A 57,671-nucleotide genomic window follows, 5' to 3' on the forward strand; every position below is an offset into this window, starting at 1 on the left:
GTTCAAAGCCGTATCCGTCAATTGGAAAAGATGGAGCGTGTGGAGATAGATGAAGAAGACAAATCGCAAATCCGTATTCGCTTCCAGCCGGCTACTCGTTCAGGTAATTATCCGTTGACAGTAGATATGGTAACGAAAAAATATGATGACTATCTTGTTTTTGAAAATGCCAATCTGATGATAGAGCGTGGCGAGAAAATTGCTTTGGCAGGAAAGAACGGAGAAGGAAAATCTACATTTGTAAAATGCGTGATGGGCGAAACATCATACGATGGCAGTATACTTTTAGGACATAATGTACAGGTTGGTTACTTTGCACAGAATCAGGCTGATTTGTTAGATGAAGATCTCACAGTTTTTGAGACTATCGATCGGGTTGCCGAAGGGGATATACGTACTCAAATTCGTAATATTCTGGGAGCATTTATGTTTAACAGGGATGATTCGGAGAAGAAAGTAAAAGTACTTTCGGGAGGGGAGAGAACACGCTTAGCTATGATAAAGCTGTTGCTTGAACCTGTAAATCTGCTTATTCTCGATGAGCCTACAAACCACTTGGACTTGAAGACTAAAGAGGTACTGAAGAATGCCTTGCTAGATTATGATGGAACAGTTATCCTTGTTTCCCACGACCGTGATTTCTTGGACGGGCTGGTGACAAAAGTATATGAATTTTCGGATAAAAAAGTGCGTGAGCATATCGGAGGAATCAAAGAGTTCTTGGCTAAGAAGAGAGCCTTATCTTCTTAAAAGATTGGCTTCAATATATGTTTTAGCTATCTTTGATTTCTTATTAAAAATCTTAACATAATTAGAAATGAAAAAATTATTATTATCATTACTCACAGTAAGTCTTATTTTAACTTCTTGTGGAGGCACATCTCCCGTTAAATTTAACGATACGATTGTAGAGGCAAATGAGACGATTTCTCATGTAAGCGATTCGTATACAGAGACTCTTTCTGCGGCTATTGCTTCCGGATCTTATGAAAGTATTGCTGCTGCAACAGATAGTGCATTGGTGAAGATAGACGCTGAACTGGATATTGTGAAAGCTTTAGAGGCTCCAAAAGGTGCAGAGGAATTTAAAAACGCTGCTTTGAAAACATACCAAGATCTAAGAGCAATCGTAGAAGCCGGAAGGAAATTTACCACTTTAACAGAAGAATCTTCGGACGAAGAGTTCGATAAGATTTCGGACGAATATGATGCTAAAATGGATGCTTATAATGCGAGTTTTGAGCAGTTAGCAAATACCCAAAAAGCATACGCTAAGGAAGCCGGATACGAATTGAAATAAGTGTCAAACTAAATACAAAAGCACCTCTGATAAAATAAGTAGATTTATTAAAGAGATTGAGAGGATTAGAAAAATAAAATCAATCCATAATATTGAAAAATTCTTAGGAGAAACAAGAGGATAATAAATGATTTTTTTAAGTTTGTAGAATAAACCTTAAATTCTATAAACTATGGGTATAGGATATTCAAGAAATCCTTTTGGTAGAAAAAAGAGTTCTAGTAAAGCCGCTAATAGTCTATTTAAACTAGGAATTGGCATAATATCTGGTATTTCAAAAGCTCATAAAGCAGCGCAAAAAGAAGCTGAAAAGAGAAAAAAAGCAGAAGAAAGAGAAACTTTAGCTTTGGCTAGAAAATTACTTAGAGAAGATGCGAAGTTTCAAAGAGAAAATGAGATATTTTTGAGAAAAATAGAAAAACAAAAGATAATAGACGAAAAAAGGGAAAAAGACTCTTGGTATATTATGAATGGATATATTAAAAAGCAAATAACATTCTTTACAAAATATATTGCTTTATCAATAATAGATAATGACTTGAAAAAAGAGATTGAAGCTAAGTTGAAATCAGGTGAAAAATATATACACGTGCATCAGACAACCCTTGATGATTTAAAGACAAAATATAAAGAAAAGACTAAAAATATTTAGTTTTTATATTAACTTGAACATAATATCCTTATTTTTTAATCTTTTGCCATTAAGTAGATTTATAAAAGATATTCGTCATTTTTTATAATAGAGGTGCTTTTTTTTATAATGGATTATCTGTTATCTGTATTTTTAGGATTTGCTTGGTAGATTTGTCTATCTTAAATCGATCGTCGGAACGTTCGCTGACAATCCACACAATATCATTTTCTGAGCAAAGTAGCCAGGCTTCTTCTTTTTCGAACAAACTAAATTTCTGATCGGTGAAATAATCGCTCACCTTTTTCTTGCCCTTCATTCCGAATGGGATAAACCAATCGCCTTGATGCCACCTTCTGAGTGTTAGCGGGAATTTTATTTTATCTTTATCCAGATAGAGAATGTTTTTATTTTTCTCTATTACAAAGCCATTATCTATTTGGATTGTTTCGATAGATAGCTGTAATGGATAGCTCATCAAGCGATCTTCTTCCCTTATCAGAAAGCTGTCTACTGAGAGTTTCTCCCTTTTCTTTATTATAAAGAATTCCCTATCCTTAATCAGCTTGTGGGTGTCGGAGTAAAATATCTTCCCGGACTGACTTATTATCGATTCAAAAATTTGTCTTACCGTTGCTGTATTAAAATTGTAAGGAGCAAGCAACTCATAGAGTATCGCTTCCGGCTCTAAATATTTAATCAGCGTTCGGATGTTGATGCTATCGTCACTCAACACATCAGTCTTTACCTGTTGGATATAAAAATTATATATATTCTCCACCTGCGATAAATGCTCGCCTGTACGGATAATGGAATCTTTTACAGACGGGTTGATTGTTTCCAGTAATGGGATAATATTTAGCCTTATCTTATTACGTGTATACAAGTCCTCATTGTTGGTGCTATCATCTACATATTTCAATCCCCTGTCTTTAAGATACTCTAAGATGTCTTTTCTGCTGAGGCATAGAAGAGGGCGAATGATGTTATTGTTTTGGGCAGCTATTCCGGTCAATCCTCTAATTCCCGTTCCTCTGATCAGATTTAGCAGTATGGTTTCTACCGAATCGTCACGATGATGTGCGACCGCAATCTTATCAGCCAGATGGATTGTCCTTATTTGTTCAAACCAATTATATCGCAACTCTCTTGCTGCCATTTCTATCGAGATAGAATGAATCTCGGCATAGGCCTCTGTATCAAAATCTACCCTTTCATATTTAAGGTTGTACTTCTGGCATAATTCTTCTACGAAAAAAGCATCACGATTAGACTCTTCTCCCCGAAGATGAAAGTTGCAATGTGCCACCACACACTTATATTTCAACGTGTGCAGGATATCCAGTAGAGCGACAGAGTCGGCTCCACCGCTAACCCCTACAATAACCTTGCTACCGTCTTCTAACAGCTGGTTCTCGTCTATATATTGTTCGACCTGTACTATATTCATAATTAAGTACAAAAGTAATATATCTTTATTTTAATTGTTTGTCGGTAATATTTTAAGATAGGAAAAATAGTGCTTTTCTACTTTTTTTGATAGCAGTTGTATATTGAGCATGTCCGAAGCCTCGGATATGTCTTTTATTGTGCCATCATTGTATAAAATATCGATGCTGTCGTCTACTTCATTATACATATTCGTGTAGATAACATCTGATGAACAGAAATAGGACGCTTCATTTTCTGTAATATTAAATTCACTCATATATCGCTCTATATACTTCTGTATATAGGAGGCCGGAAGCTCTTCATTCGTTATTTCTATCTTAAACAATTTTCTGTTTACAAGGCAATCACTCAATTTTGATAATACAACATCATCGTGATCAGCCCATACCTTTAGTGCGCTCCAAATGTCATTATCATCTAACTTAACAAAGTGAAGCAGTACTTCGTCCATTTTCTTTTCGAAATAGGCTTTATCTATGTTTTTTTGTAAAAAATATTGCAAAGCAGGAGATGCAAATAAGTTAACTCCATTGTTTGTTAATTCTTTAGCTCGTATCAGAACTTTTATCAACATCTTTTCGGCGGCAACTGCCGTCTTGTGAAGGTACACCTGCCAATACATCAACCGGCGCGAGGTCAGAAAGTTTTCGATAGAGTAAATGCCTTTTGCTTCTACTACCAGTTTATCGTTTTTTAGATCAAGCATTTTTATGATACGAGCCGAACCGATATTTCCTTCTGTCACACCTGTAAAAAAGCTATCACGCCGAAGATAGTCGAGGCGATCAACATCGAGCTGCCCGCTGACTAACTGGTGCAGGAATTTCTTTGGATACTCATTCTTGAATATTGATATACACGTGCTTAATTCCCCTTTTAGTTCTTTGTTTAGGTAATTCATAAGCGCCAAAGAAAAATCTTCGTGATGAATACCATTTGTCAGCGTATGTTCCAAAGCATGAGAGAACGGCCCATGACCCACATCGTGTAGCAATATACATGCTAATGCTCCATTTGCCTCCTCGTCTGTTATTTCATGCCCCTTTATTCGTAAAACCTTTATTGCCTCATCCATCAGGTACATAGCCCCTATGGAATGGTGTAGGCGTGTGTGTTGTGCTCCGGGATATACAAAAAAAGCTAATCCCATTTGCCTGATACGGTTTAGCCGCTGGAGGAGAGGATGCTGAATCAGTTTATATAAAAACAGGTTCGGTATCGTAATAAAACCAAAAACAGGGTCGTTGATTATCTTTTTCTTTATGGCCATCTATATTGTGAGATTATATGTATTTATTGATATTTAAACAAAGATACATCATATTTTATAAATATGTTTTTTAATATGTAGCCGTGACAAAAATAAAATTAAACGAAGTTAATATTTAGCCTAATAAGTTGTATATGTATATTTTGTGTTTTATATTTGTTTCTTGAGAATGTATTAAGAAAGCAAAATTGAAGATAAAACTAAAAACAAAACTAAAAAAACTACAGCTTAAGATTCAGTATATGCTGGGATTGATAAAGACAGACGGAAATGCTGTTATAAAAGACTATCTCGAAAAAAAACATTGATTCTTTTTTGTGTCAAAATGTTTATTAATTTTGACACAAAAAATAAAGATGGAAATTCTAGAAACGTTCTTTTTGCCTAGTGCATGGATTGCACTTCTGACTTTATCCTTTCTGGAAATTGTACTTGGTATAGACAATATTGTATTTTTGTCTATAGTATCAGCTAAGCTTCCTGCCAAAGAGCAGCCCAAAGCCCGTACTGTGGGTCTTATTTTGGCTATGCTTTTTCGTATTGCCTTGCTCTTTTGTATATCGTGGCTGATGAAGCTCACCAAGCCTATTATTAGTTTTGATACACAATGGCTCGATGGGTCTATATCGGGGCAGAGTATCATTATACTAGTAGGAGGGCTTTTCTTGTTATATAAAAGTGTGACTGAAATACATCATAAATTAGAAGGCGAAAGTGATTCGGTTACAACCAGGTCAAAAACCAGTTTTTGGGGAGTTATTGCCCAGATCGTGGCACTTGACATTGTTTTCTCTTTTGATAGTGTACTTACTGCTGTTGGACTTGTAAGTTTCAGTGAGTTTGGCTATGTGGGTGCTATGACCATAATGGTAACGGCTGTCGTTTTGGCTGTAATGGTAATGCTGTTATTCTCCGGACCGGTAAGTCGTTTTGTAAATGATCATCCCACTATTCAGATGTTGGGGCTTTCGTTTCTGATATTGATAGGGGTTATGCTAATAGTAGAAGCAGCACATTTATCTAGCCTATCTATATTTGGAACAGTGGTGGGTGAAATACCTAAAGGATATATTTATTTTGCCATTGCATTCTCTTTGCTGGTAGAGTTTCTGAATATGAAACTTCGCAAAAAATCAAAGCCTGTAAAGCTTATTGATTCGGAAATTGTAGAAAAAGAAAAATAATTGAATGTTCTTATATGACAAGAGGCTGCCTCATCAAAAGTGAGACAGCCTCTTGTTTATTTTTGCAATAACTTTTTACTTTGTAACGGCAGTAAATACAACTACACGGTTCCATTGATCTGTAGGGAATAGTTGTTCTTTATCTCCGCTGGCTTTGGTTGTTATTCTGCTTCTTGAGATACCATACTCTTCAATAAGCACGTTGGCTACAGCCTCAGCACGTTGTTCAGAAAGTCTTTGATTGATAGCAGGTGTGCCTGTGCTCTTGTCGGCATATCCTGTTACTATAACATTTACCTGTGGATTATCTTTCAGATAACGGGCTGCATTGTAAATATTGATATCTTGGTTCTTTTCAAGTTTTGCACTACCAATATGGAATACAACAACAGCATTCATCAATACTTCTGTTTGTTCCTTGATCTCTTTCGTCTTTTCTATTACGATCTGAGGTTCAGGTTTAACGGCCAGCTCTTGTTTTAATCTGCTGATTTCCGAATCTTTGCTTCCTATTTGTCCTCTTAGTTCGTTGATCTTATCGTTCATTGATCTGATTGCAGCAGGGTCTGCTTCATCAACCATCTTAAACCCGCCTTTGGTGAAGTTGTAAGTAAGACCTATAAGAGCGCTTACAATACCATCATATTTTTTGTCGGCTACCACACCATTGAAGTTATCAGGATATAGGTTGCCTATTACCTCAAGGTTAAGGCTTACAGCTTCGCTTATACGGAAGTCTCCTTGAAATCCGACACGTGGTATAATGCTGTTCGTTCTACCTATGCTTCCCAGTCCTTCGATATTATCTTTTCCAAAACCATGAGCATAACCGATACCGGCAATACCAATCAGGTTAAAACCTCTCTCCGGGCTATAAGGCATGAATAGATTTGTTAAATTAAGTAAACCATCAACGCTTGTTTGTATATAATCCACTTTGTAAGTTCCGGTTTTCGCTTGTTTATTTAACGTATATTCAAGATAGTTTTTCGATTGCCATCCACCCACTTGTAAACGCGCTCCGGCTACAGGTGAGAAATATTTTCCTGCCGATATAGCGACATGAGGAGTTATGAGATCTCCAAACTTAGCTTTGCTATGGAATTCGCTTACGGTATAAGATCCTCCGACCTGACCTTGTATAAACCAATGATCCCAAAAAGACGTTGGTGCATAAGCCTTCTCTTGTGCAAAACTATAGCTTCCTGCTATAATGACGGAAACAATTAATAAAATAATCTTTTTCATTTTTTTTGTGTTTTAATTCCAGTCTGTAGTGTAAAAATAGAGCTGGATTGTTTTGAATCATTATGTTATGTAAGTGTTTTTTTTACATCGAACCTAAAAAAAACTAGCACCAAAGCTAACATAAATATATTATTGATGCAATAAAAATGATAAAATAAGTAAAAGTAGCGAAGGATGCAATCTATGACTTTTTGGTTATTTATTTTCAAGAATCATTTTTTTTTGATAATTTTAGACATCGAAAAAACCTCATTTTTGTACGTTCTGTTAACAAGAACGAATATTTTTATATCAAATTATACTGAATTTTTATTGCAGAAAATAAAATTATATGGCTCACCTTCCTGATTTTATAAGTGATCTGGCAATTATATTAATAACTGCCGGAATAGTTACTATTATATTCAAATGGCTAAAACAACCTGTCGTATTGGGGTACATTGTTGCAGGATTTTTGGCAAGTCTCCACTTCAAAAAATTCATAGAGAAACTCGTTATAGATATATCGGGAGCATCGGATGAAAGTGTAAGATCTATATTCAAAACCCTACCAGAAATATCCGATATGGGTAATGTCGGCATCTGGGCAGAGATTGGCGTAATTTTTCTACTCTTCGCTTTAGGTCTCGAATTTAGTTTCAAAAAACTGATGGACGTTGGCGGTAAAGCTTCTATTGCTACTCTTATCAACTTGGGTTCTATGATAATAATTGGCTATCTGGCGGGGCAGTTATTCATTGTAAATCTCATAGATGATTGGACCCGGATGGATAGCATTTATCTGGGCTGTATGCTCTCTATGTCGTCTACTACTATTATCATCAAGGCCTTTAATGATATGGGGCTGCAAAAGAAAAAGTTTGCAGGAATCGTCTTCGGGATGCTTATTGTTGAGGATATTGCAGCCATCATAATGATGGTTTTGTTGACAACATTTGCATCGAGCCAACATATAGAAAGCGGTGAATTGGCAAACAGTGTGGTAAAACTGTTCTTCTTTATGCTTATTTGGTTTATTGTAGGTATTTATATGATACCCACAATACTCAAAAAGCTGAAAAAGTATTTGAATGATGAGACCTTGTTGATTGTGGCAATCGGGCTTTGCCTTGGTATGGTTCTTTTTGCTTCTATTGTTGGCTTTTCCGCCGCTTTAGGTGCTTTTATAATGGGATCTATATTGGCAGAGACAATCGAGTCTAAACATATCGAGCACCTCATGGAACCTTTGAAGAATCTGTTTGGCGCTGTCTTCTTCGTATCAGTCGGGATGATGATCGATCCGGCGATTATTGCCGAATATGGCGTGCTGGTGATAATTCTTACTTTGGTTGTGCTTATCGGACGGATTATTTTTGCAACATTAGGTGTCATGGCTTCGGGTGAGAGCCTGAAAGTGGCGATGCAGTCAGGATTCAGTCTGGCACAGATAGGGGAGTTTTCCTTTATCATAGCTACTTTGGGCGTTAGTCTTGGTGTTATTACAGATACACTGTATCCGATCATAGTAGCAGTGTCGGTAATTACAACGTTTACTACTCCGTATTGTATTAAGCTGTCCGATACGGCATACGGCTGGTTGGAAAAGAGGGTTCCCGATAAATTCGCCAAGATTAAAGATGGATATGGCGCATCGGGATACGATACCGTGAATAAGCAAAATGACTGGAAGAAATTACTGAAGAGCATACTCACTTTAGTCGCTGTATATTTCACTATATCTTTGGCTATCTTGTTGGTGTTCCAGAATTTTATCACACCATATATTGTAGAGTACGTTCCCGGAAGTATCTGGGGGCAGATTTTAGCAGCGATTATCACACTCACTCTGATGGCTCCATTCTTGCGTGCTATTATGATGAAGAAAAATCGCTCCGAAGAGTTCAAAAATCTGTGGAAGGATAACCGACTCAACAGAGGGGCATTGGTTTCGCTGATTGTGTTCCGGATTATTATCTGTATTGTATTAGTGCTAATGGTATTGATTCCTCTATTCCCAAGGCTTACAGTATTGATGGTTATTATCTCATTGGTTGTTGTAACGTTGATTATATTCTCTCAAGGGTTCAAGGCTCAGTCCCGTAGGATCGAGGCACGATTTCTTGAAAATCTAAACCTGAAACAAAAACTAAAAGAGAAAAATGCAGCAATTCTACCAACCGTAGCGAATGACCTGCGTTCGAAGAATATACATATCGCTGAATTTGAAATTTCTCAGTCGTTTTCCAATATCGGAAAAACCTTGCGGGAATTAGACTTTAGACAAAAAACAGGTGTAAATATTGTAACCATCGTAAGAGGATGCAATAAGATTAATATCCCTGATGGGAACACACGTATATATCCATTTGATAAATTAGTTGTTTCGGGCTCCGATGAGGAAATGCAAAAGCTGTCTCAATACTTGGAGGAAAAGACCGAGCAGGATTTGCTCATGGAGGAAGAAGCCGAATATCATATATGCTTATCCCAATATCTTGTAGAACCCGGATCTCCTCTTATTGATAAATCTATTGTAGATGCCGGTATCCGCGAAAAAACAGAATGTATGGTGATCGGTATCGATAGAGGAGATGAGTCTATTATCAATTTCACTTCCGGCTTTGTGTTCCAAGAAGGCGACGTAATATGGTTGGCGGGTGAGAAAAATAAACTAAATTCGTTTGAGGAAAATATAAAAGCATCATCGATTGCATCCTAAAACTACTATTATATTATTAACCTATAAGTGTAGGTATGATAGAAATACCCGAATCGGCAACGATAAGTTCACAAGCTGAAACCATCCTGACTGGAAAACGAATAGCAAAAGTTATTCAGGCAACCAGTCCGCACAAATTTACATGGTACAATGGCAACCCAGCTTTGTACCGTAATATACTTGTTGGGCGAGAAGTAGAATCAGTAAGAGGACATGGAGCTTTTGTTGATATTATCTGCGACAAGGATACTTATATTTCGATAAGTGATGGTACAAACCTGAAATATTATACGGCAACCGAGACGTATCCGATGAAACATCAGCTGTTGATATTGTTCGAGGATATGACATGTCTTGCTTTTACAGTATCTATGTATGGAGCCATATATGCCTATCAGGGACAGTTGCAAAATGTATATCATGCCGGAAGTCTGAACAGTATTTCCCCATTGAGCGACACTTTTGATGAGGCGTATTTTGATTCAATCTTTGCCGGTGTACAAAAAGATATGTCGGTAAAGGCCTTGCTTGGTACTCAACAACGGATTCCCGGTTTGGGAAACGGCGTTTTACAAGATATCTTTTTCAAAGCCGGAATACATCCCAAACGAAAAATATCTACCATGTCTGATCTCGAAAAAGGAGATTTGTTCCATTCGCTGAAGGTTACTTTGCGCAATATGACCGATAAAGGAGGCCGTGACACTGAAAAGGATTTTTATGGTAATTGGGGTAAATATAGAACCCTTTTATCCAAGAAAACATACAAAGAGCCATGCCCTATCTGTGGAAGCGATATTGTAAAGGAGGCATATCTGGGTGGTACAATCTACTTTTGTCCGAGTTGTCAGAAAGAGTGAAAGCAGTCTGCCTTGTTCTCTAATTGTATTAAAAATACCTTCTTATAATATTTAAATAGATTTAAGATGTCTTGAATCAGTGAGAAAATCCCTTAAATAATTCTTATCTTTGCATCCGAAAATTTTCAGGCATCATGAATCAAAAATATCCATCAGCTTTATTAGAAAATGCAGTAAATGAATTCGCAAAGCTTCCCGGCATAGGGCGTAAAACGGCTTTGAGGTTGATTTTGCATCTGTTGAGACAGGACAATGCTATGGTGGAAGGTTTCGCTCAGGCATTGGTTTCTTTGAAGCATGAAGTAAAGTATTGCAATGTTTGTCATAATATATGTGATGACGATATTTGCCCTATCTGTTTGGATAAGTCTCGTGATGCAGCTACCATCTGTGTTGTAGAGAATATAAAAGAGGTCATGGCTATTGAGAATACAATGCAATTCAAAGGCTTGTATCATGTGTTGGGAGGTATTATATCCCCGATAGATGGAATAGGCCCTTCCGATCTGGAGATAGACAGCCTGGTGGCACGTGTAGCCAAGGGTGATGTGAAAGAAATTATTTTGGCATTGAGTACTACGATGGAAGGCGATACGACCAACTTCTATATCTATAAGAAATTATCATCTTTCGACATAAAGGTTTCCATGATTGCACGGGGGATTTCTATCGGAGATGAAATAGAATATGCAGATGAAGTAACATTGGGACGCTCTATCCTGAACAGGACATTGTTTAATGAGTCATATAAATTGTAAAAATCATAATGGAGAATAAAGAACGAAAGCTATATAAAACATTAATGTTGTTATTCTGGGCGAACATTCTTTTGCTGTTGACTGTTTTAACATTTATATTATTCTCTAAGGGTTTAACTTTTGGTACCGCTACAAATACGAATGTTGTGTTTGAACAATATACAATTCTAATATCGTTGGCTAGTATTCCAATCGCATTGAAACTATTCCATACTCAGTATCGGAGGATAGCAGAGTTGGAGCACAAGAAGTTTCTCGAGAAGTATCTTCCTGCCTATATTTTGCGTATGTTTGTACTAGATGCGGCGGCTATATTGAACATAGCGGGACTGTATCTCTTTGATTCAAAGAACTCTGTTTATATGACAATTATAATTATATTTGCATTGTTTTTTTGTTATCCTAACCGAAAGACCTTAGAAGAAGCTAACGATACTACATCAGAAATAAAAGATTAAATAAAATGGTTATTGCAGTAGACTTTGACGGAACAATCGTCGAACATGAGTATCCCAAAATCGGACGTTCCATTCCTTTTGCAATCGAAACACTTTTGCAGTTGCAGCAAGATGGACATATCCTTATTCTTTGGACAGTGCGAGACGGCAGCCTGTTGCAGGAAGCAGTAGATTATTGTAAAAATAAAGGCTTGCATTTTTATGCAGCTAACAAGAATTACCCCGAGGAGGATTCGTTAACAGCGTCTCGGAAATTAACAGCAGATTTGTTTATTGACGACCGCAATTTGGGCGGACTTCCTGATTGGGGAGTGATATATCATGCGATAAAAGCGATGGAAAGAGGAGAAGTTTCCTTCGAAAATATAATGATGTCTTCGGGAGAAAGCCAAAGAGCGAGGAGAAGAAAGAAGAATTTCTTTATACGCTTGGGTGAAATGTTCGAGAGAGGAAGTTATTAACTACTAAGCCTTTTACAAAATGCTATTGAAAAACAAAGATATCGTTTTGCGAGCTGTAGAACCCGAAGATTTAGAAATCTTATATCGTTGGGAGAATTCTACAGTCTTGTGGTATCATGGAAATACTTTGGCCCCGTATTCCAAATTGGTGCTGAGGCAGTACATTAATGATTCTTTGGAGATGGATATATATCAAAGCAAACAATTGCGACTGATGATAGACCTCGTAGAAGAGAAAGTCACTATTGGAACCATTGATCTTTACGATATCGATGCCCACAACCGCAGAGCCGGTATTGGCATCCTCATTGATGATGACTATCGCAGAAGAGGCTTTGCCAAACAAGCTTTGGAACTGATGAGCAACTATGCTTTCGACTTTTTGTACCTTCACCAAATATATGCATATATAGCCCAAAGCAATACCAATAGTATCAGCTTGTTTGAGAAAGCAGGGTATCAATCTGTCGGAATATTGAAAGACTGGTTGCAAAGAGGTGAAGAGTTTGAAGATGTTTACCTTTCTCAGTTGCTTAACGATAAATAAATTATGGAAGAAGATATAAAGAAGGCTTTTGAAGTGCTTGTGTCCGGAGGATTGATTTTGTATCCTACCGATACGATATGGGGAATAGGCTGTGATGCTACCAACGAGGACGCTGTACGTCGTGTATATGAACTAAAGCGAAGGGTTGACAGTAAAGCCCTTATTACTCTGCTCGATAATCCTATCAAGCTCGATTATTATATCGATGAAGTTCCTTCTTTAGCGTGGGATCTGATAGAGCTATCCGAAAAACCATTGACCATAATTTATGATGGAGCACGAAATGTTGCGCCTAATTTGATGGCAGAAGACGGTAGTCTCGCTATCCGTGTCACAAAAGAAAAATTTTCTCAAGAGTTGTGTAAGCGTTTTCGGAAAGCCTTGGTTTCTACATCTGCTAATATCAGCGGGGAGCCTGCTCCGGCTAACTTTGATGATATAAGTGAAGAGATAAAGCTAGGTGTAGATTATATTGTAAAATACAGGCAGGAGGATACAAGTAAATCGAAAGCATCGAGTATCATAAAATTGGGTAAAACCGGAGAAGTGAAAATAATCAGAGAGTAGGAGAGGGCATGATTGTTAGTGAAGACATAATCTTTGAAGGTAAATCTTATGTAGAAGGATTACATAAAAAGTCCTTTGATAATTGTACTTTTTCGAAATGCGATTTCTCGGACTCGAAGCTGATCGCTTGTACTTTTACGGACTGTTCTTTTATGGATTGTAATTTGTCGATGGCGGATCTCAATCAGTCTACTCTGAATAATATCCATTTTAAGAATTGTAAAATGCTTGGTGTGAAATTTAATCATTGCCACGATTTTATTTTTCATGTCGACTTTGAAAATTGCATACTCGATTATGCCTCTTTCGAAAAGCGAAAAATGAGTAAGACTCGTTTTAAGGATACTTCATTAAAGGGAGTCGACTTTGGAGGAGCTGACCTCAAACAATCAAAATTTTTGGAAGCAGATTTAGAAGAAGCAATCTTTTATAATACCAATATTCAAGAAGTGGATTTTACCACTGCGTATAATTACTCAATAGATCTGAGTCAGAATCAGATCAAAAAAGCACGTTTTTCTAAAGATGGATTGGCGGGGTTGCTAAACCAATTTGATATTATTATCGACTAGCTACAAGTCTTTATTCATCACATAGTCTTCCATCAGGAATCCGTTGCCGATGTCAATATTTTCACTTGTGAAAAAATCGAAGCCCATTCGTTTGTAGAAATCAATCGCTTTGTTATATCGGTTTACATTCAGCGAAAGAAGCGTATTGTTATTCTTCAGGGCTAGTTTACTCACCGCATCTATAAACAAGCGGCCTACACCTTTACCTTGAATAGAAGGCAGTACATATATTTTGTGTATTTTGGTTATTGGCGTACCTTTGTAGTTCAGCTCGTATGATAAATAGCCTAAATATTCACCATCTTCCTCGGCTAATAGATAGTGATGATTTAACTCATTCATCTGCTTTTCCAACGAACTCGTACTATACATCATATCCATCATGTAGCTTATCTGCTCTTGCGAAAGAATGTTGCTAAATGTAGCGGGCCAAATAACATTTGATAGTACCTGGATATTATAAATATGGTCTGTAGTAGCTTCTACTATTTGCATTTATATATCAATAAGGTTTTAGTTCTCTAATGAGAAAGATCTACTGCCTATTCTATTGCCATCAGCAAAAATATCTACACGGTATGTTCCCGGCATCAGATATTCTTCTACATTCCAGTACATAGTAACACCCACTTCTTCGCCTCCGTATTCTATAACCCGCTTTATGGAGTAATTGATGTTTCCATTCTCATAAGCGAATGTATTCGCTCTGCTTTTGGTCAATACATCATCATCGGGTTTCATGATGCGTGCATATATAGTACGTTCACCCGGCTCGGCAGTAATATTCTTTGTTATTGTAAAATTGATTATCAGCTGCTCTACTTTATTTATTTTCTTTTGAACTTTTCCCTTGCTGTTTGTAGCTTGCACGCTTATATTTGTTGCATCCAGCTTGGCCGCTTTGGTGACTTTTTCGGTCAAGTCTTGCTTTTGCTGAGTTACCTGATTCAGTGTTTTCGATGTTTCCTGATACTTATTTGTTATCTCCTGCTTTTCTTGTCTTAGCTGAGCATTTGCCCTGTTTAAAGAGTCGATCTGTGCGATGTACGACTTTAATATTTGGCGCAGAGTTGCCAGCTCTTTGTTTAAGCGGGAAATCTCAGCTTTATTTTCAGCTTTCACAGTCTTCAACTCTTCAAGTAACCGTTGAACTTTAGTTTGTTCATTTGTTAGCTTTTGTAGAAGTGAGTCATTTTTTATATTCAATTTAAACCCTTCGTATTGCATCGACAGGCTCTCGTACTCGTCTTCCAGCTGCTGTTTGTTCAGAACACTTTCCTGTTGCAGTTCGTCAATTTGAGTCTTCTGGTTGAATATAAAGTAACTAGCTATGCCTATCCCCAGAATAAGCAGGGCTATTATTCCAATTAATATTTTCGAATTACTCTTTTTTTCTGTATCCATGATGATGTTAAAAATCTGCGACTACAAATATAACGGATTTATACAGATTGAACAAAAGGCATTTAAAAACCTTTCGCTTTTTTTAATAAAATAGGGGTATTTTTGACGAGCAAAATCTTCTTTATTTCAGAATAAGCATGTACATTTGTTAGGCTTTTAGGCGAGATTGTTTAGTATCTGTTTCAGTCTTGTTGCAATATGAAAGAATCAAATTATTAATTAATATATTAAATCAAATTATTATGTCTAAAGTAACAGTAGTAGGTGCCGGAAATGTAGGTGCTACATGTGCAAACGTTCTAGCGTTTAATGAAGTGGCTGATGAAGTAGTGATGCTTGATGTAAAAGAAGGTGTATCGGAAGGTAAAGCTATCGATATGAACCAAACTGTACAGTTGTTGGGATTTGATACACGTGTAAAAGGTGTGACTAACGATTATGCAGCAACAGCTAACTCTGATGTAGTTGTTATTACTTCGGGTATTCCTCGCAAACCGGGTATGACTCGTGAAGAACTAATCGGAGTAAATGCCGGTATTGTGAAGAGTGTAGCAGAAAATATCCTTAAATACTCACCGAATGCTGTTCTTGTTATCATATCCAACCCAATGGATACAATGACATATCTTGCATCTAAAGTGACAGGTCTTCCTAAACACCGTGTTGTAGGTATGGGTGGTGCATTGGATAGCTCACGTTTCAAATATTACTTAAGCGAAGCATTGGGATGCAATCCGAATGAAGTAGAAGGTATGGTAATAGGTGGACACGGAGATACTACAATGATCCCTGTAACTCGTTTAGCTACATACAAAGGTATTCCTGTAACAGACCTTTTGTCTAAAGAAGCATTGGATAAGGTTGTTGCCGATACGATGGTTGGTGGTGCTACTCTTACCGGATTGCTTGGTACATCGGCATGGTATGCGCCGGGTGCTGCCGGAGCTTATGTGGTAGAAGCTATCCTTCACGATCAGAAAAAGGTAGTTACTTGTTGTGTGTCTCTTGAAGGAGAATACGGACAAAATGATATTTGTATTGGTGTGCCTGTAGTTTTAGGTAAAAACGGATGGGAAAAAGTTGTCGACCTTAAACTTACAGCAGACGAAAAAGAAAAATTTGAAGCATCAGCAGCAGCTGTTCACAAAACAAATGCTGTTCTGAAAGAAATAAACGCTATCTAACGCTTATTTGCAAAGTTTGACTAAAAGAGGAGGGATGCTTCATGTATGTGAGGTGTCCCTTTATTATTATATTGTAGGGGTATCTTTCTTTGCTAAATTTATCTGATATAATAAGGCTTTTTGTTTGTTAAATTATGGCAGAGAAAAGTGACATTAAGATATGTATTGTTAAGTGTTACTTTTGTTACTTTTTGTAGACAAAAATTGTGTGTTGCTTTTTATGGATACTTGCGCTGAAGTATTATTAACAGGAATAGGTAATGTTACTTTTTTAAATGTTAATTAACTATTCGGTGGCTGATATGCAATAAACGATGGTTATATTTGTAAAATCAACTTAAAATACCATAATCATTAAACTTTAAACCTGTAAAAACTAATGAAAAGACTTACGCCAATCATTTTATTTATGGTGACAATTTTAATGCTTTCATGCGGAGGAAGTGAATCTACAGTTCTCAAGCCATACAATGAAGGTATAAATATTACGCCGTTGCCACTCGAATTGACGCAAAAAGAAGATACTTTTAAGCTTGGAAAAAGTGTTGTGTTTGTAGCAGACAACGCAGATGTGGAAAAAGTTGCTGCTTACTTTGCTGCAAAAATCAAGGCATCTACAGGATACAACTTGAGTATAGAAAAAACTAAACCTGCAACAGATTATATTAATTTGTCTATTGTCGCAGATCTTCCGGTTAACGAAGAAGGTTACTTGCTCGACGTTACCGAAAAGGGGATAGATATTCAGGCTAAAACACCGCATGGCTTGTTTTATGCGATGCAGACTGTAATGCAGTTGCTTCCTGCCGAAATAGAAAGTCCTACGCTTGTGAAAAATATTGCATGGAAAGTACCCGGAGTAGCAATAAAAGATGAGCCTCGATTCAAGTACAGAGGAATGCATCTCGATGTTTGCCGTCACTTTGTTGATGTAGACTTTATAAAGAAGCAATTGGATGTGTTGGCGATGTTCAAGATCAATACATTTCACTGGCATCTGACAGAAGATCAAGGTTGGCGCATCGAAATAAAGAAATACCCTAAGCTTACAGAGATAGGAGCAAAGAGAACAGAGGGTGAAGGAAACGAATATGGCCCTTATTTCTATACACAAGATCAAGTGAAAGAGGTTGTGGCATACGCTAAGGAACGCTTTATAGAAGTTATACCCGAAATAGAATTGCCCGGACATGGTGTAGCTGCAATTGCTGCATATCCCGAGTTGTCTTGTACAGGCAAGCCAATCGATGTACGTTGTTTCTGGGGTGTGGCAAACGATGTGTATTGCGCCGGAAACGATTCTGTATTCCAGTTCTTGGAAAATGTAATAGAAGAAGTGATTCCTTTGTTCGAAAGCGAATACTTCCATATTGGTGGAGACGAGTGTCCGAAAGACAGATGGAAAGTATGTCCTAAGTGTCAGGCTCGTATAAAAGAACTTGGCTTGAAGGCGGATAAGACTCACTCTGCTGAAGAGAAACTGCAAAGCTACTTTGTACAACGTATCGAAAAGTTCTTGTTGAAACACAATAAGAAGATGATCGGTTGGGACGAGATACTTGAAGGTGGACTTGCTCCAACAGCTACTGTAATGAGTTGGCGAGGAGAAGAAGGCGGTATTGCTTCTGCAAATATGGGGCATGATGTAATAATGACTCCGGGGGCATGGATGTATCTGGATAAATACCAAGGTGATGCTAAAAACCTTCCGGTAACGATAGGCGGCTTCTTGAATTTGGAGAAAGTATATGGATATGAGCCTGTTCCGGAAAAGATTGCCGAAGATAAGAAACACCATATCTTAGGTGCGCAGGCCAATGTGTGGACTGAATATAAGTATAATGGCAATGGTATGGAATATGATATTTATCCGCGTATTATTGCATTGGCTGAACTGAATTGGACACCGAAAGATAAGAAAAACTATAAAGATTTTGAGCGTCGTATCGATAATCAACGCGTGCGCCTTGATATGCATAATGTCAATTATTACATACCTTTACCGGAGCAAAAGGGTGCGCCGTCATGTAACTTTGTAGCATTCACAGATCAGGTTACACTGGAATTTAAGACAACAGAACCTGTAAAAATGGTATATACCACCGATGGCAGCGAGCCTGCATTGACGTCGCAGGTTTATGACAAGCCGTTGACATTTACTGCAAATACAACCTTGAAAATACGTTCGGTACTCTTGTCTGATAAGATGAGTGATGTGCGTACTATCACTATAGAAAAGCAATCGTATGCACCGGCTGTAGAGAAGGAAAAGGATGCTAAGCCCGGACTTAAAGCGGAATACTACAAAGGATATACAAGAACAGTGGCGGAATTGGAAGGCAAGACTGCTGCCGAAACCGAGTATGTAGCCGCTCCGCAGAAGTCTAAGCATAGAATACCGAATTATACAGAACCATATGCCGACGACTATTATTCTACAGTTCTTACCGGATACATGAATATTCCTGAAGATGGTGTTTACTACTTCAGTACAGATTATGAATTGTGGATTGATGGTAAATTGTTAATATCTAACGAAAAAGATAACAACGGAACTGCTCGTAGATTTTCACGTAGCGATAAGTCGGTTGCTTTGGCTAAAGGTCCTCATGCATTCAAACTAATTAGGCTGGGTGCTATATTTGGCGGATGGCCTACCCAGTGGGAAGATATCTATGTAGGTATCCGTAAGGCAGATCAATCGGAATTCAGTTACATGGATGAGACTTATTTTAAGTAATACACAATAGAGTAACTAGATATATAATGTAAGAGACGTGCCGGTGCATTCATGTGCCGGCACTTTTTTATGCATATCGTCAGTTCCTATTTGCTAAAAAGATTATATTTGTATGTACCGTACTGATATTGGAGTGTTATGAGCTAAATACTCGGAATAAAATAGGTAATTTAGAAGAATAGAATAGTACATAAATGACGCAAAAAGAATACAAGAATTTATTCGATGAAGATGATGCTGTAGGATGGCTGGAGATAGATAAGGTAGTGGAAGGTATCTATGGAGATCAAAAACCTCGACATTATGCTCCTCCTGTACATTACATGGTGGGCGGGGAAGACCCGTTAGATGGTGTGAGTATATACGATTCGCAAAAAGATATGTTTCATCGTCACTTAGTAAGCTATGGCATGTCAGAACTTTATTATAACGAAGAGGCTGCCGGAGGTGAATTTAGTAAATGGGGATTTGAATTTACATTCCGTCTCAAACCTTTTGCCGAAGATGGTGACGACCCTACTTGGGTGGTCAACCTCATGAATAATCTTGCCCGCTATGTAATAAAGAGCGGTAAGTGGTTTGAAGAATATCATGTTATACCGGCAAATGGCCCTATTCGTATGAATTCTACAGCCGAAATAAATATTGTAGGGGTTGCTTTTGTTTCCGATCCTGAATTGGGGAAGGTTCAAACACCGCACGGAGAAGTGTCATTCTTGCAAATGGTAGGACTGACTGCAAATGAAATGAATCGGATTACATCGGCAAGCTCTGTTTATGATGAGGTAAAGAAAGTCTTAGACGAAATGAAGACAACAAATCCTCTGATGATAACCGACTTGCTTCGGAGATAGATTATAGCGTAGTATCTGAAAGCTTTCTGTCTTGTAAGTGTGTTTACAAAAGGTTTTCCATAATTAATCTTAATAGTACACTAAAAGTGCAAGATAACTGTTTCCGGAGTAAGAGGGAATCACTTTTTTTGGTAATTTTGTATCTCTAAAAAGGAAGCGATATTAAACGGTTTAAGCAAATATTTCTCACTGTATTAGGTATAATAGTTGGACTCGTAACCCTGCTATTTGGACTGTTGAATATGCCTGCTGTGCAGGAATATGCTAAAGGCATTATTGTAGATGAACTAAAAGCAAAAATCGGAACTGAACTAGGTATCGGTAAATTGCATTTTCAGCCATTCAATACTGTTCAGCTAGACAGTGTTTACTTGTATGATCAGTCTCAGGAGAAAGTGCTGTTGGCCGATAAGATATCAGCCAGTGTCGATCTCATCTCTTTGATGCAAAATAAAATAGTGGTGACCTCTGCATGGCTTTCCGACTTCGAGGTTCACCTTTCTAAAGAGTCTGATGATTCGCCTCTGAATATACAGTATATTTTCGATGCTTTTAAACCAAAGGATGATAAGCCCAAATCGAAAATAGAAGTCAAGCTGAATGCTGTAAATATTACGAATGGTCAATTCTATTATGATATAAAAGATAAGCCTTTAGTTGTTCATCACTTTGACAAAAACCACATAGCTGTATCCGACTTGAATGCAAAGTTGGCGATGAAATCTCTAACTTCGGATTCATTGAACATTCAAGTCAAAAAGTTTGCTCTTAGGGAGAAAAGCGGACTGGATATATCTGATCTTACCTTTCGTATAATCACTCAAGGAAAGAAAGTTTCTATAAGAAATTTTGAGCTCGACCTGCCTTCATCCTCGTTAGAGCTAAGTCGTTGTGAAATAGATCTGACTCCTACCAGTGATACCGCTAAGATAATGGACTACGCCAGTATCGATTGTGTTGTTGCTACTTCTTATATATTACCGAAGGATGTTTCTGCATTAGTACCTATTTTGAAGGACTTTGATGATAAGATCATTATCAGCGGGCAAGTCAAGGGTAAGATTGATGATCTTACTGTATCGGGTTTATCTTTAGATTACGGGAAGAAGATGCATTTGATTGCGAATGCAGAAATCAGAGATATGAGAGACCCATCGAAGACATATGTACTAGGTAGTGTCGATGAATTATCGTTAACCCATACTGAATTGTCGAGTATTATTGACAACTTCTCATCAAAAAAGGGGCAACTGCCTGCTCAATTAAAAAAACTTGGGGCAATCTCTTTCAGAGGGGATATTTCGGGTTATCTGGATCAACTTGTCGCTTTTGGTAGTGTAGAAACTGATTTGGGAGTGGTTAAAACAGATGTGCTTTTCGGAGTTAATAATCCCAAGCCGGGCATCGAAACATACGTAAAAGGTAAAGTATATACTACCGATTTCAGTTTGGGGACATTCTTAGATAATAAAGATCTCAATAAGGCTTCTTTAAGCTTGACAGTGGATCTTGAAAAGCCAAAAAATGGTAAGCTGAGAGGTAAAGCCGAAGGGATTATTCCAAACTTCGATTATAAAGAATATTCATATAAAAACATAAAGCTTGATGCCGGATATGATGGCTTGCGCATCGATGGTAAGTTAGCGATTGACGACCCGAACGGAAAGCTCGATATAGCGGGTTTGTTTGATCTTACAGATAAGAATATGCCCGAACTCGTTTTCAAGGCAAAGGCGACAGACATCCAATTAGATAAATTGCATTTGGTAAAGAATATGCCTTATTCTTATTTATCGTTTAATATAGATGCCGACTTTGTGGGTAAGGATATAGATAATGCGCAAGGATATATACGTATCGATTCGGTAGACTTTCTTCGAGAAAACCAAGTTTTCAAGATGGATGAGTTTCTTGTTAAGTCTACAATAGATTCTTTGGGGCATACACTAAGTATAAAGTCTGATATACTTAACGGACATGTTAATGGTGACTACTCTTTCTCTACGATGGCAAATAGTATTTTAGAAACACTACATCCATATTTGCCTGCATTGATAAAAGTAAATGGAAAGAAGGTAGAGAAAAGCGTAGTTAATAATAATTTCACATTCGATTTTGCTATCAACAATACAGAAACACTCAGTTCTGTATTCAAACTACCTGTTACAGTCATAAATCAAGCTAAAATCGTAGGGCGTTACGATAATCATTTGGATAAATTTAAAGTGGAAGTTTTCACTCCGGCTATCAAAGCTGCAGGAATGAACATAAAATCAGGCTATGTCCTTGCCGAAAATGAGAATTCAGATAATGTTGTCAACACTCGCATAGATGCCTCTATAATTGGGAAAAAAGAAGTGACAAATGAAATTTCTGTAAAATCTACATTAGCTGACAACAAAATAAATACCAATATTTCTCTCCTTAATGATGGAATGCAGAAGGCTAAAGGTGATTTTTCTATTTCCACGTTATTTACCAAAGAAGACAGAAGGCCTTTGATGATTGATATTGAAACACTACCAAGCGAGCTAATGCTGAACAACACGACTTGGAAGATGGAAAAATCTCATATTAAAATACAGGATGGGCATTATGCAGTTAATAATTTTTCGGTATATACAAGTGACAAAAGTCAAGAGATAAAGATAAACGGCAGTTACTCGCCAAGCAGTTCTTCGGATATATTGAAGGTAGAGCTGAAGAAGATCAATTTAGAATATGTATTCCAGACATTAGCAATCGATGTGTTGAGGTTTGGAGGAGCGGCTACAGGTAGTTTGTTTATGTCCAGCATCGAAAACAAGCCGTATCTGAATACACGTTTAGATATCACTGATTTTAAGTTTAATGGAACAGAGCTTGGGCGGTTAAATATATTCAGTGAGCTGGATGACGAAACCAACAAAATAATGTTGGATGGGATGATTGTCAGCAAAGAGAATAAGAAAACAAAGGTAGACGGAGAAATAGATCCGATACATCAGGGGCTTTCTATAAATTTTGATGCGGATAGTCTCGATATCAGTTTCTTGAATAGGTATGCAGAGGCTGTTTTTCAGAATATAAGCGGTAGAGGTACAGGTAAAGTACATTTGTTCGGAGACTTTTCGGATGTTACCGTTGAGGGCAAGGCTTACATTAAGGACGGGAATATCGGGATTAACTTTCTGAATACAAATTATAAGTTTTCGGATACGATCTACATGAAAAAAGATCTTATCTACTTTACCAACATTACTCTAATAGATGAATACAATAATAAATCTTTAGCCAGTGGGAAGGTGGCTCACGACTACTTTAAGGATTTCATGTATTTAGTGGATCTCTCAGCCGATCATTTCCTTGTATATAATGCCACCCAAAAACAAAATCCAATCTTTTATGGAAAGGTATTCGGTAGCGGGAAAGGAACTATTGGTGGTGACGAACGAGCCGTAGATATAGATATTAGCATGAGAACTGAGGACAAGACACTCGTCCGTATGAATTTCATGGAGAATATCATAAATGAATATTCGTTTATCAATTATAAGTCGAAGCAGAAGACCGACTCTATAACCACTCCAAATATAGCGGAGGTCGCACCTCCGATACAAGCCAGTTCCGGCATGGAAATAAATATGAATTTTTATATTGATGCCACTCCTAACGCTACAGTAGAAATTCTAATGGATCCTGTGGGCGGTGATGTAATTAGCGGAACGGGTAGTGGTGCTATGCAATTTCAATGGAGCTCAAAATCTGCACCTCGCCTGTTTGGAACATATACCATAAATAGAGGGAGTTACAATTTTACTTTCCAACGATTGATGGAAAGGCGGTTTACAATAGAGGATGGAAGTACAGTACAATTTAAAGGTGATCCGTTCGAAGCTATTTTGGATGTAACGGCTATCTATAAACTGACAGCTAGTTTAAGAGATCTTGATCAGACTTTAATAGAAACAACCGGGCAGACTACTATTCCGGTAAACTGTGTTCTGGATCTCACAGGGCCGTTGAGGCAACCTACCGTGGGGCTTGATATACAATTCCCTGCTGCCGATCCGGAAGTGGCACGGCAGGTGAAGAGTCTTATAAATACTCCTGATATGATCAACTGGCAAGTTGCATATTTGCTGCTCTTGTCTAAGTTTGATAGCCCTAAAGGATCAAATACCCCTTACGAAACTTCAGACTTTGCGGCCGTGGCTTCGGCTACACTATCGAATCAGTTGACCAAAATTGTTAGCCAGATAGATAGTAGATGGGAGCTCGGAACCAATATCCGTTATAGTGATAAAGATTTCACAAGTACAGAAGTAGAACTCATATTGTCTAGTCGTTTGATGAATGACCGGCTATTGATAAATGGTAACTTCGGATATCGCAATGATGTAAATATCAATAACGGTAAAGAAGCCATGATTAGTGATGTTGATATCGAATATTTGCTCAATAATGCCGGAACATGGCGCGTAAAAGCATACAACCACTATAACGAGAAATTCTATTATACCGGAAAAACATCGCAGTCTCAAGGGGTAGGTCTTATATACAAGAAAGACTTTGATAACCTCAGAGACCTGTTTGGATTCCCTACATTAAAGACGAAGTCTGTTCGAGATACGGTTACTCCTATATTACCTGATTCCACAAAAAGAGGTAGTTCGTTGAGCCGATTTATCAGAATGAAAAAATAATGCTAAATCCTGAACTAATAGATTTTATAAAAGAGCATGAGTGTGATGATATTCATGAGCTTGCTTTATCTGCAAAGCGATATCCAGATATAGATATTCAATTGGCAGTACAGCAAATTTCAGGACGAAAGATTGCAAAAGAGAAAGTTCCTTCGTGGTATCATATCGATTCCATTCTATATCCGAAGCATATCTCAATGGAACAATGCTCTTCGGAGCAGACTGCCCGATACAAGGCGGGTTTGGTGGAAGGAAATTCTATGATAGACCTTACAGGAGGTTTTGGTGTCGATTTCTCTTTCATAGCTGCAAGGTTTAAAGAGGCTATTTATATAGAGCTGCAGGAAGAATTGGCTGAAGTTGCGAAATATAACTTAGATGTTTTAGGACTCAATAATGTTCGAGTAGAGAGCACCGATGGAATAGCATATCTTGAAAAATTATCACCTGTTGATCTCATATATATCGATCCGGCAAGGCGTAGTAGCGAAGGGAGAAAAATATTCCGTATAGAAGATTGCACCCCTAATATAATTGAAATAGAAGATTTGTTGGAAGTAAAAGGCGAGAGGATAATGATAAAATTATCACCCATGCTTGATATTTCATTAGCGCTAAAATCTTTGAGAAACGTATCTGATATTCATATTGTAAGCGTAGGGAACGAGTGTAAGGAGTTACTTTTTATAAAGGATAGGAATAAGAAAGATCAGCATATTCATTGTGTAAATATACAAAAGGATAAGACCGATATATTGTCATTCCATAAAGAGGACGAGGATTCAGCGCATGTTAATTATGCTTCATTTGTTGGACAATACTTATACGAGCCAAATGCTTCGATATTGAAAGCCGGAATGTACAAATCTGTAGCTGATATTTACAAATTAGAGAAGTTGCACCCAAGCAGCCATTTATATACATCTACTGATCTGATCTCTGAATTTCAGGGGCGCAAGTTTGTTGTTGATACTGTATGCTCTTTCAATAAGAAAGATATAAAACAGCACCTATCCACTATAAAACAAGCGAATATAACTACACGCAATTTTCCTGTTTCTGTTCAAGAGATCAGAAAAAAGACAAGAATAAGTGAAGGTGGAGATATTTATATATTCGCCACCACACTATCTGATGAAAAAAAAGTCCTTATTATTTGCCGTAAGGTTTGAATATTACAGACAATTTTCGGCATGATAAGAAGATCGTACGAGTGGACCGCTTTCTACATAAGAAAAACCTTTCTCCAAAGCAATACTCTTCAATCTCTTAAACTCATCCGGGTGAATATATTCTACTACAGGCAAATGTTTTTTGCTTGGTTGAAGATATTGTCCGATAGTAAGTACAGAGCAGTTTGCCTCCAAAAGATCGTCCATCAGCTGATAGATTTCTTCCCTTGTTTCTCCAAGTCCGACCATCATACCCGATTTTGCTTTTAATCCGTTTTCTGCAATCCGTTTCAACACAGACAGGCTTACATCGTATTTAGCTGCACTTCTCACTTGCGGTGTCAGGCTTCGTACTGTTTCCATGTTATGAGAGATAACATTCGGTGCGGCTTTGCAAACCATATCGATCAACTCGGTATTACCTCGGAAATCGGGGATCAGAACCTCCAGAGTTGTATTTGGATTTACTTCCTTCACCTTCGTGATTGTTTCTACCCAGTGCATAGCACCCTGATCAGGCAGATCGTCTCTGTCTACGGATGTGATAACGGCATGTTTCAGATTCATCAATCGGATGGATTCCGCTACATTTTGCGGCTCTTTTGGATTCAATGCCAGAGGCTTTCCGGTTTTTGTGTTACAAAACTTACATGACCTGGTACATATATCGCCCCCGATCATGAACGTGGCCGTTCCTCGTCCCCAACATTCTCCCATATTAGGACATCTTCCGCTCGAGCAAATTGTATGTAGGTTATGTGATTCTACTATATGTTTGGTTTGTGAAAAATTATTATTTCCCCCAAGTTTTATTTTTAACCAATCTGGTTTTTTTACGTGTTCCATTGAATACTTTTCTATTATTGAATAACAAAGATAGGAGATAGATAATAAAACCTTAATTTTAAAAGGTTAAAATAAAAACTAGATTATAAGAAATGTAAAAATCCTGACTTGTTTCTAGCAAATCAGGATTTTCTTACAAGTACTTCCTTAATATAATGATACCAACTCTAAAGGCTTACCGCTTATTTTTGTTCGCTCTATGGCTGCCAGATTGCCATCCGAATCATATTTATATGTTATCAGATCAGAAATATCAGTCCATTTTTCTTTTTGGATGTCCCATTTCGTGTAATAAACGTTATCTATCTGGTCGTTGGTGTTATACTCAAATTGGTATAATGATAAGGCTACCCATCCAAGGGTTTTGTTCCATTCATAAGATGTGCGTTTTGTTCTGTATCCATTGCAATCATATTCATATACAATTTTGGAGGTAATCTCATTATTCTTATATATTAAAGATTCTCTCTCTTGTGGTTGTCTTGCTTTTAATGTTACCTCAACTTTCTTCTGTGCATATATTCCGATAGATAGAAATGAGATGATTGTTAATGCGATTAGTTTTATTGTTTTCATAATTGTACGCTTTATAGTAAAACATTTTATTTTATGACTATAAAGTCAATTATTGTGCCATAGTCTTTAATGTTCAGTATATTAGATTTTTAAGTTGATTTATGGAAGCCTTGTTGTGTTCATAAACGGACATCATGTATGTTTATAAATAAAAAATCCTGTACTCAATAGTTGAGCACAGGATTTTCTATAATATTGTAGTACTTAATCTATCGAGATCAAGCTTTCTTTTCTTTAGTCCATTTCACGTTGCGCATATCGCCGGTTTCGATGAAAGCTTCGTGGAAAGCAAAACCGTCATATAAGTCAACAGGAGTTTGTCCTTGTTCGCTGCGAGCAAGATATTCTCTTAGCAATGGACGGTATTCTGGATGAACACAGTTTTCGATAATCGCTTCTGCTCTTTCTTTAGGGCATTTACCGCGAAGGTCTGCAATACCATATTCACTGATAATGATTTTAACAGAGTGCTCGCTATGATCCTGATGCGATACCATAGGAACAAATGCACTGATTTTTCCATCTTTAGCTACTGATGGAGTTACAAATACAGATACATAAGCACTACGGGTAAAGTCTCCCGAACCACCAATACCGTTCATCATTTTAGAGCCTGTAACGTGAGTAGAGTTTATATTACCATATATATCAGCTTCCAGAGCCGTATTGATAGCGATAATACCTAAACGACGCACAATACCTGGGTTGTTAGAAAACTCAGAAGGACGAAGCACAAGTCTTTCTTTGAAGAATTCCAGATTCTTGTAGATCTTTTCGATAACAGGGTTACTTACTGTTAACGAACATCCGCTTGCAAATTTTACACGTCCGCTTTCCATCAAGCTGATTACTGCATCTTGAATAACCTCTGTGTAAACTTCAAAATCAGGAATTTCTTTGCTTTGACCCATTGCAGCCAATACTGCATTTGCAATATTACCTACACCCGACTGAACAGGAAGGAATGTTTTAGGCATACGGCCTTCAGCCATTTCTTTAACGAAAAAGTTAGCAACATTTTCTCCGATTTTTGCTGTTATTTCGTCTACAGGGCTAAAGCCACCACCTTCGTTAGGGGTATTTGTTTCTACAACGATTATTTTGCTAGGATCTACTTTTACGCAGTCGGTACCCATACGGTCTTTTACAGAATATACCCCGATCTCTCTACGGTGTGGAGGGTTTGGCAACTCTGCAATATCGTGTATACCACGCATTTCTTTCGGATGCCATCTGTTAAGCTCTACAATTACAGTTTTAGCAAGGCGAGCTACAGTAGGAGTGATTCCTACACCGCATGTTGGTACTATTTCACCGTCTTCGGTAATGTCACACGCTTCGATAATAGCAAAATCCACTTGTCCAAAAAAGCCATAACGTATTTCCTGAGCAAGCTGAGAAAGGTGCATATCAAAATATTTAACTTCCCCGCTGTTGATAGCATTTCGCATATCTTTACTAGACTGGTACGGTGTACGGAATTTAACTGCATGAGCACGAGCCAGTGACCCGTCGATAGAATCGCCTGTAGATGCTCCGGTAAACATTCCTATCTTGAATGGATTCCCTTTTGCATGTTCTGCTTCAGCTCTTTTAGCTAACGCTACTGGTACTACCTTAGGACATCCTGCGGCAGTAAATCCGCTAAATCCTACATTGTCATTGTGTTTGATAAGTGCGGCTGCCTCATCAGCAGTCATAAATTTTAAAGCCATGTCTTTTCTAAAAGTATGATTAAATAAATTGTATAAAGTTGATTTTTAACACCTTCTCTTTGGCGCTGCAAAAGTACAAAATTATTAACTGAACAACTAGAGATTAACATTAAAAATTGAAAGATAGCGGTTTATTCCTACTTTTTCTTGTATATGAGTTTTACAGACACAGGAAAATGGTCTGAAGGCAAACGTATATCGCATCCATTGAAGGAATATTCCTTCGGGAAATCACCCGTTTTGATGTTGTTTTCACCATCTCTTGGGGTACGATATGTATCGGTTAATACACCATAGCGTTCTACTGACATGCTTGGGCTTACAAAGATATGATCGATACGGCTACTTGTTAGCAGGTCGGGTTTGAAAGCATTGAATGTCCCATTCAGAGCATATCTCACTGTTGCACGGTCGTATGAGTCGGTAAGGATTCCCGATGTGCTTAGCAATGTATAGCTTTTGTGTGTTTGATCTACATTGAAGTCGCCGGTTAAGATTACAGGATCATTGCCGCACATTTCTTTTATCTTAGTCAGTACCAACTTAGCACTTTCTTCACGGGCTATTACTCCTACATGATCCATATGTAGGTTGAAAAACCAGAACTTAAGCTTGCCTTTTGTTTCTTTCAGTTGTACCCATGTACAAATACGTGGAAGTGCAGCATCCCAGCCTTTGTTTGGCTCATCCGTTTTTTCTGCCATCCAGAAATGTCCTGATTTTAATACTTTGTATTTATCTTTTTTGAAAAAGATGGGAGCATACTCTCCTTCGGTTTTCCCGTCGTCTCTACCTACACCTACATAGCTGTATTGTGGCAATGCATCGAGCAAGTCTATCAGCTGATTGTGTTTTACTTCTTGTGAACCCCAGATATCGAAATCGTTATAGGCTACAAGGTTAGCAATAACAGGACATCGGGTTGCCCATCCGTTTCCTTTGTTGGCATCACCTTGATTGTCATTTCGGATATTGTACGTGGCTACATTAAGAGTTTGGGCAAAAATAAAAGAGCATAAGCAAAGGAGTATAACCCCTAAAAGTGTTTTTTTCATATTTTGGACATTTATAGATTGTTTGAGTACAAATTTAACCCATAAAAAAGAAATAACCCGCCGAAGCAGGTTATTTTATATACTATATATCGTAAAAGATATTAAGTTGGGGAAATACAATTTATTGTTGCTGATGCTGGAAACGGGTATCGACTTTTTATTACACTTCTTTCTCCAATTCTATCAACAAATCACTTTTGCTAGTGGTATCGCCTTTCTTTACCAATACTTTTTTTATGATACCTTTGGTGCTTGCCAAGATCGCATTTTGCATCTTCATGGCCTCCAGTATCAAAAGAGTGTCGCCAACCTTTACCGTATCGCCAGCCTTCACCAATACATCGAGTATCTTACCCGGCATAGGTGCTTTTAGTCGTATCGTAGTAGATTCGCTTAGTAAGTTGGCCAATAGTTTTTTACGCTCCAACGAAAAAGGAGATTCAATCGAAAATACATAACTGACACCATTCACCAGCAATTCATATTCGTTCTGGTGTTGAGCTATTACTTCCACAGGATAGGTGAGCCCATTCACTGTCATTGCAGTAAAGCCATCAGGCGTGGTTTCTATTTTGAAGTCCAGCTCTTTAGAGTTGTGCGTATATTTCCCATTTTCATCGATAAGGAAATCAAAGGCTTTGTTCGAATTCTTATCTAAAGCTATGATTGGTTTATATTGTTTATTTTTCATAATCGATGTATTACATATTATTAATCCTGTTTCTCATAGCCCAAGGGTCTGTTTCTTCTTTCTTTTCTGCAAGTGCCTGGTTTTGTTTCTTAAACTGATTGGCAGAGAACAGTGCTGCAAACAGGTCTTCATCTTTCTCACGATATACGAGTGAGTCTAATTGCTTTTCGATAAAAGATGTATTGTAATCACCTTTTTGGAATGTTTTGTTATGCAATACAGCTTTGTCGAAGGGTATTGTTGTCTTTATACCCTTTATATGGAATCTATTGAGAGCCTTGATTGTTCTTACAATGGCGGTATCCCGATCTTTTCCGTGAATAATCAATTTGGCAATCATAGAGTCGAAGAAAGGAGTGACCTCAGAGCCTACTACTACACCTTTATCTATTCTGGTATTGCTTCCCTTGGGCAGACTCATTGCTTTGATGATGCCTGTACAAGGTGAGAAATTGGCTTGCACATCTTCTGCATTGATACGGCATTCTATAGCCCATCCGTTTAGTTTTACATCGTCTTGCGTAATCGGAAGTTTTTCTCCGTTGGCAATTCGTATTTGTAGCTCAATAAGGTCTAATCCTGTTATCATTTCGGTTACAGGGTGTTCTACTTGTACACGGGTGTTCATCTCCATGAAGTAGAAGTTTTTGTCCTTATCCAGCAAAAATTCGACTGTTCCCAAACTTATATATTTAGCTTCTCTTGCAAGAGAAACAGCAGCGTCGGTCATCTTTTTCCGCAGCTCATCGTCCAGAGCCGGAGAAGGAGCTTCTTCGAGCAACTTCTGATGTTTGCGTTGTACCGAACATTCTCTTTCTCCCAGGTGGATAATATTACCGTGGGTGTCGGCTACTATTTGTATTTCAATATGTTTCGGATTCTCCAAATACTTTTCTATAAATACAGAAGGGTTGCTGAATGCAGCCAGTGCTTCGGATGAAGCGGACAGATACATTTGTTTGAGGTCAGATTGTTTGCGTACAATGCGCATCCCTCGTCCTCCACCTCCGGCAGAAGCTTTTATGATTACAGGGAAACCAATCGCTTTTGCAATTTCGATAGCCTCGTCCAGTGTACTGACGCTGCCGTTGCTACCCCCCAACATGGGTACATTGCCTTTAGCTGCGATATTTTTTGCAGTGATCTTGTCACCCATATTCTGGATGATACGTGGCGAAGGCCCTATAAAAATAATTCCTTCCTCTGTACAGCGGGTCGCAAACTCTGCATTTTCCGATAGATATCCGTATCCGGGATGGATAGCGTCTATTTTGTTTCTTTTAGCTAATAGCACAAGGCATTCTATATCTAAAAATTCAGGCGTTTCGTTTATCTCCCTATCCGGAAAATTGACGATGCGGTCTACCTGAGTCAGATAATATGCATCAGGTTCTTTTACTGTGCGTATACCTACAGATTCTATGCCCATTTTCTTGGCGGTCTGCGCTATTCGGATAGCGATCTCTCCGCGGTTGGCAATAAGAATTGATTTTATCTTATTTTTATTTTTCATCAGATACAATTTTAAGTATTACAAAGGTAGATTACCATGCTTACGCTTAGGACGTAACTCAATTTTGCGTTCAAGGGCTTTAAGGCTCGAAGCAATCTTCTGTTTGGTTACAGCAGGGTCTATCACTTCATCTATATATCCTTTTTCGTCTGCTATATACGGATTTGTAACCTCTTCTCGATATTTGTCGGTAAGTTCTTTTTTCAGTAGAGCCGGATCTTCCGCTTCGTTCAATTCCTTGCGGAAAAGAATAGCGATAGCGCCATCGGGTCCCATCACTGCAATCTCGGCAGTAGGCCACGCAAAACTAAAGTCACCTCCAATTCCTTTGCTGTTCATCACGATATATGCCCCACCATATGCTTTTCGGAGGATAATTGTTATTTTAGGTACATTAGCAAATGTATATGCATATAAAAGCTTTGCTCCGTGACGGATAATGCCCTCATGTTCCTGATCGGTTCCCGGAAGGAATCCCGGAACATCCACCAGCGTTACAATTGGTATATTGAATGCATCGCAAATATTGATGAAACGTGCTCCTTTTACCGAAGAGTGTGTATCAAGTGTCCCTGCCATTACTTTGGGCTGGTTGGCTACTATTCCCACAACACGGCCATCGATACGGGCAAAAGCTGTAAATATATTCGCCGCATGATTTTCCGATATTTCCAAAAAGTCTCCATTGTCTACGATCAATCTCACTACTTCTTTTACATCGTAAGGCTTGTCAGGATCTTCTGGTACAATATTTCGGAGTTGCTCATCATCCCGTGTTGCCGTTTCTGCCGGTTCGGTGAGCGGAGGATTCTCCATATTATTTGATGGGAGGTAGGATAGTAATTTCTTGACGCCCAATATTGTATTTTCGTCGTCGCTATATACAAAGTCCGCTACTCCCGATTTTGAAGCGTGTACCGAGGCTCCACCCAAATCTTCGGTGGATACTGTTTCGTTGAGTACTTCTTTCACCACGTTAGGGCCTGTAACAAACATATAGCTTGTGTCGGCAGTCATGAATATAAAATCGGTGAGGGCAGGGGAGTATACTGCGCCTCCGGCAGCAGGTCCCATTATTACTGATATTTGAGGTATAACGCCAGAGGAAAGCACATTTCTTTTGAATATACTTGCATACCCATCCAAGCTGCTGATACCTTCCTGTATACGCGCGCCTCCCGAGTCGATAAGTCCCACCATTGGCGAACCAGTTTTGAGAGCCATGTCCTGTATTTTGGCTATTTTAGCGGCATGGGTTGCTCCAAGAGAGCCTCCAAGTACATTAAAGTCTTGTGAATATGCATACACCAAACGTCCGTTAACTTTTCCGAATCCTGTAATCACTCCGTCTCCAAAAGCTTTTACTGTTTTTCCGAATGAGGATGTAGCAGGAGGGGCATAAGCATCTGTTTCTTCAAATGTATCTTCGTCGAATAGAAGAAGGATGCGTTCGCGTGCAGTTAGTTTACCCCGCTGATGTTGTTTTTGGTAATATGTGTCGTCATATTGTTTCTTCAAGAGCTCTTGACGAGCAATGAACTGTTCGTATGATTTCTTCATTTTTATGTATTTATTAAGATACTTTTGGTTGGAATAATAAACTCTTAATTCTGTAGAAAATAATGGTATTGTTCATTATTTATTTTGTTTCCTTCGTATTTCATGTTAGTTCAAAACAGTAAATATAATAGAAATATTTTATTTGAATGTTGAACTGCATAAAAAATATCAATTACAGAACCTCTCTTGAGCTATGGATGATTGAGTATCTATTGGATACAATGTGAATAGAGTTGTTCTTTGTATGTGTCTTATTATTAGTTTCTTATATTCTTTTTGAACGATGTCTATCAAATTTGCACTCTATTTAAAATATGGTTTGACTTCATAGATTTTTTAAATATTTTTTTCTTGACTATTCCTTTCTCTAAGTGTTTGATGTTTAAACTACTTTGCTCTAAATTATTTAAGCTGTTGTCCGTTCCTTCTATAATTCTAGCTGATATACATAGGTGAAGTTGTGCAGAATTTCTTTACTTTTGCAGCGACATTTTATTATTAATTAACTAAACAAAATGAATCAAAAACAAGTAAACAAACAACAGGCTTATCGCTTTAAAAGATTTTTGCGGAAAGCCTACAGTGCATTCAACAGTATGCACAGGCTTGTTAACATTGGGGTTGTGACAGGATGTGCACTTACATGTCTTCATGTATCGCTCGCATCTGCACAAACTACAAGTAACGAGCAACAACAAAAAGTGATGGAGAAAGAGCTCGATGAGGTGATGGTGACGGCATCGCGGGTAGAGATGCCGATCAACCAAACTGCGAAGCTGGTAACAGTAATCACTAAAGAGCAAATAGAGCAGGCGCCCGTCCGGAGTATTCAAGACTTGTTAGTTTACGCCGCTAACATAGATGTGATTCAACGAGGCGGACATGGTGTACAAGCCGATATCTCGATCAGAGGTGGCACATTCGATCAAAACGCAGTACTTCTCAACGGAGTAAATCTCTCCAACCCCCACACAGGACACTACAGTTTCGACATTCCAATCAATCTTTCCGACATCGAACGTATCGAAATCATTCACGGCCCATCAGCCCTAATATACGGAGCCAGTGCATTTTCGGGGGGAATCAATATTATTACAAAGAAAAGTGCAGATTATAAAGCTTATGCCAGTGTAGAGTCGGGCATGCACAAACTGCGTGGCATGGAAGTACGTGGTGTGGCAAAAGCTGGCATAACAACAAATAGTTTGTCGGTAGGCTATAACTCTTCTGCGGGTTATATAGCCAATAGCGACTATGATCTGTATAATGTGTTGTGGCAAACACGTTTCAGACTCAACGAATCTAAAATTGATTTACAATTAGGTTATAACGATAAAAAATATGGAGCTAATACTTTCTATTCGGCAAAGTATCCCAATCAGTATGAGCGTACAAGCACATATATGGGGTCTCTGAAAGGAGAGTTTGGTTCTAAATTCAAAATAATTCCCATTGTATATTGGGACAGGCATCACGATCAGTTTGATTTGATCAAGGATACCGACAAGGGGCGCAACTATCACCGGAATGACACCTACGGAGCGAATCTTATCTTTAGCTATGAATCTCGATTGGGGATTACCAGCTTGGGCGGTGAGTTGCGAAAAGAAGACATAATGAGTTCGGTATTAGGTAAACCGATGGTCGAGCCTCACCGGAAATATAAAATGTATGATGACCGCACCAATGCGAGTGTGGCATTCGAGCATACTTTAAGTATCGAAAAAGTTGTGCTTTCTGCGGGTGTTTTGATGAATCATAACACTTTGTTGAGTGGTAAATATAGGTTTTATCCCTCGGTGAGCGCTACATATCGCCCTGTAGAAGACTTTAATATATCGTCATCGTGGAGTAAATCGACACGGATGCCTACTTTTACAGATCTTTATTATACAACAGAAACCCACAACGGAAACAGCGGATTGAAACCTGAGAAGTCAGAGTCTCTCGATCTTAACTTCAAATACAATAAATCGTTTTTCTCTGCATATCTGACAGGCTTTCTTCTCTGGGGACGAGATATGATAGACTGGGTGAAGGTGAATGCAACTGACACAAAATGGGCATCGTGGAATCTTACGAAAGTAGATACAAAAGGTGTTGAAATGGGAGTGAAGTTCGGATTGGCAGATGTGTTCCCTGTATTAGGAGAGCAGTCTTCCGTATCTCTTGACTATGCACGTATGCATCAGACCAGCGATGCGCAAAATATGATATCATTGTATAGCCTGAATTATTTACGGGATAAGTTTACGGCACAGTTTCATCATCAAATTTATAAAGGGCTTTCCGCAGGCTGGTATTTCCGTTTACAAAAACGGATGGGATTTTATGAAAAGTATGAAAATCTGGTGAAGGTTGGTAATGAGCATTATCCGGCATTCTCTACACTCGACCTGAAACTTAACTACAAGTATAATGACCTTCAGTTGAATTTGAGTATGAATAATTTGTACAATACTCATTATTTTGACAGAGGGAATATTCCTCAGCCGGGTTTTTGGTTGATGGGTGGTATTAGTTATACTTTTAGATAGAATTAAATGGGATTGTCTGTTGTCATAAACACAGTGTTTTGTTATACTGAACAGAGTGAAACATCTCTTATGGCAGCAGGCAATCATTCTACATACCTCAATAATATGAAAACAATTGTTCTTATTTTGTCCCTATTGCTGCCATTTCATATTTCAGCCGATAATTTTAAGCTGCAAGCAGGAGACGTTATTTTTCAAGAGTCTTGTTCGGGAGATATGGGCAAAGCAATAAAGGAAGTGACATCGAGCATCGATCAATATCATTTTACTCATGTGGGTATGGTCTATATAGATGAAAATGACAGCATCTATGTAATCGAAGCCACTCATCCCAGAGTTGCTGTTACTCCGTTGCATGAGTATCTCTATCCCGAAAATAATAAAGGTTGCTATCCAGTATCTGTTGTGGGGAGGTTAAAGGCAGAATATCAATATTGTATACCCCGGGCAATACAAGAAGGATTTATGCTGTTAGGGAAAGAATATGACGATGGCTTTGTGATGAATAACGATAAATATTATTGTTCCGAATTTATTTATGAGATATTATTAAGAGCAAATAACGGGACTGCTATTTTTCCTCTTAATGTTATGACATTCAAATCTCCCGGGTCGGATGAAATAACAGAGGGTTGGAAGGAGTATTTCAATAAACTGAATCTTCCTGTACCCGAGGGGGAACTTGGTATAAATCCCGGAGCAATGTCACAATCGGATGTAATAGATATTGTTCATTATTATTAAAAAATAGGCTGCTTTACAAAGCAGCCTATTTTCATCTATTTTAGTTTGATATTTATCTCAACTGTGCACCTAACTCGCTTTCTAAAGATTTTTGTATCTTTTGCATGATGCCATCAATCTGTTTGTCGTTTAGCGTTTTTTCATCGTCCTGAATAACGAAGTTAACTGCATAAGACTTTTTGCCTTCGGGTAAATTTTTGCCCTCGTATACGTCAAACAAAGAAACGTTCTTCAACAACTTACGTTCTGCTTTGTATGCTATCTTCTCTATCTGATCGAAAAGGATATTCTTATCTAATAACAGGGCAAGGTCACGTTTTACAGCCGGGAATTTTGATATCTCCGTGTATGTAATGCTGTGTTTCTTGATCTCTTTCATCAGGCTATCCCAGTTCAGCTCGGCATAGAACACTTCGGCATTGATATCTTGCGATTTCAGGAGTTTCTTGTTAACTATACCCAGTACGCCAAGCGATTTACCTTTCCCCTTGGCTTGTATGTCTAAAGCTGCTGTAAATATTTCGTTCGATGTCTGTACGTATTCATACCTGTTGGTTGCAATACCCAAGCGGGCTAATACATTTTCAACATAGGCTTTTAGTTGATATGCAGATGTCTTTTCATCGCCTGCTGCCCAGCTATTGCTTATGTTATTTCCACTAAGCCACAAGCCAAGATGAAACTCTTCGTTGTATTCTTTTAGAGTTTCACCCTCCACTTTTTTAGAAGCATCATAGAAATAGCAGTTCCCGAACTCATAGAATTTGATGTCAGGATTCTGATGATTACGGTTGTATGCAATGCTCTCCAAACCTCCGTAAATCAACGTTTGACGCATCACATTAAGGTCGTTACTGAGCGGATTGATAACCCGTACGCTGTTAGCCACAGGGTATAATTGAGAGTCTGAATAATAAGCTTCTTTTGTAAGCGAGTTATTCATTATTTCTTTAAAGCCGCTACCTGTCAATTGCTCGGAGATCAGGTTCTGTAAGTCATAACTTTTATCCGTAGGTGTTTCGTACGAAAGGTTTGACTTCAGGCTGTCGCCTATTTCTATGTTGTTATATCCGTAGACACGTAATATATCTTCGATCACATCCACATCACGCAATACATCTACTCTATAGGTAGGGATAGACAGGCTAAGCGTTTCTTCTGTTTCTTTCTCTATTGTAATCTCTAAACTTTCGAGGATAGATTTTACAGTTTCTTTTTCGATAACTTTTCCTATCAGGCTATTTACTTTATCGTACGATAGCTCTACTGTAGGTTTTGCTACAGGATTAGGATATATATCTTGTATCGGTCCTACTATCTTACCACCCGCAAGTTCTTGTATCAACAACGCAGCACGTTTCAATACATAAATCGTATCGTTCGGATCACAGCCACGTTCGAAGTGGAATGAAGCATCGGTATTTAGTCCATGACGACGTGCCGATTTGCGTATCCATGTAGGGTTGAAGTATGCACATTCGAGGAAAATATCGGTAGTATTTTCGGTAACCCCCGAATCTAATCCGCCAAATACACCACCGATACACATGCCTTCTTTGTCGTTGCATATCATCAGGTCTCTCTCGCTAAGTGTACGTTCTACTTCATCTAGTGTAACGAACTTAGTTCCTTCCGGTAAGGTTTTTACAATTACTGTTCCTCCCGAGATATGAGCTACATCGAATGCGTGTAATGGATGTCCCAGTTCTTGTAATACATAGTTGGTAACATCTACTACATTATTGATTGGGCGCAAGCCTACAGAAGTAAGCCTGTTCTTAAGCCACTCAGGACTTTCGGTAACTTTTACGCCTTTTATTGTTACGCCTGCATAACGTGGGCAGGCTTCCGTATTTTCTACTTTTACAGGTACACCGCCGTTTGGTTCATCCAGTTGAAAGCTTTCAACTGATGGACTTTTCAGTGACCCTTTTAGTTTGTTTTGTTTCAGATATGCAGCCAGATCACGGGCAACACCAAAGTGTGAAGCTCCGTCTATACGGTTTGGCGTAATATCCACTTCGAGAATATATTCGCTCTGTATGTTGTAATATTCTTTTGCCGGAGTACCTACCTTAGCATCGGCAGGCAATACGATGATTCCCGCATGGCTTGTGCCTATTCCTATCTCGTCTTCGGCGCATATCATACCAAGCGACTCCACACCTCTGATTTTAGATCTCTTTATCGTAAAAGACTCATCGCCCGAATATAGTTTTGTTCCTACCAAGGCAACCACCACTTTTTGTCCTGCGGCAACATTTGCCGCTCCGCAAACTATTTGCAGCGGCTCACTTTGCCCAACGTTTACCGTTGTAATGTGCAGGTGGTCTGAGTCGGGATGATTTACACAAGTGAGTACTTCACCTATCACTAAGCCTTCGAGACCTCCTTTTACTGTTTCTACTTCTTCTACACCGCCGGTTTCGAGACCGAGAGATGTCAGGGCATCGGCAGTTTCCTGAGGGGATAAATCGAAGTCAAGATAATCTTTTAACCAGTTGTACGAGATGTTCATATATTAATGTTTTTATTTTTTCGAAAAAGTCCGTCAAAAATACAAAATTTATTTCATTCGGTTGTTAATATAATCTATCGAATCATTTATTTGAGAAGTGGGTTATATCCTGTTTCACGCATTTATTCCTTTATGGGTGATATCAAACAAAGCAATTAAGATTGAATGGTTTTTCAAACTTTCTTAATAAATATCAAATAAATGTATTTTGCATTTGTAATATCTTTACCTTCGCTTGACGAATATTAATAAAATATATGGAAATCGCAATCATAGTTCTTTTGATATTATTGAATGGTGTTTTTTCAATGTCCGAAATTGCTGTTATCTCAGCACGTAAATCAAGTCTCAAAACGGAAGCAAAACGAGGCAGTAAATCTGCTCAGAGTGCAATAAAATTGTCCGAAAATCCCGATCGTTTTTTATCTACTGTTCAGGTGGGAATTACACTCATCGGTATCCTCACGGGGCTCTATTCGGGAGATGTATTGGCGGGAGATGTATCGGCATTATTTATCAATCTGGGGCTTTCTGCAAACTATGCATATCCGCTTGCTCGGTTTGGTATTGTTATAATAGTTACTTATTTCACAATTGTTCTTGGCGAATTGGTGCCAAAACGTATTGGGATGAGTTCGGCAGAGAAAGTAGCTAAAGCTATAGCTCGCCCGATGCATTATTTGTCTGTCATTGTATCTCCTTTTGTATGGCTGTTATCCAAAAGCTCGGCTTTAATATTTCGCATGCTGGGTATTTCTCTGTCCGAGTCTAAAGTTACAGAAGAAGAAATTAAGTCGATGGTAATTGAAGGAGCCGAAGACGGTGAAGTGCAGGATGTAGAAAAAGAAATAGTAGAACGTGTTTTTAATCTGGGCGATAGGGATTTGGAATCTATTATGACCAATCGGGGAGATATCGTATGGATAGATACGGATATGACAAATGACGAGATTGTGGCGCTTATACATAAATATCCTTTTGATAAATATCCTGTAGGAACCAAAGATTTGGATCATGTGCTGGGTGTTGTTTATCTGAAAGATATGTTTGGTAAGATAGAATCTCCCGACTTTGATGTGAAGACTGTTGTACGCCCCGTTCAGTTCTTTTCTGAAAGTATGGAAGTGTACAGTGCTCTGGCTGACATGAAGGCTAATCATATATCGTATGCTCTTGTTTGCGACGAATTTGGTGCGGTGAGGGGAATTGTTACGTTAAAAGATATTCTGGAAGCATTGGTCGGTACTTTGTTAGATCCTCAGGAAGAGCCGGCGATCGTACAGCGTCAGGATGGAAGTTGCCTCATAGATGGGCAATGCTCATTCTACGATTTTCTTGTTTATTTCAGAATGGGAGATATGTATAACAAATACGACTACAATACAGTAAGCGGTCTGATACTGGATAAGCTGGGGCATATACCGAAGACCGGAGAGATTCTGAAATGGAAAGGTTTTATAATCGAAATTGTAGATATGGATGGCGTTCGTATAGATAAAATACTAGTTAAAAAAAATTAATATATATAATGCTTATACATACGCTATTTAAGTAAAGTAGGAAAGTAATCGAAAATAAACCATAATTTTGTCTTCGCTTAGGCAAAAGTATTATATGGTACTTGTAATTAATTAAGGTTGTTAACGGAGAACAGATATGAAAAAATTAAAGAATGTACTTTTTTACATTATATCGATAGGGTCATTCTCTCTCATATTACTTATTATACTTCAACTTGGTAAAAATAATCTGGAGGTAGGACGTACCATCTCAGAGCAAACAACAGGAGAAACCGCATGGGGCGAATTTGGCAAAAGCTTATTGCATAATATAAGTGTTCCTTTCGCCCTCTTAATGTTGCAGATAATTGTAATCATGCTGGTGGTGAAAATTTTTGGCTGGATCTGTAAAAAGATTGGCCAAACCTCGGTCATTGGCGAAATAGCGGCAGGGATCGTATTAGGTCCATCTTTATTAGGCTTATATTTTCCTGAGATTTCCCAATTTCTGTTTCCTGTATCTTCGCTTGTGAATATCAACTTATTGAGTCAGGTAGGGCTTATACTCTTTATGTTTATTGTGGGTATGGAGTTGAATCTGAATGTGTTGAAGAACAGGGCTCATAGTGCTGTAATCATAAGTCATGCCAGCATCGTTTTCCCATTCACATTAGGCGCATTACTAGCATATTTTATATATGAAGACTTTACCCATGCGCATTCCGGGTTTGTTTCGTTTGCTCTCTTTATGGGAATTGCAATGAGTATAACAGCCTTTCCCGTTTTGGCACGTATTGTACATGAGAAGGGTATTAATAAGTCGCCGGTAGGGCCAATGGTTATTACCTGTGCAGCCATAGACGATATCACAGCTTGGTGTTTGCTTGCCGCAGTGATAGCAATAGCCAAAGCCGGAACTTTCACCAGTTCGCTATATGTGATCTTAATGGCTGTGGTATATGTACTTATTATGTTTAAGGTTGTTCGTCCTATCTTAAAGAATATTGCAGATAACCACCATTCCAAAGGAATGTCTAAAACCATAATGGGTGGCTTTATATTAATATTGTTCTTATCGGCATATACTACCGAGGCTATCGGTATTCACGCCTTGTTTGGGGCTTTCCTTACAGGGGTTATAATGCCATCGAATATCCGTCTGCGTAATCTTCTGACCGAAAGGATAGAATATGTAACACTGATAATCCTGTTGCCTCTATTCTTTGTTTTCACAGGATTGAGAACCGAAATCGGTTTATTAAATACCGGACATTTGTGGCTAGTGTGTTTTATTGTGATTGCGGTTGCCGTAACCGGTAAATTTTTGGGTAGCGCCTTGGCTGCCCGCTTTGTGGGACAAAACTGGAAAGATAGTTTGGTGATAGGTGCATTGATGAATACCAGAGGTTTAATGGAGCTCGTTGTCTTAAACATCGGTCTCGACTTAGGAATATTAACGCCCGAACTATTTGCCATGATGGTGATTATGGCATTAGTTACCACGTTTATGACATCGCCTAGTTTAAATATTTTGGATAAGATATTTAAACGAAATGAAAATTATTCTGAAATATCGGCACAGAAGAAATTTAAAGTATTGGTGCCTTTTTCAAGCCCTCAAACAGGGCGTAAGCTGTTGCTTTTGGCAAGCTGTTTGATAAAAAGAAAACAGTCACAGTCTGATCTGACATTATTACACTTGACGGAAGGTAGTCCGATGCATCAATACAATATAGATGAGGAAGAAGATCGTATTTTTGAGCCCGTGAAGGAAGAAGCACACTCTTTGCAACAGGATGTAAATACGATGTTTGAGGTTACAAACAACTTTCAGAACAGTATTATAAAAATTGCAAACAAAGGAGAATACGATTTCCTTTTGATTGGGAATAAAGGATATACATATTCCGACAGGTTTCTAGGGCGTTTCTCCAATGCTCTGAGTTATGTTCCCGATTATATTTTTTCTATAGTACAGAACAAGATCAGAAAAAAAGGAACGTTCAACGCACCTTTCGATGAACGTACCCGCTCTATTATTTCGAAGACGAATATGCCGGTTGGCATATTTATTGATAGAGGATTAATAACTATCCGTAACATTTTTGTTCCTATATTGGATGAGGATGATATTTTTATGGGTGACTTTATGGAAAGGCTGGCCGAAAACTCATACGTGAGAATAACATTATGGGATCGTGTAGGATTGGCCGAGAACTCGATAGAATTTGTAAAGTCTGTAAAGGCGATAAAAGCTGTGAACCCATACCTATTTCAGCTATGGAACAACAATATACCCGTAGATAGTGATATATTGATGAAACAAGATTTGATCTTGATTAGTCTCAATAGTTGGAAAGAACTGGATGTAAAAAAACCTAACTTGCTTCGTGATGCTCCTTCTACATTGATAATGACTAATTGAGCATAACCTATACATAGTATTAAAGAATGAACAGTCGCGATATAATAGCTCTTAAAAAAGAAATACTTCAAAACCTGTCAAAAAGACAGTTGAAAGATGTGTTTGAGTCACTGACAAAGTTGGTCGTAAACCTTCAGGATTGGAAAGTGTCTGAAACATTGAGCGAATTGGAGACAAACTACAAATATATGCTTCATTACCTGTTTGAAGGTGTTGAAGATACCGAACGGGATAATGTGTATCGTAACCTCTTAAGGTCTTTATACGAGCTGACAGACGATGTTGCCGATGAACTGTTAAATATAGAGTCGACCAATATATTTTATGAAAAGTATCGGATAAACAGATTAAAGACGAATACGCTGCCTGATTATTTGAAGCAGTTGAAGGATATTTCCGATTCTATGTCTATTGTCGATTTACTTGAGGCGGGAGAAGAAAAGAACCAGCGAAAACTTGATTTGGCGGTAAGGCGTGAACGTATAGCTTCCGATTTATTCTCCAAAGTATATGTCTCTCCCCGAGCCGAAGAAAGCGACTATAATGATTATATCTCTTTTCTCGAAAACGAGGTGATGCCTGTAAGAGAAAAGAGCCTGCTTTTGTCCGCTCTGTCTCTAAGCTTGTTTCATCGTTTCGACTATAGAAAAGTGCAGGTGTTGATGTACACATCTTTTTCCGACAATATGCAACTGCGGGTAAGGGCTATTGTAGGTCTTGTGATTCTCATGCAAATGTACGATGTGCGTTGGTCATTGTATCCTGAGCTGCAAAGCCAATTGGATATTATGTCCGAAAATCAGGAATTCCGCAGGGCTGTTCGTCGTGTTGTGATTCAGTTGATTCGTTCGCGCGAGACCGAGCAGATTAGTAAGAAGATCCGGGAGGAGATTCTGCCTGAAATGATGAAATTTAATAATCTGGCGGGTCGCAAACTGAATATGGAAGAGCTGATGGGCGGTGATACAGATTTCTCGGAAAAAAATCCTGAATGGCAAAAGGAACTTGAAGAGTCGGGACTTGGTAAAAAGCTGCAGGAATATTCCAATTTGCAAATGGAGGGAGCCGATGTGTTTCATTCCACTTTTTCTGGATTAAAGCACTTTTCTTTCTTTTCCGAAATAAGCAATTGGTTCATGCCTTTCGATCCTTCATACTCTGAACTTATGAGCTTGTTTCCCGAAGATAGCGGAAGTAATCTGTTGAAGACCGCCGTTCTCGATTCGGGGCATATGTGCAACTCCGATAAGTATTCTTTCTGTTTGAGCCTGTTACAGATATCTCCTGCACAACGGGATATGATGATGGGGCGGATGGGTGCCGAATCGGAGGAAATCAAGCAACTGCAAAAAGAGGCACAGGCAATGAATCCTACTATCGATGATGAGGTTACTTCAAATCAATATATTCAAGACTTGTATCGTTTCTTTAAATTACATCCATATCGCAACAACTTCTTTGATGTATTCAAGCTGAGTTTGAATTTTTATGAAAAGAAATCCATAGCGCCATTGATATCCGATGAAGAAAGTATGAGGAAAATTGCTCAATATTGCTTCGACAAAAACAATTTCAGTGAGGCTTTGGATGTTTTCAATCGCCTGATTGATATTGATAGTCAGAATGATGATATCTGGCAAAAAATAGGGTATTGTAAGCAAATGCTCAACAACCAGGATGGTGCTTTGGCTGCTTACTTGCAGGCAGATGTGCTGAGACCCGATAATTCGTGGATCATAAGACGTATAGCACAGATATACCGAACATTGAAGAAGCCGGATATGTCATTATACTACTATCAGAAGGCAGCAAAACTGAATCCTGATAATGTAAACACCGAACTGAATATAGGACATTGCTATCTGGAGATGAACGATTATGAGCAGGCCTTGAATACGTATTTTAAGGTAGAACTATTAGACTCCAAGGGCACAAAAGCGCAGCGTCCTATTGCGTGGACTGCATTCCTGTTGAGGAAATACGAGTTAGCTCAAAAATATTACAATCAAATTTTAGAAAGAAAACCTACGATACATGATTTCTTAAATGCCGGGCATGTAGACCTTTGTGCCGGTAATATGAAAGAAGCTATCGAGCATTATAAGCAAGCTGTATACAAAGAGAATGACTTCGAGTTGTTTGCAATGTTGTTCGAAGCAGATAGAGAAAGCCTTATGAATCATGGCGTAGAGGCAAAAATATTTCCATTCTTATTTGATCAGATCAAATACGGAGTCGGATAAATAGAAGGTGTTTTTGAATAAAATACATTGTTTAATCGTCATCTATAAAAGCCATATAGCTTAACGTACATTAATTACGATTCTTCTGTAAGCGGTTAAAGTAGGAGTTCCATTGTCAGTTAACTCGAGTATAACATGTATCGTCTTGCCCGACGCATCGGAAGGTATGGCTACTTTGCAGGAGTATGCGTTAGTATTTTCTATATTCACTGAACCTTTGTATGTACTAGGCTCGCTATATACGAACCATTTATAATCTAATCGATCGCCATCGGGATCTGTCGATTCCGAGGCATCAAAAATCAGATAATCTCCTGCTTTTGCATTTCTATAGATACATTTCAGTGAGTTATCTCCTTCTATCGTTGCTTTAGGGTGATGATTTACCTCAGAATAGTTGCTTGTCGTTGTCCACAGCATACGGGCTGCAAAATTATTCCAGATGTGTTCTTTCCATTTATTTATAGCTCCGATACCCTCTTTGCTGCTTCCATACATATAATAGGGATCGTATTGGGTTTCGTCTTTTCCACTTTTCTCAATGAAATCCATACCGCGTATCCCCATCTGCTTTTCTTTATAGAAACGTCCTCCCCAACCGCCATAGTCGATTTCTTCGGGTACATTCAATCCATTGGCGTACACATAAAAGAAAGAAGGAGAATCACCCTCAGGTGCCCAAATACGATTAGGATAATGACTTCCTAACGGTTTGCGGCTTTGAATGTTTTCCCTGATCCAATTGTCAGAAGGTCCCCAACCGTATACTTGCTTATTGCGGATGTATATAATATTTGGAAATTTTTTGGCTATCCATGCACCTGCATCATCTTGCCCCAGTATATCGTAAATCCGTATTTTATCGGCAAAGGCTTTGAACTCTTTTTTACTCCGTGTATGCTCCACTTTCCATAAAGCTTGTGCTATCGTGTTCATTCCACCCCAGGCGGCAAGCCATACGGGGCGATTGTCATCTCTTTTGTCAACGGCTTTGATAATGAGTTCTGACCCCGGCGAATCTTTCCCATCACCCACGCCGGCCATGTTGGAATATTCTTGTCCTCTTTTTATAATTGATAGAAGGTAATCTATCTCCGGATAGCCTTCCGCATGTATCTTTAAACGGGGTAAAACTTCACCGAAAGATTTGACAAGCTGCTTTATATAAGCGGTTTTATCCGGATCGTCTACCCATACCTGAGAACTGATCAGTCCTTCTATATTGATCATATTGGAGCATACCAACAAATGGATCATGGATTGGACGTCATCCGGATCGGTACCCCCAAGGTCTGTAGTAACAATTAATCTATGCTTATCGCTAGGATGAATCTGGGCTAAACAATATTCGCCTAATAGAAACAATGCTAAAGAGAAAAAGATTATTCTATTCATGGTATTTGGAGAAAATAATTTTAAACTGTAAATTTAATTTCTAGCTTTGGGTTGCACAAATTGATTTTTGCTTAAAACATGTCATATCCCGAGAAATTAAATACGTTTAATCAAAATAGAGAGAACTTTACTCCTTATGGTTTAACGTGTGAATTATGGACTCCCAGTTTGATGCCAAAACCAGACAGGCATAATGAAATAGAACTAAATTACTTCCCCTTAGGGAATATAACATATCTATTTCAAGACCGTAAAGTAATTGTCCCCTCCAAAAGGTTGGTGCTGTTTTGGGGACTTATTCCTCATCAAATCATAGGTTACGAAGGAGATAAACCCTACTATGTTTGTACAATACCTCTGACACAGTTTTTATTATGGAAATTTCCGCCGTCTTTCATAGATGAGATATTTAAAGGGAAAGTCTTTATTGAGACAAGAAGCCATTTCTCTATTCACGATGAGTTTATGATAAAGAACTGGTTAAGTGACATAAAGGAAAGCAATGGTGTTGAACTTATTTCTTTAGAAATGCATGCACGTTTACTCAGAATGTCAAATAATGTTAGTTCGCATGAGAAGAAATCTTCAAGTTTTATACCTGGGCTAAGTTTAATAGAGCGAATCGTTGTTTATATTTCTCAGAATTATTCTCAACCTCTTAATGTGTCGGAAATAGGAAAGGCTGTCGGACTGCATCCGGATTATGCTAATTCTATCTTTAAGAAGGTATTCGGTTGTACGTTGTATGAATATGTGATTCAAGAACGAATTGCCCATGCTCAAAGGAAACTTGTGTTGTCAGATCTAAGTATCACCGAAATTGCATTTGATTGTGGATTCAATTCGATTAGCCGCTTTAATGCAGCATTCTTAAAACTAACAGCATATAGACCGGTCGAATATAGGAAAAGGTACTCTAAGCTAAATATTTAATATAAATTATGCTCTAAGTCTTTTGCTTTATAAAACGGCTGGCTTAAGACTATCGTCTCTCTGTTATGTTGAGAGAAGAGATAAACTTAAGCCAGCTGCTTTTTTCTTTATAATATAATTAGTTTGTTAGAGTAGTTTTCCGCTTAAGAACATCGCTGCAATAGAGAAATAGATAATCAGTCCGGTAACATCTACCAGTGTTGCTACAAACGGAGCTGATGCAGTAGCGGGGTCTAATCCTATTTTTTTTAGCAGGAGGGGGATCATCGAACCGGAGAACGTTCCCCACAAAACAATGAATATGAGCGAAACGGATACACTCAAAGCAACCCATACCCAATATTCACCATAGTCGTATAAACCCAGTTCTTGCCATATAAATATTCGGGTAAAACCTATTACACCGAGGATAGAACCCAAAAGCAGACCTGATAAAATCTCTTTTCTCATCACATACCACCAGTTCTTCAGCTTTAGTTCGCCCAGAGCCAAAGCACGGATAATAAGACTGGCAGCCTGCGAGCCCGAGTTACCCCCGCTTGAAATGATCAGTGGAACAAACAAGGCCAACACTACGGCTTTCTCTATCTCTTCGTCAAAGTGCCCCATTGCTGATGCAGTGAGCATCTCCCCTAAAAAGAGGACAACTAGCCATCCGGCACGTTTTCTCACCATTTCAGTCAGAGAGGTTTTGGTATATGACAAGTCTAGTCCTTCTGTACCCCCAAACTTTTGGAAGTCTTCTGTGCTCTCTTCTTCTGCCACATCCATTACGTCGTCGATGGTAACAATTCCCAGCAGTGTGCCGTTGGTGTCGGTTACGGGTAAAGCTACACGGTCGTGGTCGGAGAATATTTTTACGGCAACTTCCTGGTCGTCGTATGCGTTAAGCGAGATAAGCCGATTGTCGCTAAGCTCGCCGATGGTCTGGTTAGCAGAAGCCAAAATTATTTCCTTGATGCGGATATCGGCGATAAGCTTCCAATTATCATCTACGATGTATATTACATTCAGTGTTTCGGAGTCTCGCCCGAACTTGCGGATATGGTTTATAGCCTGTTCTACTGTGTAGTATGGTCTTACTGCGACGTATTCGGGTGTCATCAGACGTCCGATACTATCTTTAGGGAAGCCCAGTAGTTTGGTGGTGATTTCTCTTTCTTCGTCCGATAGTATCTGCATCAGACGCTGGCTTACCTCACCCGGCAGTTCTTCAAAGAAGGCTGTACGGTCGTCCGGATCAAGATCATTAAGAAGAGATGTTACTACATTGATGTTAACAGCCAGTCCTTCGATTATATCTTCTTTTTCGTCGTGAGAAAGGCGTTTGAAAGTCTCCTTTGCCAATTCTTGAGGCAAGAGGCGGAATAAAATGATCTGATCAGACTTTGGTATGTCGGCAATGATTTCTGCTATCTGAACAGAATCGAGGTTGTTAAGTTCTTGTTTTACGATTTTCCAGCTTTTGTCTTCAATAAGCTGTTGGAGGCGGATTATTATTTCACTCATGATGCAATCTCCTTACTTTATCTCTGTAAGGAAATCACAATAAGACCCTTTACAGAGAGGTTAATACTTTAGTTTTGTTTCTGTAACTCGGATACGGGTCTTCGTCCATGATTCTTAATTTTTAGTGAATACTAGCCCAAATGAGTAGGGGGCGTTAAAACCGCTGCAAAAGTAATACATTCTTCGAGAACCGCCAAAAAGAACTTTTCTTAAATGGATGCAATACGGAGTGATTAGGTTTTATTATACTTTATTATGTTTTTAGTATTCACCTATTTAGTTTTGTGTGAATAATCAATAGGTTAAAGAATATGATTAGCGGGTGTATAGCAAAAGACTATATTTCTTATATCTTCTTGCCCCCTCAAAGCAAAAAATTGTTATTTTTGTTATTCGCATTTTTGTTTAGATCAATATAAAACTAAAATAAAGAAGAAAGCATGGAAAACAGTGAATTGCTGGCACAGGTAACAGCTAAAGCAAAAACATGGTTGTCGGAAAAATACGATGCCGATACACGAAAAGAAGTTCAGGCATTGTTGGATCAAGAAGATAAAACTGAGCTTATAGAATCTTTTTACAAAGATCTTGAATTTGGAACAGGAGGTCTTCGCGGAATTATGGGTGTGGGTACCAACCGCGTGAATATATATACAATCGGAGGTGCAACACAAGGGCTGGCTAATTATCTATTGAAGGAGTTTTCTTCATTAAAAGAAATAAAAGTAGTGATCGGCCACGATTGTCGTAACAATAGCCGTTTGTATGCCGAAATTTCGGCAGATATTTTTGCTGCAAACGGAATCAAGGCATATCTGTTCGAAGACTTACGACCTACTCCCGAAATTTCGTATGCTATCCGCAAGCTAGGCTGTCAGAGTGGTATAATGATTACAGCATCTCACAACCCGAAAGTATATAACGGTTATAAGGTATACTGGGAAGACGGTGCTCAGGTTATCCCTCCGCATGATAAGAGCATTATCGCTGAGGTGAACAGAGTGAAAGTGGATCAGATCAAATTTAAAGGCGGTGATAAAAAGCTGATTGAAATACTAGGCAAGGATATGGACAATGCCTATATACAGGACTTGAAAACATTGCTTCTTTCTCCCGATTCGATCAAGCGTCATGCAAATATCGGTATTGTTTATACGCCTCTGCATGGTACCGGATTTACAATTATCCCTAAAGCACTAAAAGAATGCGGGTTTACCAATATTATCAACGTACCCGAACAGGATGTGTTGAGTGGCGATTTTCCTACAGTGATATCTCCAAACCCTGAAGATCCTGCCGCTATGGCATTGGCCGTGAAAAAAGCAGAAGAAACAAATGCCGAGTTGGTATTTGCTACCGACCCTGATGCTGACCGTTTTGGTGCAGGTATTCGCAATGATAAAGGAGAATTTATCTTGCTCAACGGTAACCAAACAATGCTTATCCTTATCTATTATATAATCACACGCCGTAAGGAATTGGGATTGCTCTCAAAGAAAGACTATACAGTACGTACAATCGTTACCAGTGCTTTGACTCAAGTTGTATCTGAGAAGAATGGCGTGGAGATGTTTGAGTGCTACACCGGCTTTAAATGGATAGCTGCTGTAATGCGTGAGCTGGAAGGTAAGCGTAATTATATAGGTGGGGGCGAAGAAAGTTACGGATTCTTGGCCGAAGACTTTGTGCGTGATAAGGATTCTGTTTCTGCTGCCATCTTGTTTGGTGAAATCGCCGCATGGGCAAAAGATAATGGAAAAACATTGTACGAAATGCTTCAGGACATCTATGTGGAATATGGTTTCTCTAAAGAGAAAGGTATTTCGGTAACGAAAGAAGGTAGGAGCGGTGCTGAAGAAATAGAAGCGATGATGAAGAATTTCAGAGAAAATCCGATCAAAGAAATAGCCGGCTCGAAAGTGATATTGATCAAAGACTTTGTGACATTGAAGGCACAAGATTTTAGCATCAATGAAGAATATACTCTCGAGATGCCTACAACTTCGAACGTACTTCAATACTTTACACAGGATAAAACGAAAGTTTCAATCCGTCCTTCGGGAACAGAACCGAAGATAAAATTCTATATTGAAGTACAGGATAAGCTGAAATCACGTGAAGAATACGATGCCGTGAACGCTGCTACTGAAAAGAAAATAGAACAAGTATGTAAAGATTTGGGTATATAAGAATTGCCCGAAGAATGAATATAAAGCACCTCTAAGTCTATCAATCAGACTTGGAGGTGCATTTTCTTATATGCGTATGTAGAAGCAATTCCTTGTCGTTGCCCGGATATAAATGGGCAGGAACAAGCCAGCCCCTACTTCCAAAACACAATTTATTATACTGAATAATACGAACGATCTCGTATGAAAGATTTTAACATAGAATAGCAAGAACCCTGTTTTCCTTTCAAAATTCCCCTTTATCATTTTTGTCCAATTTTATCTATTATAGTAATCAATCATAATTATTGTCTTATAGTCTTTTGTTATGGTGAGGCTACGAAGTATCCCGACTCTTTAAAGACTCGGGATGATAAAAAGGCGATAATAAATTTATTCCTAGCACTTAATTTATAATAGATATGGCAAAGTACACAGAGCGATTGGTAGAAAGGATAATTTCTTTTATCGAAGAAGATACATATAGTATTTCGGAAATATGTAATGCATTGAATATAAATCGAAAAACATTCTATGAATGGCGGAGAACAAAACCCGAGTTTAACGAGGCTGTTGAAAGAGCGATGGAATGTCGAGACGACAAACTCTTGATGGTGGCACGCAATTCGCTGAAGAAGAAGCTGGAAGGCTATACCCTCACCGAAACCCGTACTGTGTATGTACCCGATAAGAGCAATCCTGAAAAGTTAGTCTTAAAATCACGTACTGTCAGGCAAAAGGAATATGCTCCGGATACCCATGCCATAAAACTGGTATTGTTGCAAAATGAAGCCAAAGAAGAGAAAGAGGCAGAGTATAAGCAAGAACCTGCTTTAACAATCGTGGTGCGCGATTCTACCACAGCAGAGAGTCTAAATCTTTTGCGTGAGAATCTTAGAAATAGTCATTCGGTAGAACAAAAGAAAAAGGAGGAAGCAGTTGCAGACGATCAGGCAATTAAACCGTCCGATAAACCCTTAGCAATAAAGGAAGTTGATACGGAGGTAGAGACTCAGCCAAAGAAAAAATCAAAACACGTTACCATTCCCAATCTGAACACAGGACCGTTGCCTCCCGGATATCGTTACAGAGGGTGACAACTGAAAAAGGGTGATATGTGTTACTTTTGTTACTTTTTATAGAAATAGTTGGAGGTATAAGACAAAGCGAGGTCAAAATATAGGTTATCTCAATCAATAGAGTCGTCAAACTCCCGTTCCATATCCATCAACTCTTTTTTTATTTGTTCCAGTTTTTGAATAACCTGAATTTTGCGGGCTTCTTCGTCTTTTTTCTGTCTTAGGGTCTGGCGTGCACCTTCGAGGGTAAGACCTTTTTCTCTTACTAAATGATAAACGATGGCAATGTTTTCGATATCGGCTTTTGTGTACTGGCGTGTACCTCCTTCCGTTTTCCTTGGTCTGATGATGTCAAACTCACCTTCCCAAAAACGGAGCAGCGATTCGTTCACTTTAAAGTGCGAAGCAACTTCTCTCAGCGAGTAGTACAGGCGGTTACTATTTTCGAAATCGATTTTCATAGCAGCATCAATCCATTACCTGTCCGTGGTTGGCAGCAATTTGTAACATCTTATCATACTCAGCAGGAGAGAGATCCATAAAGTAGTATTTGGCCGGATTGTCGGGCTGACCTTTTACATGTACCTCGTAGTGTAAGTGCGGACCTGTCGATTTTCCGGTGTTGCCCACTTCTCCGATCAGCTCGCCACGGGTAACCTTTTGTCCCGGGCGTACTTTGTATTCGTTGAGGTGAGCATATAACGTTTCATAGCCATAACCATGACTGATCATAATACATTTACCATATCCCTGCTTCCAGCCTACCTCTATTATTGTACCATCGCCGGTCGCATACACGGGTGTTCCTATATTTGCGGCAAAGTCCATTCCTGCGTGGAAGCGAGCTGTACCATAAATAGGGTCGATGCGTGTGCCGTATCCCGAGGCTACTTGTTTCAGGTATCTGTCGGGTACAGGTTGTATGCTTGGTATATGTTTCAGACGATCTTTTTGGCTTTTGGCAAGACTGAGCACTTCATCAAACGAGTTAGACTGTATATAGATTTGCTTTTCGATGAAGTCCATCTTCTTTGTAGTTTGGATAATCAAATCGGGGCTTTTCAACTCCATCAGGTAATCGTACCTTCCGATACCTCCAACTCCCGAACTTCGGATAGAGGAGGGGATAGGGTCTGCATGGAATATTGCCCTGTAGAGATTGTCGTCTCGTTGCTGTATGTCTCCGATTACGTTTATGACTTCGTCCATCCGCTTAGACAAGACTTCGTACTGCGCACGGATCAGTTCATCCTCTTTCTTCTGGGCTTTATCCCAAGGCGTATCGAAGAAATAGGTAACTGCTATCAGACCGACTATACCAACTACAATACCCGATATCAGGTGACGGAAAACCACAATTATCCTATCTTTGCGGCTAGGATAAATTCTGTCATATGTGAGTGTTTGCGGATTGTATCTATAATATACTTTTCGCTTCATTTTATGGTTCCTGTCATTTTTATTTTCGCGAGTTCGACAAAAGTAAAGTTTTTGCGCTATTTTTGCAAATTGATTATAATAAAGAAACAGAAATTAATGTGGCAACATGAAAATGTGAAAATTAGCAAACAGTTAGGAGTGTATCCGATGTCTGCTAATTTGCTAATTTACTAATTTTAAAAATATGATGACTTCTAAAGAAATTCGCGAATCGTTTAAATCCTTCTTTGCATCTAAAGAGCACAAAATTGTACCATCGGCACCGATGGTGATCAAGGGTGACCCTACACTGATGTTTACTAATGCGGGTATGAACCAGTTTAAAGATGTTATTCTGGGTAATGCGCCAATCAAGTATGCACGTGTAGCCGATTCTCAAAAATGCCTTCGAGTAAGTGGGAAGCATAACGATTTGGAAGAGGTAGGGCACGATACTTACCATCACACGATGTTCGAAATGCTTGGAAACTGGTCTTTTGGAGACTATTTCAAAAAAGAGGCGATCGAATGGGCGTGGGAATATCTGACAGAAGTTTTGGCATTAGATAAAAACCGTCTCTATGTTACTGTTTTCGAAGGCAGCCCTTCCGAAGGCTTGTCTCGTGACGATGAAGCAGCAGCCTATTGGGAAAAGTATTTGCCGGTAGACCGGATTATCAATGGCAACAAGAAAGATAACTTTTGGGAAATGGGCGACACAGGTCCTTGTGGCCCCTGCTCCGAAATACATATAGATTTGCGTTCGGATGAAGAACGTGCGAAAGTTGACGGGCTGACTTTGGTGAATCAGAGTGACCCTCAGGTTGTAGAAATCTGGAATCTCGTGTTTATGCAATACAACCGTAAAGCCGACAAGTCGCTTGATCCGCTTCCTGCTAAAGTGATCGACACAGGGATGGGATTCGAACGTTTGTGTATGGCTGTTCAAGGGAAGACATCGAACTATGATACAGATGTATTCCAGACTATAATAAAGGCTCTTGGCGCGTTGGCTAACACTACATACGGTGACGATGCGAAGAAAGATATTGCGATGCGTGTGATAGCCGATCATGTGCGTACTATCGCATTTTCTATAACAGACGGGCAGTTGCCATCGAATGCCAAAGCGGGGTATGTGATTCGCCGTATTCTTCGTCGTGCCGTTCGTTATGGATATACGTTCCTTGATCAGCACAAGTCGTTTATGTATAAGCTGCTTCCTGCATTGATAGAAACAATGGGAGATGCTTATCCTGAGCTTATCCAACAGCAGACGCTGATTGAAAAAGTAATGAAGGAAGAAGAAGAGTCTTTCTTGCGTACATTAGAGACAGGGATAAAATTATTAGATAAGCAAATAGCTGATACAAAAGCAAAAGGATTGACAGTGCTAAGCGGTATTGAAGCCTTTACTTTATATGATACATACGGATTTCCTCTCGACCTTACAGAGCTGATTCTGAAAGAGAATGACATGTCTGTAGATGAAGCCGGCTTTAAGGCAGAGATGCAAAAACAAAAAGACCGTGCCCGCAATGCCGCGGCAGTAGAAACAGAAGACTGGGTAACATTGAAAGACGGTGATACAGAGTTTGTAGGTTATGACTTCACTGAATGTGAAACCGAAATATTGCGTTACCGTAAGGTAAAACAAAAGAATAGCGAGTTCTATCAGATTGTACTGAGTCGCACTCCATTCTATGCAGAAATGGGAGGACAGGTAGGTGATAGTGGTTGGCTGGCAACCGATGACGAAACAATCGAAATATCGGATACTAAGCGTGAAAATAATCTGGCAGTACATTTGTCTAATAAGCTTCCTCAAGATCTGACAGCTACATTTGTAGCCCGTATCAATCTGAAGAACCGTACTGCAACAGAGTGCAACCATACTGCAACGCACTTGTTGCATGAAGGACTGCGTGAAATACTGGGTAATCACGTAGAACAAAAGGGGTCGTATGTTTCTCCGTCTGTTCTTCGCTTCGACTTCTCTCATTTCCAAAAGTTGACAGACAAGGAGATTCGTGAAGTAGAACGTTATGTGACATCTAAGATCAGAGAGAACATCATCCGTGAGGAAATGCGTCATGTACCTATTGCCGAAGCGAAAGAAATGGGTGCAATGGCTCTATTTGGCGAAAAGTATGGTGAAGATGTGCGTGTAATACGCTTTGGCGATTCAGTAGAACTTTGTGGAGGTACTCATATATCTTCTACAGGGCGTATCGGTTCGTTCCGTATTATCAACGAGAGCTCGATTGCTGCCGGTATCCGCCGTATAGAAGCAATTACGGCTGAGGCTTGCGAAGACTACTTTTATGCTCAACAAGATATATTGACAGAGGTGAAATCCCTGTTTAACAATACACCAAATCTGACTCAGGCTCTTCGTAAATTCTTTGAGGAAAATGCCGAAATGAAGAAGACCGTTGAAGAGTATGTAAAGGAAAAGACAGTTCAGATCAAAGATGCTCTGATCAAGAAAAAGCAGGTTATAAATGGTATTGACTTCTATGTATTGAATGGCCCATTTCCGGGTGAAGTTGTAAAGGATATCGCTTTCCAGATAAAAGGACAATTTGCCGAAAATACAGCTTTTGTAGGAGCTACCGAATACGAAGGAAAACCATTACTTACTGTGATGCTAAGTGACGACCTCGTAAAAGATCATGGGTTAAATGCATCCCAACTTGTACGTGATGCCGCTAAGCAGATTCAAGGTGGAGGTGGAGGTCAACCTCACTTTGCTACAGCCGGTGGTAAAAATACCGAAGGTTTGACAAAGGCTTTGAACGAAATAATAGAAAAGATAAAATAAGGAAATATCCTTTATTCTAATATAGAAAGAGCCGAAAGTTAAATTTTGGCTCTTTTTGTTTCTATTTATCTAAAATCTTATATCTTCGTGGAAATCCTAATACCATAAATGAATATGAGAAAAGCAATGTTAATTGTATCTGCTGCACTTTTCCTTGTGCTGGTACTGGTTTATATATGTACACGTTAAGTTTGTATAGCTGAAAGCTTATTTTTTAGCTCTTGGTAACCATTCTTTGGGGCTTGACTATATCTGTTTCATATTAGATAGTATATGATTAAATCCGGATATTGATAATTGAAGACTTGCACAAAAGCGATGATAGGATATAAAACAATAAAATGCTTATTTTTGTGTTTTATATATGATTAATC

The 57,671-nt window shown here is 38.7% G+C and carries 43 protein-coding genes (1 of these 43 only partly in view); 26 read left to right on the forward strand and 17 right to left on the reverse strand.

From position 1 onward, the window contains the following. The 3 genes from PKC55_RS01755 to PKC55_RS01765 form a co-directional block, all read left to right on the forward strand. A protein-coding gene (locus PKC55_RS01755) for an ABC-F family ATP-binding cassette domain-containing protein (protein WP_291127696.1) crosses the window boundary here: on the forward strand, positions 1-750 show its final stretch. 867 nt of this gene lie to the left of the window's left edge; 750 of the gene's 1,617 nt are visible here — the last part of the coding sequence; the start codon falls outside the window, past its left edge; it ends in the stop codon at positions 748-750. Between the two features lie 67 nt (positions 751-817). Then, positions 818-1,300, forward strand: a complete 483-nt coding sequence (locus PKC55_RS01760; protein ID WP_283686032.1) for a hypothetical protein — start codon at positions 818-820, stop codon at positions 1,298-1,300. A 172-nt stretch (positions 1,301-1,472) separates the two neighbouring features. Beyond that, positions 1,473-1,952 carry a hypothetical protein gene (locus tag PKC55_RS01765; protein ID WP_291127699.1) on the forward strand — a complete coding sequence of 160 codons (480 nt, stop codon included), beginning with the start codon at positions 1,473-1,475 and terminating at the stop codon, positions 1,950-1,952. A 103-nt stretch (positions 1,953-2,055) separates the two neighbouring features. Here PKC55_RS01765 and tilS read toward each other — a convergent pair whose 3' ends face one another. Together tilS and PKC55_RS01775 are read right to left on the reverse strand one after the other, a co-directional pair. Continuing rightward, positions 2,056-3,381: a tRNA lysidine(34) synthetase TilS gene (gene tilS / locus PKC55_RS01770; protein WP_291127702.1), complete on the reverse strand. Its 1,326-nt coding sequence runs from the start codon at positions 3,379-3,381 to the stop codon at positions 2,056-2,058. Between the two features lie 30 nt (positions 3,382-3,411). After that, the gene (locus tag PKC55_RS01775; protein ID WP_135105004.1) at positions 3,412-4,653 is read right to left on the reverse strand and encodes an HD domain-containing protein; all 1,242 of its coding nucleotides are present in this window, start codon (positions 4,651-4,653) and stop codon (positions 3,412-3,414) included. 356 nt (positions 4,654-5,009) lie between these two features. Here PKC55_RS01775 and PKC55_RS01780 point away from each other — a divergent pair, with 356 nt between their 5' ends. Continuing rightward, the gene (locus tag PKC55_RS01780; protein ID WP_135105005.1) at positions 5,010-5,837 is read left to right on the forward strand and encodes a TerC family protein; all 828 of its coding nucleotides are present in this window, start codon (positions 5,010-5,012) and stop codon (positions 5,835-5,837) included. Positions 5,838-5,912: 75 nt separating this feature from the next. Here PKC55_RS01780 and PKC55_RS01785 read toward each other — a convergent pair whose 3' ends face one another. Then, positions 5,913-7,085: an OmpA family protein gene (locus PKC55_RS01785; RefSeq protein ID WP_291127708.1), complete on the reverse strand. Its 1,173-nt coding sequence runs from the start codon at positions 7,083-7,085 to the stop codon at positions 5,913-5,915. A gap of 331 nt (positions 7,086-7,416) precedes the next feature. Here PKC55_RS01785 and PKC55_RS01790 point away from each other — a divergent pair, with 331 nt between their 5' ends. The 8 genes from PKC55_RS01790 (at position 7,417) to PKC55_RS01825 (ending at position 14,009) form a co-directional block, all read left to right on the forward strand. After that, the gene (locus PKC55_RS01790; protein ID WP_283686038.1) at positions 7,417-9,786 is read left to right on the forward strand and encodes a monovalent cation:proton antiporter family protein; all 2,370 of its coding nucleotides are present in this window, start codon (positions 7,417-7,419) and stop codon (positions 9,784-9,786) included. 35 nt (positions 9,787-9,821) lie between these two features. Continuing rightward, complete coding sequence (locus PKC55_RS01795) at positions 9,822-10,646, forward strand: endonuclease VIII (RefSeq protein WP_291128517.1); 825 nt, start codon at positions 9,822-9,824, stop codon at positions 10,644-10,646. A 134-nt stretch (positions 10,647-10,780) separates the two neighbouring features. Further along, the gene (recR, locus tag PKC55_RS01800; RefSeq protein WP_283686040.1) at positions 10,781-11,404 is read left to right on the forward strand and encodes a recombination mediator RecR; all 624 of its coding nucleotides are present in this window, start codon (positions 10,781-10,783) and stop codon (positions 11,402-11,404) included. Positions 11,405-11,412: 8 nt separating this feature from the next. Next, positions 11,413-11,862, forward strand: a complete 450-nt coding sequence (locus PKC55_RS01805; RefSeq protein WP_135105010.1) for a hypothetical protein — start codon at positions 11,413-11,415, stop codon at positions 11,860-11,862. Positions 11,863-11,867: 5 nt separating this feature from the next. Further along, positions 11,868-12,323, forward strand: coding sequence for a BT0820 family HAD-type phosphatase (locus tag PKC55_RS01810; RefSeq protein WP_291128520.1), 456 nt, complete (start codon positions 11,868-11,870; stop codon positions 12,321-12,323). A 19-nt stretch (positions 12,324-12,342) separates the two neighbouring features. Further along, entirely contained in the window at positions 12,343-12,870 is a 528-nt protein-coding gene (locus PKC55_RS01815) for a GNAT family N-acetyltransferase (protein WP_283686042.1), read from the forward strand. A gap of 3 nt (positions 12,871-12,873) precedes the next feature. Further along, positions 12,874-13,437, forward strand: coding sequence for an L-threonylcarbamoyladenylate synthase (locus PKC55_RS01820; RefSeq protein WP_291128522.1), 564 nt, complete (start codon positions 12,874-12,876; stop codon positions 13,435-13,437). A gap of 8 nt (positions 13,438-13,445) precedes the next feature. Then, positions 13,446-14,009, forward strand: coding sequence for a pentapeptide repeat-containing protein (locus PKC55_RS01825; protein WP_283686044.1), 564 nt, complete (start codon positions 13,446-13,448; stop codon positions 14,007-14,009). Here PKC55_RS01825 and PKC55_RS01830 read toward each other — a convergent pair whose 3' ends face one another. Together PKC55_RS01830 and PKC55_RS01835 are read right to left on the reverse strand one after the other, a co-directional pair. Further along, positions 14,010-14,504, reverse strand: coding sequence for a GNAT family N-acetyltransferase (locus tag PKC55_RS01830; protein WP_283686045.1), 495 nt, complete (start codon positions 14,502-14,504; stop codon positions 14,010-14,012). A gap of 18 nt (positions 14,505-14,522) precedes the next feature. Further along, entirely contained in the window at positions 14,523-15,413 is an 891-nt protein-coding gene (locus PKC55_RS01835) for a DUF8429 coiled-coil domain-containing protein (protein ID WP_135105016.1), read from the reverse strand. 242 nt (positions 15,414-15,655) lie between these two features. On the opposite strand from PKC55_RS01835, the gene mdh reads away from it, so the two are divergent. The 5 genes from mdh (at position 15,656) to PKC55_RS01860 (ending at position 26,048) form a co-directional block, all read left to right on the forward strand. After that, a complete protein-coding gene (gene mdh / locus PKC55_RS01840; protein ID WP_324371599.1) occupies positions 15,656-16,597 on the forward strand; it encodes a malate dehydrogenase in 942 nt (313 codons plus the stop codon). Between the two features lie 379 nt (positions 16,598-16,976). Next, positions 16,977-19,337 (forward strand): family 20 glycosylhydrolase, encoded by a 2,361-nt coding sequence (locus PKC55_RS01845; protein WP_291128682.1) that lies wholly within the window; start codon positions 16,977-16,979, stop codon positions 19,335-19,337. A gap of 194 nt (positions 19,338-19,531) precedes the next feature. Beyond that, positions 19,532-20,191: a suppressor of fused domain protein gene (locus tag PKC55_RS01850; RefSeq protein ID WP_291128681.1), complete on the forward strand. Its 660-nt coding sequence runs from the start codon at positions 19,532-19,534 to the stop codon at positions 20,189-20,191. Positions 20,192-20,370: 179 nt separating this feature from the next. Beyond that, entirely contained in the window at positions 20,371-24,876 is a 4,506-nt protein-coding gene (locus PKC55_RS01855) for a translocation/assembly module TamB domain-containing protein (RefSeq protein WP_524536931.1), read from the forward strand. Next, complete coding sequence (locus PKC55_RS01860) at positions 24,876-26,048, forward strand: THUMP-like domain-containing protein (protein WP_291128678.1); 1,173 nt, start codon at positions 24,876-24,878, stop codon at positions 26,046-26,048. Before PKC55_RS01855 ends, PKC55_RS01860 begins: the two co-directional genes overlap by 1 nt. A gap of 3 nt (positions 26,049-26,051) precedes the next feature. Here PKC55_RS01860 and lipA read toward each other — a convergent pair whose 3' ends face one another. The 7 genes from lipA to PKC55_RS01895 all read right to left on the reverse strand — a co-directional run bounded on the left by lipA (position 26,052) and on the right by PKC55_RS01895 (position 34,004). Further along, positions 26,052-26,894, reverse strand: coding sequence for a lipoyl synthase (gene lipA / locus PKC55_RS01865; RefSeq protein ID WP_135105022.1), 843 nt, complete (start codon positions 26,892-26,894; stop codon positions 26,052-26,054). Positions 26,895-27,041: 147 nt separating this feature from the next. Next, entirely contained in the window at positions 27,042-27,470 is a 429-nt protein-coding gene (locus PKC55_RS01870) for a hypothetical protein (RefSeq protein WP_291128676.1), read from the reverse strand. Positions 27,471-27,688: 218 nt separating this feature from the next. Then, positions 27,689-29,185: a butyryl-CoA:acetate CoA transferase gene (locus tag PKC55_RS01875; protein WP_283686052.1), complete on the reverse strand. Its 1,497-nt coding sequence runs from the start codon at positions 29,183-29,185 to the stop codon at positions 27,689-27,691. 137 nt (positions 29,186-29,322) lie between these two features. Then, positions 29,323-30,240: an endonuclease/exonuclease/phosphatase family protein gene (locus PKC55_RS01880; protein WP_291028892.1), complete on the reverse strand. Its 918-nt coding sequence runs from the start codon at positions 30,238-30,240 to the stop codon at positions 29,323-29,325. A gap of 160 nt (positions 30,241-30,400) precedes the next feature. After that, positions 30,401-30,931, reverse strand: coding sequence for an acyl-CoA carboxylase biotin carboxyl carrier protein subunit (locus tag PKC55_RS01885; protein ID WP_291128674.1), 531 nt, complete (start codon positions 30,929-30,931; stop codon positions 30,401-30,403). Between the two features lie 10 nt (positions 30,932-30,941). Then, positions 30,942-32,444, reverse strand: coding sequence for an acetyl-CoA carboxylase biotin carboxylase subunit (locus PKC55_RS01890; RefSeq protein WP_291128672.1), 1,503 nt, complete (start codon positions 32,442-32,444; stop codon positions 30,942-30,944). 18 nt (positions 32,445-32,462) lie between these two features. Continuing rightward, the gene (locus PKC55_RS01895) at positions 32,463-34,004 is read right to left on the reverse strand and encodes an acyl-CoA carboxylase subunit beta (protein WP_135105028.1); all 1,542 of its coding nucleotides are present in this window, start codon (positions 34,002-34,004) and stop codon (positions 32,463-32,465) included. Positions 34,005-34,519: 515 nt separating this feature from the next. Here PKC55_RS01895 and PKC55_RS01900 point away from each other — a divergent pair. Beyond that, positions 34,520-36,541 carry a TonB-dependent receptor plug domain-containing protein gene (locus PKC55_RS01900; protein ID WP_324371606.1) on the forward strand — a complete coding sequence of 674 codons (2,022 nt, stop codon included), beginning with the start codon at positions 34,520-34,522 and terminating at the stop codon, positions 36,539-36,541. Positions 36,542-36,646: 105 nt separating this feature from the next. Then, entirely contained in the window at positions 36,647-37,285 is a 639-nt protein-coding gene (locus PKC55_RS01905; RefSeq protein WP_291128666.1) for a YiiX/YebB-like N1pC/P60 family cysteine hydrolase, read from the forward strand. A gap of 52 nt (positions 37,286-37,337) precedes the next feature. On the opposite strand, the gene pheT is transcribed toward PKC55_RS01905, so the two are convergent. Next, the gene (pheT, locus tag PKC55_RS01910) at positions 37,338-39,803 is read right to left on the reverse strand and encodes a phenylalanine--tRNA ligase subunit beta (protein WP_291128663.1); all 2,466 of its coding nucleotides are present in this window, start codon (positions 39,801-39,803) and stop codon (positions 37,338-37,340) included. A 257-nt stretch (positions 39,804-40,060) separates the two neighbouring features. Here pheT and PKC55_RS01915 point away from each other — a divergent pair, with 257 nt between their 5' ends. From PKC55_RS01915 to PKC55_RS01925, 3 genes are all read left to right on the forward strand, one after another. Beyond that, positions 40,061-41,323, forward strand: coding sequence for a hemolysin family protein (locus PKC55_RS01915; protein ID WP_291128661.1), 1,263 nt, complete (start codon positions 40,061-40,063; stop codon positions 41,321-41,323). A gap of 136 nt (positions 41,324-41,459) precedes the next feature. Further along, the gene (locus PKC55_RS01920) at positions 41,460-43,727 is read left to right on the forward strand and encodes a cation:proton antiporter domain-containing protein (protein WP_283686058.1); all 2,268 of its coding nucleotides are present in this window, start codon (positions 41,460-41,462) and stop codon (positions 43,725-43,727) included. Between the two features lie 26 nt (positions 43,728-43,753). After that, entirely contained in the window at positions 43,754-45,970 is a 2,217-nt protein-coding gene (locus tag PKC55_RS01925; protein WP_291128659.1) for a tetratricopeptide repeat protein, read from the forward strand. 60 nt (positions 45,971-46,030) lie between these two features. Here PKC55_RS01925 and PKC55_RS01930 read toward each other — a convergent pair whose 3' ends face one another. Beyond that, positions 46,031-47,365 carry a nucleoside hydrolase-like domain-containing protein gene (locus tag PKC55_RS01930; RefSeq protein WP_291128658.1) on the reverse strand — a complete coding sequence of 445 codons (1,335 nt, stop codon included), beginning with the start codon at positions 47,363-47,365 and terminating at the stop codon, positions 46,031-46,033. Between the two features lie 78 nt (positions 47,366-47,443). Between PKC55_RS01930 and PKC55_RS01935 the strand changes: the two genes are divergently transcribed. Continuing rightward, positions 47,444-48,298 (forward strand): helix-turn-helix domain-containing protein, encoded by an 855-nt coding sequence (locus PKC55_RS01935; RefSeq protein WP_291128657.1) that lies wholly within the window; start codon positions 47,444-47,446, stop codon positions 48,296-48,298. A 126-nt stretch (positions 48,299-48,424) separates the two neighbouring features. On the opposite strand, the gene mgtE is transcribed toward PKC55_RS01935, so the two are convergent. Continuing rightward, positions 48,425-49,807 (reverse strand): magnesium transporter, encoded by a 1,383-nt coding sequence (mgtE, locus tag PKC55_RS01940; protein WP_135105037.1) that lies wholly within the window; start codon positions 49,805-49,807, stop codon positions 48,425-48,427. Positions 49,808-50,247: 440 nt separating this feature from the next. On the opposite strand from mgtE, the gene PKC55_RS01945 reads away from it, so the two are divergent. Both PKC55_RS01945 and PKC55_RS01950 read left to right on the forward strand, forming a co-directional pair. Continuing rightward, positions 50,248-51,996: a phospho-sugar mutase gene (locus PKC55_RS01945; protein ID WP_283686063.1), complete on the forward strand. Its 1,749-nt coding sequence runs from the start codon at positions 50,248-50,250 to the stop codon at positions 51,994-51,996. Between the two features lie 401 nt (positions 51,997-52,397). Beyond that, the gene (locus PKC55_RS01950; protein WP_291128655.1) at positions 52,398-53,072 is read left to right on the forward strand and encodes a bacteriophage terminase small subunit; all 675 of its coding nucleotides are present in this window, start codon (positions 52,398-52,400) and stop codon (positions 53,070-53,072) included. A 92-nt stretch (positions 53,073-53,164) separates the two neighbouring features. Here the strand turns inward: PKC55_RS01950 and PKC55_RS01955 are convergent, their stop codons facing one another. Together PKC55_RS01955 and PKC55_RS01960 are read right to left on the reverse strand one after the other, a co-directional pair. Beyond that, positions 53,165-53,515, reverse strand: coding sequence for a MerR family transcriptional regulator (locus PKC55_RS01955; protein WP_283686065.1), 351 nt, complete (start codon positions 53,513-53,515; stop codon positions 53,165-53,167). Positions 53,516-53,522: 7 nt separating this feature from the next. After that, on the reverse strand, positions 53,523-54,494 hold the full coding sequence (locus PKC55_RS01960) for a M23 family metallopeptidase (RefSeq protein ID WP_252636758.1): 972 nt from the start codon (positions 54,492-54,494) through the stop codon (positions 53,523-53,525). 184 nt (positions 54,495-54,678) lie between these two features. On the opposite strand from PKC55_RS01960, the gene alaS reads away from it, so the two are divergent. After that, a complete protein-coding gene (alaS, locus tag PKC55_RS01965; RefSeq protein WP_291130495.1) occupies positions 54,679-57,297 on the forward strand; it encodes an alanine--tRNA ligase in 2,619 nt (872 codons plus the stop codon). Positions 57,298-57,671: the final 374 nt, after the last annotated feature.

Source organism: Dysgonomonas sp., assembly GCF_035323175.1.
Lineage (GTDB): Bacteria > Bacteroidota > Bacteroidia > Bacteroidales > Dysgonomonadaceae > Dysgonomonas.

What these genes read in the sequence shown, in the direction of transcription:
- PKC55_RS01760 (WP_283686032.1), top strand. Translation starts at nt 818, where the DNA reads ATGAAAAAATTATTATTATCATTACTCACAGTAAGTCTTATTTTAACT.
- PKC55_RS01765 (WP_291127699.1), top strand. Translation starts at nt 1,473, where the DNA reads ATGGGTATAGGATATTCAAGAAATCCTTTTGGTAGAAAAAAGAGTTCT.
- tilS (WP_291127702.1), bottom strand. Translation starts at nt 3,381, where the DNA reads ATGAATATAGTACAGGTCGAACAATATATAGACGAGAACCAGCTGTTA.
- PKC55_RS01775 (WP_135105004.1), bottom strand. Translation starts at nt 4,653, where the DNA reads ATGGCCATAAAGAAAAAGATAATCAACGACCCTGTTTTTGGTTTTATT.
- PKC55_RS01780 (WP_135105005.1), top strand. Translation starts at nt 5,010, where the DNA reads ATGGAAATTCTAGAAACGTTCTTTTTGCCTAGTGCATGGATTGCACTT.
- PKC55_RS01785 (WP_291127708.1), bottom strand. Translation starts at nt 7,085, where the DNA reads ATGAAAAAGATTATTTTATTAATTGTTTCCGTCATTATAGCAGGAAGC.
- PKC55_RS01790 (WP_283686038.1), top strand. Translation starts at nt 7,417, where the DNA reads ATGGCTCACCTTCCTGATTTTATAAGTGATCTGGCAATTATATTAATA.
- PKC55_RS01795 (WP_291128517.1), top strand. Translation starts at nt 9,822, where the DNA reads ATGATAGAAATACCCGAATCGGCAACGATAAGTTCACAAGCTGAAACC.
- recR (WP_283686040.1), top strand. Translation starts at nt 10,781, where the DNA reads ATGAATCAAAAATATCCATCAGCTTTATTAGAAAATGCAGTAAATGAA.
- PKC55_RS01805 (WP_135105010.1), top strand. Translation starts at nt 11,413, where the DNA reads ATGGAGAATAAAGAACGAAAGCTATATAAAACATTAATGTTGTTATTC.
- PKC55_RS01810 (WP_291128520.1), top strand. Translation starts at nt 11,868, where the DNA reads ATGGTTATTGCAGTAGACTTTGACGGAACAATCGTCGAACATGAGTAT.
- PKC55_RS01815 (WP_283686042.1), top strand. Translation starts at nt 12,343, where the DNA reads ATGCTATTGAAAAACAAAGATATCGTTTTGCGAGCTGTAGAACCCGAA.
- PKC55_RS01820 (WP_291128522.1), top strand. Translation starts at nt 12,874, where the DNA reads ATGGAAGAAGATATAAAGAAGGCTTTTGAAGTGCTTGTGTCCGGAGGA.
- PKC55_RS01825 (WP_283686044.1), top strand. Translation starts at nt 13,446, where the DNA reads ATGATTGTTAGTGAAGACATAATCTTTGAAGGTAAATCTTATGTAGAA.
- PKC55_RS01830 (WP_283686045.1), bottom strand. Translation starts at nt 14,504, where the DNA reads ATGCAAATAGTAGAAGCTACTACAGACCATATTTATAATATCCAGGTA.
- PKC55_RS01835 (WP_135105016.1), bottom strand. Translation starts at nt 15,413, where the DNA reads ATGGATACAGAAAAAAAGAGTAATTCGAAAATATTAATTGGAATAATA.
- mdh (WP_324371599.1), top strand. Translation starts at nt 15,656, where the DNA reads ATGTCTAAAGTAACAGTAGTAGGTGCCGGAAATGTAGGTGCTACATGT.
- PKC55_RS01845 (WP_291128682.1), top strand. Translation starts at nt 16,977, where the DNA reads ATGAAAAGACTTACGCCAATCATTTTATTTATGGTGACAATTTTAATG.
- PKC55_RS01850 (WP_291128681.1), top strand. Translation starts at nt 19,532, where the DNA reads ATGACGCAAAAAGAATACAAGAATTTATTCGATGAAGATGATGCTGTA.
- PKC55_RS01860 (WP_291128678.1), top strand. Translation starts at nt 24,876, where the DNA reads ATGCTAAATCCTGAACTAATAGATTTTATAAAAGAGCATGAGTGTGAT.
- lipA (WP_135105022.1), bottom strand. Translation starts at nt 26,894, where the DNA reads ATGGAACACGTAAAAAAACCAGATTGGTTAAAAATAAAACTTGGGGGA.
- PKC55_RS01870 (WP_291128676.1), bottom strand. Translation starts at nt 27,470, where the DNA reads ATGAAAACAATAAAACTAATCGCATTAACAATCATCTCATTTCTATCT.
- PKC55_RS01875 (WP_283686052.1), bottom strand. Translation starts at nt 29,185, where the DNA reads ATGGCTTTAAAATTTATGACTGCTGATGAGGCAGCCGCACTTATCAAA.
- PKC55_RS01880 (WP_291028892.1), bottom strand. Translation starts at nt 30,240, where the DNA reads ATGAAAAAAACACTTTTAGGGGTTATACTCCTTTGCTTATGCTCTTTT.
- PKC55_RS01885 (WP_291128674.1), bottom strand. Translation starts at nt 30,931, where the DNA reads ATGAAAAATAAACAATATAAACCAATCATAGCTTTAGATAAGAATTCG.
- PKC55_RS01890 (WP_291128672.1), bottom strand. Translation starts at nt 32,444, where the DNA reads ATGAAAAATAAAAATAAGATAAAATCAATTCTTATTGCCAACCGCGGA.
- PKC55_RS01895 (WP_135105028.1), bottom strand. Translation starts at nt 34,004, where the DNA reads ATGAAGAAATCATACGAACAGTTCATTGCTCGTCAAGAGCTCTTGAAG.
- PKC55_RS01900 (WP_324371606.1), top strand. Translation starts at nt 34,520, where the DNA reads ATGAATCAAAAACAAGTAAACAAACAACAGGCTTATCGCTTTAAAAGA.
- PKC55_RS01905 (WP_291128666.1), top strand. Translation starts at nt 36,647, where the DNA reads ATGAAAACAATTGTTCTTATTTTGTCCCTATTGCTGCCATTTCATATT.
- pheT (WP_291128663.1), bottom strand. Translation starts at nt 39,803, where the DNA reads ATGAACATCTCGTACAACTGGTTAAAAGATTATCTTGACTTCGATTTA.
- PKC55_RS01915 (WP_291128661.1), top strand. Translation starts at nt 40,061, where the DNA reads ATGGAAATCGCAATCATAGTTCTTTTGATATTATTGAATGGTGTTTTT.
- PKC55_RS01920 (WP_283686058.1), top strand. Translation starts at nt 41,460, where the DNA reads ATGAAAAAATTAAAGAATGTACTTTTTTACATTATATCGATAGGGTCA.
- PKC55_RS01925 (WP_291128659.1), top strand. Translation starts at nt 43,754, where the DNA reads ATGAACAGTCGCGATATAATAGCTCTTAAAAAAGAAATACTTCAAAAC.
- PKC55_RS01930 (WP_291128658.1), bottom strand. Translation starts at nt 47,365, where the DNA reads ATGAATAGAATAATCTTTTTCTCTTTAGCATTGTTTCTATTAGGCGAA.
- PKC55_RS01935 (WP_291128657.1), top strand. Translation starts at nt 47,444, where the DNA reads ATGTCATATCCCGAGAAATTAAATACGTTTAATCAAAATAGAGAGAAC.
- mgtE (WP_135105037.1), bottom strand. Translation starts at nt 49,807, where the DNA reads ATGAGTGAAATAATAATCCGCCTCCAACAGCTTATTGAAGACAAAAGC.
- PKC55_RS01945 (WP_283686063.1), top strand. Translation starts at nt 50,248, where the DNA reads ATGGAAAACAGTGAATTGCTGGCACAGGTAACAGCTAAAGCAAAAACA.
- PKC55_RS01950 (WP_291128655.1), top strand. Translation starts at nt 52,398, where the DNA reads ATGGCAAAGTACACAGAGCGATTGGTAGAAAGGATAATTTCTTTTATC.
- PKC55_RS01955 (WP_283686065.1), bottom strand. Translation starts at nt 53,515, where the DNA reads ATGAAAATCGATTTCGAAAATAGTAACCGCCTGTACTACTCGCTGAGA.
- PKC55_RS01960 (WP_252636758.1), bottom strand. Translation starts at nt 54,494, where the DNA reads ATGAAGCGAAAAGTATATTATAGATACAATCCGCAAACACTCACATAT.
- alaS (WP_291130495.1), top strand. Translation starts at nt 54,679, where the DNA reads ATGATGACTTCTAAAGAAATTCGCGAATCGTTTAAATCCTTCTTTGCA.